Source organism: Streptomyces sp. NPDC059909 (assembly GCF_042730885.1).
Taxonomy (GTDB): domain Bacteria; phylum Actinomycetota; class Actinomycetes; order Streptomycetales; family Streptomycetaceae; genus Streptomyces.
The window spans coordinates 1-57,671 of sequence record NZ_JBHWKX010000028.1; the positions used below are offsets into that span (position 1 = coordinate 1).

Sequence of the window (57,671 nt, forward strand, 5' to 3'; positions counted from 1 at the left end):
TGCCGTCGCGAGGGTGTCCAGGTTGTTCGTCACAAAACGATCTTGGACGCCCTCGCTCTCGTCTCTGCAGGCACCCCTTGGAATTGATCATCTAGGGCGCGTGCCGGTCGCGCGCACCCAGGCCCTCGTCGTCCGAGTCCGTCCACAGCGAGCTGTCGTACGGAGTGTCGGGGATGGTGACCAGATTCTCGGGTCGGCCGGCCGGCTGGGCACGGGTGGCGCCCTCCCGCGATTGCGAGAGGTTCCGCTCCAGCCGCTCGACCGTACGGGCCAGGTCGTCGAGGCGTCGCTTGACGTCCGTCAACTCGTCCTGCATGGACATGTGTTGCCCTCACTTCCGCGGTCGCGGGTGGCATGCGGTTTCTGGGGTTGCTCCCCAGAGGGCTCTTTGTGCGCCTGCGAGTGTTGCGCGTCACATCCCTTGTTGTGAAGGCGTGTGCACCGATTCCCGCGCGCGCCACCCGTTAGGGGGCGTCCCCGTTGAGCCGCATGGGTGGGGTTCACGGGGCGCTGCGCCGTGTCGGCGTCACGCCCTGCCTGCCGTGGCCTTCAGTGTAGGCGCAATAGGTGTGATCATCCCTAAATACCCGAACCAGGACGAAGAGGTACAGGCCATGCCCTACGTCGTCGCCTCACGCCGGAGGACCCTGCGTTCCGTTGCCCTGCTCACCAGCGGTGTGCTCGCGCTCCCCGCGCTGGCGGGCTGCAGCACGTCGGAGCCCGGGAGCGAGGCCAAGCCGGTCCCCGCGGACATCGGGCCCGCCGCCCGCGACCTGGTCGAGGACGGCGGCACCCTGCGTTGGGCCGTCGACGCCGTGCCCGTGACGCTCAACGCCTTCCAGGCGGACGCCGACGCCGCCACGTCCCGCATCACGGGTGCCGCTCTCCCTTCTCTCTTCACCCTCGACGAGCGCGGGCGCCCGCAGCGCAACCCCGACTTCCTGGAGTCGGCGGAGATCGTCGAGCGCGAGCCCAAGCAGGTCGTCCTCTACAAGCTCAACCAGGAGGCGGTCTGGAGCGACGGCCGCGAGATCGGGGCGCCCGACTTCCTCGCCCAGTGGCGGGCCCTCAGCGGCAAGGACTCGGCGTACTGGACCGCGCGCAACGCGGGCTACGACCGCATCGAGAAGATCGAGCGCGGCGCGAGCGACCTGGAGGTCCGGGTCACCTTCGCCAAGCGGTACGCCGACTGGCAGTCGCTCTTCACCCCGCTCTACCCGAAGGAGGTGATGGACACCCCGTCCGCCTTCAACGAGGGAGCCAGGTCCCGGCTCGCGTCCACCGCCGGGCCCTTCAAGCTCCAGGACCTCGACCGCAAGGCCGGCACCGCGACCCTCGTCCGCAACCCGCGCTGGTGGGGGGAGGCCGCCAAGCTCGACTCGCTCGTCCTGCGCGCCGTGCCCCGCGACCAGCGCGCCGAAGCACTCGCCATGGGCACGGTCGATCTGGCCGAAATCGATCGCAGCGTCGCCGACCGGATCGCCGTGGCCACACGGGACGAGAAGAAGCAGGCCGGGCAGCACGGCTCCGGCGCCAAGAACGCCCAGGCCGCGGCGTTCAAGCCGCGGGCGCACGCCTTCGGCTCCGACGAGGACGAGGCGGAGACCGTCCTGCTGGCCCGGAAGCAGAACCAGGCCGCGCTCGCCGAGTACGCGAACCAGCAGATCGCGCTGCGTGCCTTCGTCGTCCGCAAGACGCTGGAGCCCGCGTACACCCAGCTCGCGCTCAACGGTGAGTCCGGGCCGCTCGCGGACGAGCGGGTACGCCGCGCCGTGGCCCGCGCGCTCGACCGCAAGGAGCTCGCCGAGGCCGTACTGAAGCCGCTGGGGCTGCCCGCGCACCCGGTCGGCAGCCATCTCGCGCTCGCCGGGCAGTCGGCGTACGCCGACAGCAGCGGGGCGCTCGGCGACCAGGACACCCAGGAGGCGCAGGCGCTGCTCGCCGACGCGGGGTGGACGCCGGAGGGAGCGCGCAAGAAGGCGCCCGGCGATGGGACCAAGGCGGGTGCGGAGGCGAGCGCCGGGGCGAGCGCGGGCGCGAGCCCGGCCGCCGAGAGCCCCGCGAACGGCCCCGCGGCCAGGCCCCCGGCCCCTGGGAACGCCGGGAACGCCGAGAGCCCCGCGCACGGCCCCGCCGCCACGGCGGGCAGCCCTGTGGCCAAGCCCCCGGCTCCCGGGAGCGCCGGGAGCAACGCGGCCGCGGACCTCGCCTCCGACGAGGGCCTCTACATCGTCGGCGACGACAAGCCAGGCGACGCCGTCCCCGGTCGCGAGGCCGGCTGGAACATCCTCGCCCCGGCCAGGACCGCCGCCCTCCAGAGAGCGGCCCTGCGCCGCCAGGCCGACTCCCTCGCCCCAGGCCGCGTCGACTTCCGGAACCACGACGTCCCCGCGAGCCGCGCCGGCAGCCTCGCCGCGGGTTCCCGCGACGACTCCGCCGACGGGGACGGGAAGCAGGGCGGCGTCGCCGGCGCCTACGCCCCGATCGGCACCCGCGCCCCCGCCGCCCCCGCCGACAGGCCGAAGAGCGCGCGCGGTCCGCTCGGCAAGGACGGCAAGGCGCTCACTCTGCGCTTCGTCCTCCCGTCGGGGCCCGGCTCCGAGCCCCTGCGCACGGTCGGCAACCGGATCGTCCGCATGCTGGACAGGATCGGCATCCGTACCGAGATCACCAAGGTCGACGACGAGAGCTTCTTCAAGGACCACATCGCCTCCGGGAAGTACGACCTCGCCCTCTACTCCTGGCCCGCCTCCGCCTACCCGGCGACCGACGCCCGCCCGATCTTCGCCAAGCCCGAGCCCGCGACCGACGGCTCGCTGCTGGTGGAGCAGAACTACACCCGGGTCGGCACGGACCACATCGACCAGCTCTTCGACCAGGCGGTCGCCGAGCTGGACGAGAAGGAGGCCCAGGAGCTGATGAAGCAGGCCGACGCCCGGATCTGGGCCGCGGCCGGGTCCATCCCCCTCTACCAGCGCCCGCAGCTGGTGGCCGTCAAGCGGGATCTGGTGAACGCGGGTGCCTTCGGCTTCGCCTCACCCCGCTATCAGGACATCGGCTTCAAGAAGTCGAAAACCACGACGAACAACAAGAAGTAGCCGCTCAGCCCCGGGCGGCCGGCTCGGGGGAGCGTCGCCGCCGGTGCCCGAAGCCCGGAGAACCTCAGAAGCAGCTCAAGTCCCTTGCCCGCCGGAGCCGCCGGCGGGCAAGGTCATCCATGCGTATCCGCCCATGACCCGGGCCTCTGCCAGCACCTGCTCCGCCCCCACCGCTTGACCCCACAAGCCCCCAAGATCGCCCTGAGCCCGCTCTCGGATCGGGCCCGGAAGCCGCTTGCGCGGCAGCCCCGTACCATGGACACAGCCGTGGCGCGTCCGCCCGGCGGGCGTACGAGCAAACAGACGCCGCATCCCACGATCCGAGAGAAGCAGCTAGCCAGCATGCCCACGCGCCATGACATCCGTAACGTCGCCATCGTCGCCCACGTCGACCACGGCAAGACCACCCTGGTCGACGCCATGCTGAAGCAGGCCGGTGCCTTCGCCGCCCACCAGCAGCTCGACGACCGCATGATGGACTCGAACGACCTGGAGCGTGAGAAGGGCATCACGATCCTCGCCAAGAACACCGCGGTGAAGTACCACCCGAAGCACGGCGGGGACCCGATCACGATCAACATCATCGACACCCCCGGCCACGCCGACTTCGGCGGCGAGGTCGAGCGCGGTCTGTCGATGGTCGACGCGGTCGTGCTGCTCGTCGACGCCTCCGAGGGCCCGCTCCCGCAGACCCGCTTCGTGCTGCGCAAGGCCCTCCAGGCCCGGATGCCCGTCATCCTGTGCATCAACAAGACGGACCGCCCGGACTCCCGTATCGACGAGGTCGTCAACGAGACGTACGACCTCTTCCTGGACCTGGACGCGGACGAGGACCAGATCGAGTTCCCGATCGTCTACGCCTGCGCCCGCGACGGTGTCGCCTCGCTGACCAAGCCGGAGGACGGCACCGTCCCCGCCGACAGCGACAGTCTGGAGCCCTTCTTCTCGACCCTCCTGGAGACCGTCCCGGCTCCGGAGTACGACGAGAAGGCCCCCCTCCAGGCCCACGTCACCAACCTGGACGCCGACAACTTCCTCGGCCGTATCGCGCTGCTCCGCGTCGAGCAGGGCGAGCTGCGCAAGGGCCAGACCGTGGCCTGGATCAAGCGCGACGGCACGATCGCCAACGTCCGCATCAGCGAGCTGATGATGACCGAGGCCCTGACCCGCAAGCCCGCCGAGATGGCCGGCCCCGGTGACATCTGCGCCGTCGCCGGTATCCCCGACATCATGATCGGCGAGACGCTGGCCGACCCGGAGAACCCGGTCGCGCTGCCGCTGATCACGGTCGACGAGCCCGCCATCTCGATGACCATCGGTACGAACACGTCGCCGCTCGTCGGCCGTGGCGGCACCGGCAAGGGCGCGGACGCCAAGTCCGCGGTCAAGGACCGCAAGGTCACCGCGCGCCAGGTCAAGGACCGCCTCGACCGCGAGCTGATCGGTAACGTCTCGCTGCGCGTCCTGGACACCGAGCGCCCGGACGCCTGGGAGGTACAGGGCCGTGGTGAGCTGGCGCTGGCCATCCTGGTCGAGCAGATGCGCCGTGAGGGCTTCGAGCTGACCATCGGCAAGCCGCAGGTCGTCACCAAGGAGGTCGACGGCAAGATCCACGAGCCGGTCGAGCGCATGACGATCGACGTGCCCGAGGAGCACATGGGCGCGGTCACGCAGCTCATGGGCGTCCGCAAGGGCCGGATGGACAACATGTCGAACCACGGCTCCGGCTGGGTCCGCATGGAGTTCGTCGTCCCGTCCCGCGGCCTCATCGGCTTCCGTACGGAGTTCCTGACCAACACCCGCGGCACGGGCATCGCCCACTCCATCCACGAGGGTCACGAGCCGTGGTTCGGCACGCTGACGACCCGGAACAACGGCTCGCTGGTCGCCGACCGCTCCGGCGCGGTCACGGGCTTCGCGATGACGAACCTCCAGGAGCGCGGCGTCCTGTTCGTCGAGCCGGGCACCGAGGTCTACGAGGGCATGATCGTCGGCGAGAACTCCCGCTCGGACGACATGGACGTGAACATCACCAAGGAGAAGAAGCTCACCAACATGCGCTCCTCCACGGCCGATGTCGCGGAGTCCATCGTTCCGCCGCGCAAGCTGTCGCTTGAGCAGTCCCTGGAGTTCTGCCGCGACGACGAGTGCGTCGAGGTGACCCCGGAGGCCGTCCGCATCCGTAAGGTCAACCTGGACGCCCGCGAGCGCGCCCGCGCCGCCTCGCGCGCCAAGCACGGCTGACCCTGACCGGAAACGTCTCATCGGCCCGTATCCGCTCCACGGAGTGGATACGGGCCGAAGCTTTTCCCGGTGATTGTCGGGTACGCCTCAAGACGGCGAGGGGCGGTCGCGGGCCGCTGTGGGTGCGCGGGGGTGCTGAAGGGGTGTCAGGGCGGAGCCGGCCGCTCTGCCCACGGGCCCGGATCGTTCGTCAACTTCATTTAGGTCTTTGGTCCTGACCTTTGCGTCCGTTTAACGAACGGTGATCACCGGAACATGTGTTAACGGTCCGTTTCGCGGGTGTCTGTCTGTGATCGGTTTGTCCGGATTTCGGTCCCGGCGTATCCGGCGATGTTGTCAAAACGAGACCCTTTAAGTGTGGTTTACAGCCCTCACCTCCTTAATAGTTGGCTCCATTGAGCTCGGGTCAATGGGTCACGCGCTGTGGGGAGCGCCGACTCACGAGCACACTCGGGGCACTTGACAAGCTCGCTGTCAGGGGTGTCAGCGCGCGTAGAACAGTGCCCATCTTGTAGTGACTAGTGGACTCATGAGGAGGAACCCATGCGCGGTGCCAAGAGCGCCAAGTGGGTAGTGGGCGCGATCGTCGTCGCCCTGGCAGCGACCGCCTGTGGCGGGGGCAGTGACAGTGGCTCCGATGCCAACAAGGGTGCGGTTGACCCCAACGGCATCTTCTCCGTCGAGCTGGGTGAGCCGGAGAAGCTCCTGCACACCGGCGACACGATGGAGTCCAACGGCTCCGCGGTCATGGACGGCCTGTTCTCGCGGCTCGTCGACTACAAGGCCGACGGCTCGCTCGAGATGATCAACGCCGAGTCGGTGGAGACCACCGACTCCAAGACGTGGACCGTCAAGCTCAAGTCGGGCTGGACCTTCCACGACGGCACGCCGGTCACCGCCAAGTCCTACGTGGACGCGTGGAACTGGAGCGCCAACATCAACAACGCCCAGGGCCTGGCGTCCTGGTTCGCGGACATCAAGGGCTTCGACGCCCTGCACCCGGAGAAGGAAGGCGCCAAGCCGACCGCCGAGGCCATGACGGGCCTCAAGGTCGTCGACGACACCACCTTCACCATCGAGCTGAAGAACCCGGTCCCGTACTTCGCTCACAAGCTCGCCTACATCGTCTTCGCGCCGCTGCCCGAGTCCTTCTACAAGGACCCCAAGGCCGCGGGTGAGAAGCCGGTCGGCAACGGTCCCTACAAGTTCGAGAGCTGGGACCACAAGAAGCAGATCAAGATCGTCCGCTACGACGGCTACAAGGGCCCGAACAAGGCCAAGAACGGCGGTGTGGTCTTCAAGAACTACACCACGCTCGAGGCGGCCTACGAGGACCTCAAGTCCGGCAACGTGGACGTCCTGCGCCAGATCGCCCCGAAGGACCTCCCGGTCTACCGCCAGGACCTCGGCGACCGCGCCGTGGACCAGGCCTACTCCGCCGTCCAGACGCTGGCCATCGCGTTCTACGCGGACCAGTGGAAGAAGCCGAAGGCGGTCGACCCGAAGGTCATCCAGGGTCTGTCCATGGCCATCGACCGCGACACCATCACCAAGACGGTGCTGCAGGGTACGCGTGAGCCGGCCACCGGCTGGGTCGCCAAGGGCGTCCTCGGCTTCCAGGAGAACGCTGCCGGCGACGTCACCAAGTTCGACGCCGCCAAGGCCAAGGAGCTCATCAAGGCGGGCGGCGGCGTTCCGGGCAACGCCATCACCATCCAGTTCAACGCGGACGGCGGCCACAAGGAGTGGGTCGACGCCGTCTGCAACAGCATCACCCAGGCGACCGGTGTCAAGTGCACCGGCGACAGCAAGCCGGACTTCCAGGCCGACCTGACCGCTCGTAAGAACCAGCAGGTCAAGTCGATCTACCGCTCCGGCTGGGTGCTGGACTACCCGGTGAACTCCAACTTCATCAGCGACCTGTTCCGTACGGGCGCTGCGGGCAACCAGGGTGGCTTCACCAACAAGGCCCTGGACGCGAAGATCGCGGCCGCCGACTCCGCCCCGTCGCTCGACGAGTCGGTGAAGCAGTTCCAGGCCATCGAGAAGGACCTGGTCAACTACATGCCGTCGATCCCGCTCTGGTACTACAAGGTCAACGCGGGCTACTCGGAGAAGGTCTCCGGCGTTCAGTACGGCCAGGACGGTGACCCGATCCTGACCGGCGTCGAGGTCAAGAAGTAATCATCCAAGCGTAGTCCGCAAGCCGAGTGCGGGGCTGACCATCGTCGGCCCCGCCCCGGCGCCTTACGCAGCGGCTGGGGGGCCCTTCCACGACATCCGCGTGCCCACTGGGGACGCGGATGCCGGGGGAGGGCCCGTCGGCTGCGGCTGTCACATTTCAACGGAGGCATGATGGGGCGCTATGTCGCACGACGACTGCTCCAGATGATCCCGGTTTTCCTCGGGACGACCTTTCTGATCTTTTTCATGGTCTACAGCCTGCCGGGCGACCCCGTGGCGGGGCTGTTCGGCGACAAGGGTGTCGACCCGGCGACCCTGGCCGCGAAGAGAAAAGAACTGGGGCTGGATCTTCCGATCTGGCAGCAGTACTGGAACTACATGACCGACATCATCCTGCACTTCGACTTCGGCAACCAGATCCGCAACGGTCGCCCGGTCACCGAAGTGCTGGGTGACGCGTTCCCCATCACCCTGCAGCTTGCTGCCCTCGCCTTCGCCTTCGAGCTGGTCTTCGGCATCGGCCTGGGTGTCATCGCGGGCCTGCGGGCCGGTCGACTCGCCGACAACGCGGTCCTGATCTTCACCCTGCTGATCATCTCGATCCCGGTCTTCGTCCTCGGCTTCATCATCAAGCTGGTCTTCGCCTTCGAGCTGGGCTGGATCGCGCCGAACGTGAGCAACGAGCAGAGATTGTCCGAGCTGATCGCGCCGGCCATTGTGCTCGGTGGCCTCTCGCTCGCGTACGTCGCCCGGCTCACCCGTACCTCCATGGCGGAGAACCTGCGCGCCGACTACATGCGCACGGCCATCGCGAAGGGCCTGCCCAAGCGCCGGGTCATCGGCGTGCACCTGATGCGCAACTCGATGATCCCCGTCATCACCTTCCTGGGCACCGACATCGGCGCCCTGATGGGCGGCGCCGTCGTCACCGAAGGCATCTTCAACGTCAAGGGCGTCGGTGGTCTGATCTACGAATCGATCACCCGACGTGAGGGCACCACCCTGGTTGGCCTCGTCACCATCCTGGTGCTCGTCTACCTCGTCACCAGCCTGCTCATCGACCTGCTGTACGCGGTCCTGGACCCGAGGATCCGTTATGCCTGACGTGACCAAGACCGCCCTCTCGACCGAGAGTGAGGTCGACACACCTGTCGTCGCGGACGTCGCGCCCGCGCCGAAGAAGGAGAAGGCCCGCAGCCTCTGGGGTGACGCCTGGGCGGACCTGCGCCGTAACCCGTACTTCCTGGTGTCGTCGGTCCTGATCTTCTTCCTGCTGGTCATCACGGCCTTCCCGGGCTGGTTCACCAGCGCCTCGCCCACGGCGGGTGACCTGGTGCACCACTACCTCGGCAAGCCGGAGCTCGGCAAGATCGGCTCGGACGGCTGGCTGGGCTGGGACGGCCAGGGCCGTTCCGTGTACGCCCGACTGATCCACGGCACCCGTGCCTCGGTCATCGTCGGAATCAGCGTCACCCTGATCGTCACGATCATCGGCGGCATCATGGGCATGATCGCCGGATACTTCGGCGGCATCATCGACGCGCTCCTGTCCCGGCTCACCGACATCTTCTTCGGCATCCCGTTCCTGCTCGGCGCCATGGTGGTCCTGCAGTCCTTCACGGACCGCACCATCTGGGTGGTCGTCTTCGCCCTGGCGTTCCTCGGCTGGACCCAGATCACCCGCGTCATGCGCGGTGCCGTGATCACCATCAAGCAGGCCGACTACGTCCACGCGGCGAAGGCGCTCGGCGCCGGTACGACCCGGATCCTGTTCTGGCACATCCTGCCGAACGCCATGGCCCCGGTGATCGTCGTCGCGACCATCGCGCTCGGCGGCTACATCTCCGCGGAGGCGACCCTGTCGTACCTGGGTCTCGGGCTCTCGTCGCCCATCGTCTCCTGGGGTGTCGACGTCTCCGCCGGTGTCCAGCAGATCCGGACGGCGCAGCACATTCTGCTGTTCCCCTCGATCATGCTGAGCCTCACCGTTCTGGCGTTCATCATGCTCGGCGAAGCAGTCCGCAACGCCCTCGACCCCAAGCTGCGCTGAGGAGGGCGTACGTGACCATCATCGACAACACCACGACGGTCCCCGCGCCGCGCGACGGCGACGACCACAACGGGCCGCTGCTCGAAGTCCGCAACCTGCACGTCGAGTTCCACACCCGGGACGGCGTCGCCAAGGCCGTCAACGGCGTCAACTACTCGGTGAACGCCGGTGAGACGCTGGCCGTGCTGGGTGAGTCCGGCTCCGGCAAGTCCGTCACCGCGCAGGCCATCATGGGCATCCTCGACATGCCGCCCGGAAAGATCCCGCAGGGCGAGATCCTCTTCCGCGGCGAGGACATGCTCAAGATGTCCTACGAGGAGCGGCGGAAGATCCGCGGTCAGAAGATCGCGATGATCTTCCAGGACGCGCTCTCCTCGCTGAACCCGGTACTGACCGTCGGCTACCAGCTCGGCGAGATGTTCCGCGTCCACCACGGCCTGTCCAAGAAGGAGGCCAAGGCCAAGTCCATCGAGCTGATGGACAAGGTCAAGATTCCGGCCGCCGCGGCCCGGATCGACGACTACCCGCACCAGTTCTCGGGCGGTATGCGCCAGCGCATCATGATCGCCATGGCGCTGGCGCTGGAGCCGGACCTGATCATCGCGGACGAGCCGACCACCGCGCTCGACGTGACGGTCCAGGCCCAGGTGATGGACCTGCTCGCAGAGCTGCAGCGCGAGTACAACATGGGTCTGATCCTGATCACCCACGACCTCGGTGTCGTCGCCGACGTCGCGGACAAGATTGCCGTGATGTACGCGGGCCGGATCGTCGAGCAGGCGCCGGTGCACGAGCTGTACAAGCGCCCGGCCCACCCGTACACCCGGGGTCTGCTCGACTCGATCCCGCGCCTGGACCAGAAGGGCCAGGAGCTGTACGCGATCAAGGGCCTGCCGCCCAACCTGCTGCGTGTGCCGTCCGGCTGCGCCTTCAACCCGCGCTGCCCGAAGGCCGACGACATCTGCCGTACGGACATTCCGGTGCTGCACCCGGTGACCGAGCAGGACGGCACCGAGCTGCCCGGCCGCGGTAGCGCGTGCCACTTCTGGAAGGAGACGATCCATGGCTGAGCTCAGCAAGAACGATGAGGCCGTGGACGCGACCCCGAACGTGACCGAGGTCGCGACGGTCGACGCCGTCACCGAGGCGGAGGCCGTGGCCGCCATCGAGGCGCCGGTCGACCGCGGTGAGCCGATCCTTCAGGTGCGCAACCTGGTCAAGCACTTCCCGCTGACCCAGGGCATCCTCTTCAAGAAGAGCGTCGGTGCGGTCAAGGCCGTGGACGGGGTCTCCTTCGACCTCTACCAGGGCGAGACCCTCGGCATCGTGGGCGAGTCGGGCTGTGGCAAGTCCACGGTCGCCAAGCTGCTGATGTCGCTGGAGACGGCGACGGCCGGCGAGGTCTTCTACAAGGGCCAGGACATCACCCGGCTGTCCGGGCGGGCGCTGAAGGCGGTCCGCCGGAACATCCAGATGGTGTTCCAGGACCCCTACACCTCGCTGAACCCGCGTATGACGGTCGGCGACATCATCGGCGAGCCCTTCGACATCCACCCCGAGGTGGCCCCGAAGGGCGACCGGCGCCGCAAGGTGCAGGAACTGCTGGACGTCGTCGGTCTGAACCCGGAGTACATCAACCGGTACCCGCACCAGTTCTCCGGCGGTCAGCGCCAGCGCATCGGCATCGCCCGCGGTCTCGCGCTCAACCCGGAGATCATCATCTGCGACGAGCCGGTCTCGGCGCTCGACGTCTCCGTGCAGGCGCAGGTCATCAACCTGATGGAGAAGCTGCAGGACGAGTTCAACCTGTCCTACGTCTTCATCGCGCACGACCTGTCGATCGTCCGGCACATCTCCGACCGGGTCGGCGTGATGTACCTCGGCAAGATGGCCGAGATCGGTACGGACACGCAGATCTACGACCACCCGACGCACCCCTACACCCAGGCGCTGCTGTCGGCGGTCCCCGTGCCCGACCCGGCGGCCCGCGAGGGTCGCGAGCGGATCATCCTCACCGGTGACGTCCCGTCGCCGGCGAACCCGCCGTCCGGCTGCCGCTTCCGCACCCGCTGCTGGAAGGCCGAGGACAGGTGCGCCACCGAGGTCCCGCTGCTGGCGGTCCCGGAGCGCTTCGTCGGCCAGGACACCCCGGCCGCGCACGAGTCGGCGTGCCACTTCGCCGAGGAGAAGGACGTCGTCCACGCGGCGTGATCGTCGCCCGTACGGCACCTGGGGCGCCCGGAACCACTGAGGTTCCGGGCGCCTTCGGCATTCCCGGGCGCCGCCGTCGATAAGCCGTTGCCCGGCGCCCGGCGATCGCGCCAGGGTGCCCTCATGAACGCGAAACCCGCTCTGCGCCGAGCAACGCCCGCCGACGCGCCCGCCGTCCACCGGCTCCTCAACGCCATCGACACGATCGAGATCGGCCACCCCGAGACCGACCTCCACACGGTCCAGGCTGATCTCGCGGGGACCGAGGCCTGGGTCGCCGAGGAGGGCGACGAGCCCGTCGCCTTCGGCATGGTCTGGCAGGAGACCAGTGAGCCCGTGGAGCCCGACGCATCCGGGACGGAGCGGATCGAGGCCGATCTGTACGCGCTGCCCGGACGGACCGCCGCGACCGCCGCGCTTCTCGCCACGATGGAGGGCAGGGCCGCCGAGCTGGCTGCTGCCAGCGGGGCGAGCCGGTCGGTCGTCCACCTGGGGCTGTCGACGGCCACCAGCGTGGACACCGGGCAGGTGCGGTCCCGCGGCTGGCGGCCCGTACGCCGGTACAACGTCCTGACGCGCGAGGTGGACGGGACCGACACCCCGCCCGAACTCCCCGCCGGGCTGACCCTCCGTACGTGTGGGACGGAGGAGGACCGTCGCCTCGCCCACGCCGTCCTCGAGGAGTCGTTCGCCGAGCACTACGACCACCGGGTACGTGCATACGACGCGTGGCTGGAGCGGATGGAGGAGAGCAGCCCCGTCGACTGGTCCCTCGTCTGGATCGCCCGCGCGGACGGCGCGGGCGATGCGGCGGTGCTCCTGGCGCGTGACGACCGCGGAACCATGGGCTGGGTACGCGCGCTCGGGGTGCTCCCCGTGGCCCGCGGGCGCGGCCTCGGCGCGCTGCTGCTGCGGCAGGCGTTCGCCGAGTTCGCCCGCCGGGGCCGGACGACCGTTGGGCTCGCGGTCGACACCGGGAACACGACCGGCGCGCTGCGGCTGTACGAGCGGAGCGGGATGTCGCTCCACTACTCCGCGGACACCTGGGAACTGACGGTGCCTCTGCGCCGGTGAGCGATGCGCCCGTGATCTCTGCTCACGGAAGTACCGGCGTTGCGTGTGTGTGTTATGTCTGGGTCTGGGGTGATATTGGGATCTACGTATCGCCCTGCACCCCAGGAGGCACGCCATGCGCCGAGCCATCCGCGCCACGCCCGCCAGGTGGGCTGCCTGCGCCGCCGCCGTCGCGTTCGCCGCCACCGGCTGCGGCGGCGGCACCGAGGGCGGTGGCGGCGCCGACGGGATCGTGAGCTCCTCCTGGGGTGACCCGCAGAACCCGCTGGAGCCGGCGAACACCAACGAGGTCCAGGGCGGCAAGGTCCTCGACATGATCTTCCGCGGTCTCAAGCGCTACGACCCGAAGACCGGCGAGGCACAGGACATGCTCGCCGAGAAGATCGACACCACCGACTCCACCAACTTCACGGTCACCGTCAAGGACGGCTGGACCTTCTCCAACGGCGAGCCCGTCACCGCCCAGTCCTTCGTCGACGCCTGGAACTACGGCGCCCACCTGAAGCACAACCAGCGCAACGCCTACTTCTTCGGCTACATCGAGGGCTACGACCAGGTCCACCCCGAGTCCGGCGAGCCCACGGCCGCCACCATGTCCGGCCTCAAGGTCACCGGCCCGCGGACCTTCACGGTCAAGCTCACCCAGAAGTTCTCCACCTGGCCCGAGACCCTCGGCTACGCCGCCTTCGCGCCGCTCCCCAAGGCCTTCTTCACCGACCACAGCGCCTGGCTGGCCAAGCCCGTCGGCAACGGCCCGTACACCGTCGACTCGTACGCACGCGGCTCCCAGATGTCCCTGCGCCGCTGGGACCAGTACCCCGGCGACGACAAGGCGCAGAACGGCGGCATCGACCTCAAGGTCTACACGGACAACAACACCGCCTACACCGACCTGACGGCCGGGAATCTCGACCTCGTCGACGACGTCCCCGCGTCCCAGCTCAAGAACGTCGAGGCCGACCTCGGCGACCGGTACATCAACACCCCCGCCGGCATCATCCAGACGCTCGCCTTCCCCTACTACGACCCGGCGTGGAACAAGCCCGGCCAGGAGAAGGTCCGCAAGGGCCTGTCCATGGCGATCAACCGCGAGCAGATCACCGACACGATCTTCCGGAAGACCCGCACCCCCGCCAAGGACTGGACGTCCCCGGTCCTCGGGGCGGACGGCGGCTTCGACGACACGCTCTGCGGTGACGCCTGTACGTACAACCCGGGCGAGGCGAAGAAGCTGATCGCGGAGGGCGGCGGGCTCCCCCGCGGCCAGGTGAGGATCACGTACAACGCGGACAGCGGCTCGCACAAGGAGTGGGTGGACGCCGTCTGCAACTCCATCAACAACGCGCTCGGCAACGACAAGGCCTGCGTCGGCAACCCCGTCGGCACCTTCGCCGACTACCGCAACCAGATCACCCAGTCCAAGATGACCGGCCCCTTCCGGGCGGGCTGGCAGATGGACTACCCGCTCATCCAGAACTTCCTCCAGCCGCTCTACTACACCAACGCCTCCTCCAACGACGGCAAGTGGTCCAACGAGGAGTTCGACCGGCTCGTCGACGAGGCCAACGCCGAGACCGACACGGCGCAGGCCATCGGCACGTTCAAGCAGGCCGAAGGGGTCGTACGGGACCAGATGGCGGCGATCCCGCTCTGGTACCAGAACGGCAGCGCCGGCTACTCGGACCGGATCAGCAACGTCTCGCTGAACCAGTTCAGCGTCCCCGTCTACAACGAGATCAAGGTCGGCTGACGTCCGTCCGAGAACGCTGTTCACCCCCAGGAGCCCCCCATGGGACGTTATGTGATCCGGCGTCTGCTCCAGATGATCCCGGTCTTCATCGGCGCGACGCTGCTGATCTTCCTGATGGTGAACGTGATGGGCGACCCCATCGCGGGGCTCTGCGGCGACCGCGAGTGCGACCCGGCGACCGCCGCCCAGCTGCGCAAGGAGTTCGGCCTCGACAAGCCCGTGTGGCAGCAATACCTGACCTACATGGGCAACGTCTTCACCGGGGACTTCGGCACCGCGTTCAACGGCCAGCCGGTCACCGAACTGATGGCCACCGCCTTCCCGGTCACCATCCGGCTCACCCTCGTCGCGATCTTCTTCGAGATCGTCATCGGCATCGGCCTCGGCGTGCTCACCGGACTGCGCCGCGGCCGTCCCGTCGACACCTCCGTGCTGCTGCTCACGCTGGTGGTCATCTCCGTCCCGACCTTCGTCACCGGTCTGCTGCTCCAGCTGCTGCTCGGGGTGGAGTGGGGCTGGATCAGACCCTCCGTCTCCTCCGAGGCGCCGCTCGGCGAACTGATCGTGCCCGGACTCGTGCTCGCCTCCGTCTCCCTCGCCTACGTCACCCGGCTGACGAGGACGTCCATCGCCGAGAACAAGCGCGCCGACTACGTCCGCACGGCGATCGCCAAAGGGCTGCCGCGCCACCGCGTCATCGGCCATCATCTGCTGCGCAACTCACTGATCCCCGTGGTCACCTTCATCGGCGCCGACATCGGCGCCCTGATGGGCGGGGCCATCGTCACCGAGCGGATCTTCAACATCCACGGCGTCGGCTACCAGCTCTACCAGGGCATCCTCCGCCAGAACACCCAGACCGTCGTCGGCTTCGTGACCGTGCTGGTGCTGGTGTTCCTGGCGGTGAACCTGCTCGTCGACCTCCTGTACGCCGTACTCGACCCGAGGATCCGCTATGCCTGAGCCGCAGTACGACGACGGGGGAGCCATCGCCCCGACCGGCGCCGGCGGCGCGATGGACCTCGCCACGAGCGAGGGGGAGACCCTGGAGCGGACCCCCGGCGGCCCGCAGGGCACGGGGCCCGCGGCGAAACCCCGCAGCCTCTGGTCGGACGCCTGGCGCGATCTGCGCCGCAACCCCGTCTTCATCGTCTCGGGACTGATCATCGTCTTCCTGGTGATCATCTCGATCTGGCCGTCGCTGATCGCCTCCGGCAATCCGCTCGCCTGCGATCTCGCCAAGGCCCAGGAAGGCTCCCAGCCGGGCCACCCCTTCGGCTTCGACGGCCAGGGCTGCGACGTGTACACCCGGGTCGTCTACGGCGCCCGCACCTCGGTGACCGTCGGCGTCTGCGCGACCCTCGGCGTTGCGCTCCTCGGCTCCGTACTCGGCGGGGTGGCCGGATACTTCGGCGGGGCCTCGGACTCCGTCCTGTCCCGCCTCACCGACGTCTTCTTCGCCATCCCGGTCGTGCTCGGCGGCCTGGTGCTGCTGTCCGTCGTCACCAGCAACACGGTCTGGCCCGTGATCGGCTTCATGGTGCTGCTCGGCTGGCCGCAGATCTCCCGCATCGCCCGCGGCGCGGTGATCACGGCCAAGCAGAACGACTACGTCCAGGCCGCGCGGGCCCTCGGCGCGTCCCACCCCCGGCTGCTGCTGCGGCACATCGCGCCCAACGCGGTGGCACCGGTCATCGTCGTGGCGACGATCGCGCTCGGTACGTACATCGCGCTGGAGGCGACCCTCTCCTACCTCGGCGTCGGGCTGCGGCCGCCCACCGTGTCATGGGGCATCCAGATCTCCGCCGCGTCCCCGTACATCCGCAACGCCCCGCACATGCTGCTCTGGCCGGCTGGTGCGCTCGCCGTCACCGTGCTCGCGTTCATCATGCTCGGCGACGCGGTGCGCGACGCCCTCGACCCCAAGCTGCGCTGAGGAGGCGGTGACCGCGATGCTGCTCGAAGTGCGCGATCTGTACGTGGAGTTCCGGACCAGGGACGGGGTCGCCAAGGCCGTCAACGGCGTCACCTACGCGGTCGACGCGGGCGAGACCCTCGCCGTGCTCGGCGAGTCCGGCTCCGGAAAGTCCGTCACGGCGCAGGCCGTCATGGGCATCCTCGACGTCCCGCCCGGCCGGATCACCGGCGGCGAGGTCCTCTTCCAGGGCCAGGACGTGCTCAAGCTCAAGGAGGACGAACGGCGGAAGATCCGCGGCGCCGGAATGGCGATGATCTTCCAGGACGCGCTCTCCTCGCTCAACCCGGTGCTGACCGTCGGCGACCAGCTCGGCGAGATGTTCACCGTGCACCGCGGGATGTCGAGGAAGGACGCCAGGGCCCGGGCGATCGAGCTGATGGACCGGGTGCGGATCCCCGCCGCCAAGGAGCGCGTCGGCCAGTATCCGCACCAGTTCAGCGGCGGTATGCGCCAGCGCATCATGATCGCCATGGCGCTGGCGCTCGAACCGGACCTGATCATCGCGGACGAACCGACCACCGCGCTCGACGTGACCGTGCAGGCGCAGGTCATGGAACTGCTCGCCGAGCTCCGGCGCGAGCTCGACATGGGGCTCATCCTCATCACGCACGACCTCGGGGTCGTCGCGGACGTCGCGGACAGGATCGCCGTGATGTACGCGGGCCGGATCGTCGAGACCGCGCCCGTCCGCGACATCTACCGGGCACCGGCCCATCCGTACACGCGAGGGCTGCTCGACTCCATCCCGCGACTGGACCAGAAGGGCCAGGAGCTGTACGCGATCAAGGGGCTGCCCCCCAACCTCATGAACATCCCGTCCGGATGCGCCTTCCACCCGCGCTGCCCCATGGCGCAGGAGGTGTGCAGGACCGACGAGCCGGAGCTGTTCCCCGTGAACCGGGACCGGGCGAGCGCCTGCTTCTTCTGGAGGCAGTGCCTCCACAGGTGATCGCCCGGTCCCGGCGGGACGGTTCTGGTACCAGTGAGGCGTGTGCGACTGCCAGAAGGACCAGGCGCTGCACGGCGTGCCGTAGCGCGACTTGATGTAGTCGAGGCCCCACTCGATCTGGGTGGCCGGATTGGTCCGCCGGTCCGCCCCCGCGACGGCCATCTTGTCGGCGGGCAGCGCCTGCGGGATGCCGTACGCGCCGGAGGAGGGATTCGTGGCGTACACCTTCCAGTTGCTCTCGTGGATCCACAGCTCGAGGCAGCCGAACTGACCGCTCACGGACCAGCCGTGCTCGGTGGTCTTCCACTGGCCGGTGATCTTCACGGTGCGGGCGACGTGCATCGCGTTCATCGTCGCGGGGCCCGCGATGTCGTCGGCGGACAGGCTGTGGGCGCTCTGCCAGGCCCGTACCGCGGACGTGGTCGCGTCGCCGTAGGCGCCCTCGGCGGTGGTGCCGGCCTTGCGCTGCACCTCCTTGACCTTGTTGTGCAGGGCGAGTTCGGTGCGGTCCCCGTAGTCGCCGTCCTCGGCCAGCCCGTTGTCGCGCTGGAAGGAGCGGACCGCTGCGGTGGTCCGGGAGCCGTAGACGCCGTCGACTCCGCTCGACGGGATGTACGCCGACGTTGCCAAGTGCCCACGGAGAAAGGCGACTTGACGGCGGACCCATGGTGCGGCGCCGATGCGGGGTCCGGGGCGTCCCGAGGGGGGTGCGGGACAGGACGGGACGCCCTGGGACGCCTGGGACGCCGTGACGAGCAGGGGGTCACAAAAGTCGGGACGGGGCGCAGGGAACCGGAATCGACTGTGACGTGGATCACCTCTGCGTGTCTGGAGAGATGTGTGGGTGTGGTGTGCTACAGGCGTGCCCTTGTGACAAAGTCCTGCCCGGCAGATAACGGAAGTTGCCGGTGAACTCCCAGCTGCAGTACGGGAGTTCGCGGCGGGGAGGGGACTTCGCATGACTGTCGTGAAGCATGGGGCGTGGGACGCGGAGCTTCGGCGGGACGCCGGACTCCTGGGCGCCCGTGAGCATCTGTTGGCCCGAATACGCCGCGTCAAGGAGGACTCCGGCCTCAGCTACGGGCGGCTCGCCGAGAAGACCCACTACAGCCGCTCGTCGTGGGAGCGCTTCCTCAACGGCAAGCAGTGGCCGACCAGGATCGCGGTCGAACAGCTCGCCCGGGCGGCGGGGGAGGACCCCGAGGCGCTGGTCCGGCTCTGGGAACACGCGGAAGAGCTGGGGCGGGAGGGCCGCCGGTCGAAGGCGCATACGGGCGGGGAGGAGTCGGCGGCCGGAGGTGAGCGGGAGGACACGGGGGCCGTGGCGGGAGTCGTGACGGTCGTGGCGTCGGAGGTGGCGGCGGCCGGAACGGAAGCCCCGCAGCGGGCCGAAGCGGCCGCGCCCGAATCGAAAGCCGGAGCCGGAGCCGTGGTGGCAGCCAGGGCCGAGGCCGCAGCCGGGACCGGTGCCATGGACTCCCGCCCGGCGTCACGTTGGGACCCCCGGCTGACCCGTGCGCGGCCGCTCGCCCACATGGTGGTCGGTGCGGCGATCGGCGCCCTGGTCATGGGGAGCGTCATGGGGATGAATCCGGCGTCGGGCACCCCGCAGCAGGGGTCCGGTCAGCGGGCGTCGGGAACGGTGGCGCAGGCCAGGAGCGAGGGCGCGGCCCCCACCGCGGCCGAGCCGTCGGAGGCCCCCGGCTGCCGGGGTGACACGTGTCTTGGTCGTGAGCCCCAGGCGAAGAACTGCCAGTGGGACGCGACGACCGTCCGGGAGACCTGGCTGCACGGCCTCAAGATCCAACTTCGGCACAGCGCCGCCTGTCAGGCGGTCTGGGGGCGCCTGGAGAACGGAACGGTGGGGGACCGCGTGATCATCACCGACGCGCTCGGCCGCTCCGAGGAGTCCAGCATCCGTGTCGGCGGCGACACCTACACCCGCATGCTCTCCGTGGCCGTGAACCCCTACACCGCGGTCACGATCTGCGGAGTGATCCCCCGTCAGCACGAGCAGGAGTGCGACCCCGAGAAGGCTCCTCAGCCCTGACGGCCGACGGTCTCCCGGGACGCGTACGCCGGGCGCCCGGGGCTGTGTCCCCGGGCGCGGGTCCGGTCCCGTCCCGGGAAGCACCCGGCCGTCCCTGGGATACTCAACTCCCTCACAGAACAAGTGCGTTGCTCATTATCGTACGGTCGCCGCTCCGCGCGTCGGCCGGGCGGGCGCCGCACCTATGGGGAGTGACATGAGCGACCTGCCAACGCCGGATCAGCAATCGCATCCGCATCCGCATCCGTTTCCGCATCCGCGGCGGCGAGCCGTGCTGTCGGGCGCCTTCGTCCTGGGCGCGGGGGCCGTGCTGGGTTCAGGCCTGTCCGGGAACGCCTGGGCGGCTGCCGCCGCCGGACCGGTGATCTCCGGGTGCGCGGCCTGGCGCGCACGGCCGCCGAGTGCTCCGGTCAAGCTGCTGCCCACCGCGCCGCACAAGATCATCGTGCATCACACGGCGACCGCCAACAGCACCGACTACACGCAGGAGCACGCTTTCGCGCTGTCGCGGTCGATCCAGGCGTACCACATGGACGACAACGGCTGGATCGACTCGGGGCAGCACTTCACCATCAGCCGCGGCGGGTGGATCACGGAGGGCCGCCACTCCAGCGTGGCCGCACTCGGCGCGGGTACCCAGCAGGTCGAGTCCGCGCACTGCACCGGTCAGAACACCGTCGCCGTCGGCATCGAGAACGAGGGCACGTACACCACGGTCGACCCGCGTTCCGCCCAGTACGCGAAGCTCGTCGACCTCTGCGCGTACATCTGCAGGCAGTACGGACTGCGCCCCTATCAGATCTTCGGGCACCGGGACTTCAACAACACCAACTGCCCCGGGGACCGGCTCTACGCGATGCTGCCGCAGCTCAGGGCGGACGTCGCCGCCAGGACCGGGGGAGACCCCGGCTGGACCGCCTGGTCCACGGCGCGCGTCGGTGACAGCGGGGAGCGGGTGCGGTCGCTGCAGTATCTGCTCAACTCCCGTGGCTCCTCGCTCACCGTCGACGGATCCTTCGGGCCGGCGACCGAAAGCGCCGTACGCGCCTTCCAGACCACCAATCGGGCGTCCGTCGACGGCGTGGCCGGGAACCAGACCTGGCACCAGCTGGTCAACCCGGTTCGGCGCGGCGCGCAGGGCGATCCGGTCAAGGCCCTGCAGAGCCAGCTCAACGCCCACGGGCAGGCGCTCGTCGTCGACGGGAGCTTCGGGTCCGGGACCGAGGCGGGCGTGAGGGCGTTCCAGACCTCTGCCACACTGCCGGTGGACGGTGTCGCGGACGCCCGTACCTGGAACCGGCTCTTGGTGCAAACGGGCTAAAAGTGCGCTCTGTGCGTCGCAGCGGGTTATTCAAGTGCTGAGCGACGCAGTGAAGGAGCGCCTCCATGGCCGAGCCGAGCACGCCCAGCAGGCCCAGCGAGCCGAGCAGGCCCAGGGAGCCGAGCAGGCCGAGCGAGCCGATCATCGAGGTGCGCGGGCTCCACAAGCATTACCCGCTCACCCGGGGCATCCTCTTCAAGAAGCAGGTGGGGGCGGTCAAGGCCGTCGACGGCGTCGATGTCGACCTCTTCCAGGGCGAGACGCTCGGCATCGTCGGCGAGTCCGGCTGCGGCAAGTCCACGCTCGCGAGGATGCTGGTCAACCTGGAGCGGCCGACGAGCGGCGAGATCCGCTACAAGGGCGAGGACATCACCAGGCTGTCCGGGCGGGCGCTCAAGGCGGTGCGCCGCAACATCCAGATGGTGTTCCAGGACCCGTACACCTCACTGAACCCCCGGATGACCGTCGGCGACATCATCGGGGAGCCGTACGAGATCCACCCCGAAGTGGCGCCGAAGGGCTCCCGCAGACAGAGGGTCCAGGAACTCCTGGACGTCGTCGGGCTCAACCCCGAGTACGTCAACCGCTATCCGCACCAGTTCTCGGGCGGCCAGCGCCAGCGCATCGGCATCGCGCGCGGGCTCGCGCTGCGGCCGGAGATCATCGTGGCGGACGAGCCGGTGTCGGCGCTCGACGTGTCCGTACAGGCGCAGGTCGTCAATCTGCTGGAGCGGCTGCAGAGCGAGTTCAGTCTGTCGTACGTCTTCATCGCGCACGATCTGTCGATCGTCCGTCACATCTCGGACCGGGTGGGCGTGATGTACCTGGGCCGGATCGTGGAGATCGGCAGGGACGCGGAGATCTACGACCACCCGACGCATCCCTACACACAGGCGCTGCTCTCGGCCGTGCCCGTGCCCGATCCGGAGGCGCGCGAGCACCGGGAGCGGATCATCCTCACCGGCGACGTGCCGTCACCCACGAACATCCCGTCCGGCTGCCGCTTCCGCACGCGCTGCTGGAAGGCGCAGGAGCGGTGCGCACTCGAGGTGCCGGAACTGGCGGTTCCGGCGGTCTTCCGGCTCATCGAGGGGCCCGCGGCGCACGACTCCGCGTGTCACTTCGCGGAGGAGAAGCACGTGGTGCCCGGCGAGGACGAGCTGGGCGGGCCGGACGCCGGCGGCACTGCCCCGCCCGCGCCGTAGACCTCCCCGGGCCGCGCCCTGGGCCCGCCCGGCCCGCGTCCCGGCCTCGCCCGGCCTACGCGTCGCTAGTTCCGCCCCGCCTCGACCGTCTCGCGGTGGAGGAAGGCCAGCCGGGCCCGCTTCTCCGGAAGGTGGACCTCCGGCAGATCGATCTCCGGCAGGACGATCTCCGGTCCGAGCTCGAAGCCGCTGCGGGCCAGCCGCTCGACCGCCTTGGTGTTGCGGACGTCCGGCTCGGCGACGATACGCCGGACCTTCGGATCGGACAGGATGTAGCCGACGAGGACGGTCAGCATGGCCGCGGTGAAGCCGGGGCGCGGCGCGTCCTGGGCGGGCCCGATCATCAGGTGGACGCCTATGTCGCCGGGCTCGGCGTCGTAGCACTCGCTGACGCGGTCGGCCTCCGGCTCGTACGTCTGGAAGAGCGTCGCGGGCCGGCCGTCGCACTCCACCAGCCACGCGTGGTGCGTGGTGAGCGTGTCCATGTGCCGGTAGATCTCCAGCACGTCGGCACGGCTCGCCTCGCCCATGCCCCAGAAGCGGGCGCGCTCCTCGGTGACCCAGGAGTGGATCGTGTCGACGTCGCGCTCCGGGGCCAGGCGGCGGACGCGGACCGTACCGAAGCCGTCGACGGCCTGCTCGTACACGGCCTCAGTGGTCATGGTGGTGGCTCTCCTTCGTGAGCTGTGCGAAGTCGGTGACTACGGGGACGAGTTCGCCGCGCAGCCACAGCGGCAGCTGGTCGCGGTGATGGGCGTCGCCCGGGACGCCGCGGGCGCCCAGCGGGACCACCCAGAGGCTGTCGTCGCGGCGGGCAAGGTCCCAGACATAGCGGGCGGCCGGCCCGCGCGCGCCGTGGTCCGTGAGGCCGGGGACGCTGGACGTGGCGAGCACGCAGTCGTGGTCACCGGCCATCCCGGGCCACTCCTCGTCCTCCCGCAGGGGCAGTGCCTGCCAGGGCGCGAGCCGGTGCCGCTCGCCCCAAGGGGTCTCCTGCGGGTCCGTCGCGACCTCCTCGACGGCCTGACGGACGATCTCCTCCCGGTCGATGCCCGGCAGCAGCCCGGTCGCGAGGAGCCCCTCCAGTGCGAAGCCGACCTTCACGACGAGGGCGAGCCAGGGCTGGAACACCGCGGGGTACGGTAGCGGCCCGGCGAGATCCGCCAGCTCCGGGTGCGAGGCCAGCCGCCGCACGACAGCATGCCGTACCGAGGCGTAGGCGGCGGCGACGGTGCTGTCGGCGTCCATCCGGCGGTCCCAGCACAGCAGCCGGTCCCGCAGCTCGGCGGCGGCCGGAGCGAGCCCTTCCAGCCCGGCGAGCAGCTCGAGGAGCGGGCGGGCGGACGCCAGATGCGTGTCCATGTGAACAGCCGCCATGTCCGGGGCGGTCCAGGTCTTCGATTCGCGCAGCAGTGCGGCGATGCGCTCGGCGCGGTGAGGGGGCGCGAACTCGACGCCGAGGGGACCCGCGAGCACGCGATCGTTCGCCATGACGGCGACGTCCTCGACCTCGGCGCGCCGCATCGGCTCGTGCCGGCCCTGCCAGCCGTGCCCCTGCTCCCAGGCGGGTACGACCCGCAGCCGGTTGTCCGGGTGCCGCAGCGGCACCCGTCCGGCGGTCCGGTGCAGCAGCCCGCCGGAGGTGTCGGCGGCCTGGACGACGTTCACGGGCTCGACCCACTGCTCGAACGCCCGGTCCACGTCGGCGACGCTTCGGGCCCTGAGCAGGGCTGGGATCGCGGCGAAGCCGAGGTCGGCGGTGACGCGGGGGACGTAGCGCAGGCTGATGGCCTCCACGGTCCCGTCGTCGGTGCTCGCGCCGTCGGCGTCCGTGCCGGCGGGGGCTCCGCCGATGATCACCGGGCCGCGGTCGGTCTCGATCACCTCGACCGTGACGGGTTCGGCGCCCGCCACCTCGACGGTCTCCGTGTGGTGTGCGGCCGGGCGCCAGCCGTCCGGGCCGAGCGCCTCGATCCCGCCGTCGTCGGTGCGCCGCAGCCGCTCCCGGTACAGGTCCTGGTAGTCCGCCATCGCGTTCGTGATCGCCCAGGCCACCGATCCGGTGTGGGCAAAGTGCGCGATGCCGGGGACGCCGGGGACGGCCAGGCCGACGACGTCGTACTCGGGACAGGCCAGATGGACCTGCTGGTAGACGCCGGGGTCCTCGATGAAGCGGTGCGGGTCGCCCGCGATGATCGCGGCGCCGGTGCCGGTGCGGTCGCCCGGGACGAGCCAGCCGTTGGAGCCCGCCGTGCCGGGGCCGTCCATCGCGAAGAGCTCGATCGCCTCGTCGCCGAGCCGTCGGGCGACCTCCTCGCGCCACAGCTTGGTCGGGAAGCCCGCGAAGAGGATGTGCGTGGAGAGCCAGACCGCCAGCGGGGTCCAGGGGTTCCACACCCCCGGGGCCAGCCCGGCCCTGGCGAACTCGGGTGCGGCCGCGGCGCCGTGTGCGAGGCCGTCCCGGACCCCCTCGACGTACGCCCCGACCCAGTCGCGGGTCTCCGCGTCGAGCGCCTCGTAGCACCGCCGGGCCGTGTCGTCGATGCGCGCCTGCCGGGCGAACCGGTCCCAGGCGACGGCCTCCGCGCCCAGGAAGGCGGCCGTCGTGCCCTGCGCCCGGTGGCGCTCGACCTCCAGCTGCCAGGCCCGGTCGACGGCGGCGTTGTGCCCCTGGGCGTAGGCGAGTTCGCTCGCGCTGCCCGCGCGCAGATGCGGGATGCCCCATGCATCCCGGTAGACCTCGGTCCCGGTGCTCACACCGCTCCTCCCTTAGGTTAGGCTGGCCTAACCATAGCGGGGCGGATGTGAGGAGCGCAGGGTGGGGCATGGCTGGGAGGGCGTGGTCCTCAAGCTGATGCGGGGCAGGGACTTCGCATTCACGGTGACCGGAGCGGAGCAGGTCACCGAGCGGTACCGCCGGATCCGCCTCACCGACGGCGGCATGCTCGGGGCGACCGGCGTGCACCCGACGATGTGGGTGCGGCTCTGGTTCGACAACGCGGGCAAGCCGCACCAGCGCGCCTACACCCTCGTGGACCCCGACCCCGAGGCCGGCACCTTCAGCCTGGAGTTCGCCCTCCACGACGGATGCGCGAGCGACTGGGCCCGCACGGCCCGGCCCGGCGACACGATCGAGGCGACCGTTCAGGGCACCGGCTTCACCGTGCCCGACCCGCTGCCGTCCCGGCTGTTCGTCATCGGCGACCCGGCCTCGCTGCCCGCGATCAACTCGCTCCTCGGCTCCATGCCGGGGACCCCCGCCACCGTCTGGTTCGAGACGCCGCACGAGTCCGACGCCGAACTCCCGGTACGGACCGCCCCCGACCGCCACGAGCTGCGCACGGTCCCGCGTCGCGACGCGGGGGCGAAGCTGGTCGAGGAGGTGCGGGCCGCGCTGCCGGGCCTGCTCGGGGACGACCCGGAGGAGGCGTACGTCTGGATCGCCTGCGACGCGACGACCACCCGCGCCCTCACGTCGTACGTGCGCAAGGAGCTATCCGTGCCCAAGGACCGGGTGCACTCCCTGGGGTACTGGCGTGCGACGCCGCCCGCGAAGCGGTAATTGTCCGTCAAATTCGTTAACGCCCAGGCAACTCCACCGACCCGGCACCGATATACGGACGCGTCACACTGAACTCCGTACGGCCGTGCGGGTGCCGTAGACCGGCCGGGGCGCGTCATGCGCCCCGGCCGGTTTTCTGTGCGGGTGGCTTCACCCGGCTCCCCCGGACCCCCCGCCCCGGCCTCCCGGACCCCCGGCCCCCGGACCCCTGGACGCGACCGGTACCGTTCGGCCGGCCCGGGTGTCCGTCCTCAAGCGCCGGACGACTCCAAGGAGCCCCGCCGCCTATCCCTCGCCAAGGCCCAACGACCGCTTCAAGAAGTCCACCTGGAGCAGCAGCAGATTCTCCGCGACCTGTTCTTGCGGGGTCATGTGGGTGACTCCGCTGAGCGGGAGCACCTCATGGGGGCGGCCCGCCGCCAGCAAGGCAGACGACAGACGGAGGCTGTGGGCCATCACCACATTGTCGTCCGCGAGGCCGTGGATGATCATCAACGGTCTCGCCGGCTCCGCCGCACCGCTCAGCCCGTCGTCCGTGACGAGCGAGTTCGCGGCGTAGACCTCCGGCCGCTCGTCGGGGACGCCCAGATAGCGCTCGGTGTAGTGGGTGTCGTACAGCCGCCAGTCGGTGACCGGCGCCCCAGCGACCGCCGCGTGGAAGACGTCGGGGCGCCGGAGGACGGCCAGGGCGGCGAGGTAACCCCCGTACGACCAGCCGCGGATCGCCACCCGGCCGAGGTCGAGCGGGAACCGCCCGGCGAGGTCCTGCAGCGCCTCGATCTGGTCGTCCAGCGCGAGCGTGACGTCGTCCTTGATCGCCTTCTCCCAGGCGGGGGAGTGGCCTGGGGTGCCACGCCCGTCCGCGACGACCACCGCGAAGCCCTGTTCGGCGAACCACTGCGAGGTGAGATGCGCATTGTGTGCGGCGACCACACGCTGGCCGTGCGGACCGCCGTAGGGATCCAGGAGCACGGGGAGCGCACCGTCCGACTCCCGGTAGCCGGAAGGCAGCAGCACGGCGCACGGAATGCGCCGTGCGCCCCCTTCGGTGAGGATCACGCGGGCGGACAGGACGGGCTCCTCCGCGTGCGAGGGGATCACGGCGAGCAGCTTCCCCTCCCGCAGCACCTGGACCGTCGAGCCGCTCGAATCCGGACGCGCCGAAGCGAGTACGGTGACCGCTCCGGAACGCACCGCGGAGTGCAGCCCCACACCGTCGGAGACCCGCTCCACGCCCAGCTCGTTGACCCGGTACACATGGATCTCGCCGGTCTCCGGCTCCGCCGCTTCCGCACCCGCCGACGCCGAGACCAGGACATCCGAGTCCCCGATGTCCAGTACGGCCCGCACATGCAACTGCGCCCCGGTCAGCGGCCGGTCGCCCACCGCCAGCACCCGCGCACCGCCCTCGTCGGCGATCCGCACCAGCCGCCCGTCCGGAGTCCACGCGGGCGCCCCTGACGGCAGCTCGATCCACACCGGGTCCTCGTCCACGTGCACCGTGCGCGTCTCACCCGTACCGGTGTCCACGCCGAGGTACAGCGCCGTGCGCTGGTCCCGCGTCTGCACGAGCAGCAGCGGAGCCCGGGAGGACGACCAGTGGACCCGGGCCAGGTACGGGTACCGCTCCCGGTCCCAGAGGACCTCCGTCCGCTCCCCGTCGAGCCCGACCAGATACAGCCGTACGTCGGCGTTGGCCGTCCCCGCCGCCGGATACGCGACCGGCGCCGGCTCCCGGTCCGGATGCGCCGGATCCGCCATCCACCACCGCTGTACGGGAGAGCCGTCGACGCGCGCCACCAGCAGCCGGTCGCTGTCCGGCCCCCACCAGAACCCGCGCGTACGGCCCATCTCCTCGGCCGCCAGGAACTCCGCGACGCCGTATGTCGTCCGCGCGTCCTCCGGCTCGGCGAGCGCCCGGTCCCCGTCCCCCTCCGCCCCGATCACCCGCAGGGCACCCTGCGCCGCGTACGCGACATACCGGCCGTCCGGCGAGGGCCGCGGATCGATCACCGGCCCGGTGGCGGGCAGTTCACGTGAGGTGCCGGCCCGCAGCTCCGCCGTGAACAGCCGCCCGGACAGCGCGAAAGCCGCCAACTCCACGTCCCGGTCCACGGCATAGCCGACGATGCCCCCGGACCCCTCCCGGCTGCGTTCCCGGCGCGCCTGCTCCTCGGCGGGCAACTCCTCGGCGGCTCCGCCCAGCAGTGCGTCCGGGTCGGCGGCGACGCGCTCACGGACCTCCCCGTCGAGGTCGAGCACCCAGAGCCGGTGGGCCCGTTCCGTCCCCGAGGGGGAGCGGAGGAACACCACCCGGGAGCCGTCGGGCGCCACCGTGAAGGCACGCGGTGCGCCCAGACCGAAGCGCTGCGTCCTGGCGTACTGGCGGGGGAAGGAGAGCGGGAAGGCGGGCGGTTGGGGGAGCTGTTGCCTCGAGGTCATGTGGCCGAATCTAGTGCCGTGCGCCCCCGTGTGCTGCTGTGCACCGATCGATGCGTGGGTGTGGATAGTTATGATCCGTGTCGCCAGGTGGGTAGGACTCCTCCGGCACATGGGCACATGCATGCTGACCGTTGCGGACCGAATTTCTGTGGAGGTGAACCGCCGTGGCACTCTCGATTTCGGCGGTGGTGCTGCTGGCGATCATCGTCTTCCTGCTGGTCAAGAAATCCGGGCTCAAGGCCGGGCATGCGGCGGTCTGCATGCTGCTCGGGTTCTATCTGGCCAGTTCCTCCATCGCGCCCACCATCAGCGAGCTGACCACGAATGTCGCGGGCATGATCGGCGGCATCAAGTTCTAGGGCCCGATCGGCGGCCTGATCCGGGAAGCCGGACACGGAGGGTGATCCGGAAGCCGGACACTGAGGGTGACCCGGAAGTCCGGACACTGAGGGTGACCCGGAAGTCCGGACACGGCAGGCGATCCGGAAGCCCGAACCGGAGGGCCGAACCGGAGGGCCGGCCCCGCCCCCCGGCCTCGTAGGCTGGGGTCATGACGGACCTCCCAGGCCGTCGTCTGCTCCTGGTGCACGCGCACCCCGACGACGAGTCGATCAACAACGGCGCCACCATGGCGCGGTACGCCGCCGAGGGCGCCCGCGTCACGCTGGTGACGTGCACCCTCGGCGAGGAGGGCGAGGTCATCCCGCCCGAGCTCGCCCATCTGACCGCCGACCAGGAGGACAGCCTCGGCGCGCACCGGATCGGCGAACTGGCCGCCGCCATGGCCGCGCTGGGCGTCACCGACTACCGCTTCCTCGGCGGTCCCGGCCGCTTCCGCGACTCCGGGATGATGGGCCTGCCCCAGAACAACCGCCCCGGCGCCTTCTGGAGCACGCCGGTGGACGAGGCGGCGCCGCACCTCGTCGAGGTGATCCGTGCGGTACGGCCCCAGGTCCTCGTCACCTACGACCCCGACGGCGGCTACGGCCACCCCGACCACATCCAGGCGCACCGCGTCGCGATGCGGGCCGCCGACCTCGCCGCCGAACCGGCCTTCCGGCGCGACCTCGGCGAGCCGCACACCATCGCCAAGATCTACTGGAACCGGGTGCCGCGCTCGGTCGCGGGGGAGGCCTTCGCGGCCCTGCGGTCCGGGGACGGAGCCCGCACCTTCCCGGGAGTCGCGGACATCGGCGATGTCCCGGGCGTCGTGGACGACGCGGAGATCACCACCGAGATCGACGGTACCGCGTACGCCGACCGGAAGTCGGACGCGATGCGGGCCCACGCCACCCAGATCGCTGTGGACGGCCCCTTCTTCGCGCTCTCGAACGACCTCGGCCAGCCGCTGTTCACCACCGAGTACTACCAGTTGGTACGCGGCGAGTCCGGCGCACCGGCCGGTGCGCGCGAGTACGACCTGTTCGAGGGGATCACCTCATGACCGAGCCCGGAGCCTGGATGACCAAGCCCCTGAAACCTGGACGCATCGCCGCATATCTCGGCCTCGTCGTTCTCGGTTTCCTCGTCGGAACCGCCGGCTCGCTGGTCCAAGCCGCCTGGTTCCCGGTCGGGTTGCTGCTGGCGCTGCTCGGCGTCGGGGGGCTCTTCTACGGCGGGCTGCGTGCCACCGGCACCCAGCTGGGCGTGGTCGCACCCGCCGCAGGCTGGATCGTTGCGGTGCTGCTGCTGAGCGCCGGACGGCCGGAGGGCGACGGCCTCTTCGCGGGCGGCGTCGGCGAGATCGTCTTCCTGCTGGGCGGGATGGTCATCGCTGTGATCTGTGCCACCATGGCGCGGCTGCCGCAACCGGGCAGTCACACAGGCCGACTTGGCACGTGACGTGTCCCGTCTCAGGCCGAAATGACCGTGCCGTGACCATGCCCCGTGGAGCGTGTGCGGGGCGCCGCTTCCCGGAGTCGCCGGGTGCGGGTCGGCGGCGGCCAGTATGGTGGTGCGCGCCGCCGAGCCGCCCGCAGCAGTGGAAACAGTAAGAACGGGCGGCGGAGCCGATCGGGAGAACCTGCTTTGAGTCGTGAAACTGACAGTTCGTCCTCCGGCCCCCAGGGGCGTGGCGGAGCCGCGTACCCCTCGGGGACGCCGCCGTACGGATCCCGCCAGTATCCGTCGCTGCATCCCACGCAGGACGCTCCGGACGAGAGAGCCGAGCCTGCGTCCGCTCCGCAGCCGGACGAGCCCAGGACCGAGACCACGCTGACCACGCGCATCCGGATCAACATCCCGGGCTCGCGGCCGATTCCGCCGGTCGTCATGCGTACGCCGATGAGCGACGTGAACGCGCGCGAGGGCGCGAACGGCGGCAATGGCGCGAGCGGTGCGAACGGCGCCAAGGGTGCGAGTGGTGAGCGGCCTGCCGAGCGTACGGGCAGTACGCCCCGGCCCGCGGCGACCACCCAGGCGCCGACCGCGCCCGCCCCGCGCGAGGAGGCCCCGGCCGCGCCGGAGAAGCCGGCCGAGGAGAAGACGAGCGACTGGTTCGCACCGCGCAAGGCACCGACGCCGCCCCCGGCTCCCGCCCCGGCTGCTCCTGAGGCGCCGCATGGATCGGGCGCGCCGGGAGCACCGGGCGCGCCGGGTGTGCCGAGCAGGCCCGGCGGTACGAGCGCTCCGCAGGGGCCGGGCACCGGCGCCCCGCGTTCCGGCGGTTCGCTCGGCGACCTCGCGGCGAACGCGGACGCCCCGGGATCCGTCCGGTCCACGCCTCAGCTCGGTGTACGGCCTCCGGGCACGCAGGGCCCCACCGGCCCCACGACGGGTCCGGTCACCGGCACCTCGCCGTTCGCCCCGGGCGGCGGTGGCCCCGGCGGCGGTGGCGGCGCGCCGCGGATGAGCGACGACACGGCCGTACTGACTCCGCAGAAGCCCGCGCCCGAGCCGGGTCCCGGCCCGGTCGTGCCCGGTCCGGCGGCCCCCGGTGGCAACGTCTCCGGCGACACGCTCACGAGCGGCATCCCGGTGGTCCCGCCGGAGCACCGCTCACCGTTCGCGCCTCCGATGCCGGGCGGCCCCTCGGCCGGCCCGGACGGCGGCCCCTGGCCGTCCTCCGGCCCTGCCGCGGACTTCTCGGCGCCCGACTTCCCCGGCCCGGCGGGCCCGGCGCACGGCGCGGCCGGCCCCTCGCCGTCCCGGGCGGCGGCGCCCTCGTCGTCCCGTGCCGCCGCCAAGAAGGGCCGGTCCAAGCTGGTCCTCGCAGGCGTGGGCGTGTTCGGCGTGCTCGGTGTCGCCTACTGCGCGGGCTTGCTGCTCAACCACTCCGAGGTCCCCAAGGGCACCACGGTCCTCGGCGTCGACATCGGCGGCGGCACCAAGGAGGACGCGGTCGCCAAGCTCGAGGCCGCCCTCGGCGAGCGCGCCACCGCGCCGCTCCAGCTGACGGTGGGCAACAAGAAGGAGCAGCTCGCCCCCGACAAGGCGGGCCTCAGCCTCGACAGCCAGGCGACCGTCCGGGACGCGGCGGGCAGCGACTACAACCCGGTCTCCGTCATCGGCTCCCTTTTCGGCGGCGAGCGGGTGGCCCAGCCGGTCATCCCGGTCGACGAGGAGAAGCTCCAGGTCGCGCTGACCGACCTGGCGGGCACTTCCGGCTCGGCCACCGAGGGCACGATCCGGTTCGAGCCGGGCAAGGCCGTCCCCGTACCGGGCAAGGCGGGACAGTCGCTGGACGTCCAGCAGTCGATGATCTCGGTCAAGGACGCGTACCGCGCCCAGGTCGAGACCGGCAGGACGAACGAGGTCGAACTGCCCGTCGGCATCCGCCGGCCCACCATCACCAAGGCCGAACTGGACCGGGCGATGAAGGAGTTCGCCGAGCCCGCGATGTCCGGCCTGATCACGATCAAGGCGGGGGGCAAGCAGATCCAGTTCGGCCCCGCCCGGTCGCTCCCGAAGATCCTCTCTATGAAGCCGATCGACGGCCGGCTCGTCGAGGTCTACAACAAGCAGGCGATCGACGAGCTCCTGGACGGCGTCTTCGACGGCATCCTGATCACCAAGGGCGATGGGAAGCGGCACCAGCTGTCGTCCGACGACGTCGCCCAGGCGATGCAGAAGGCGCTGCTCGGCAAGACCCCGGCAGAACGGACCCAGACGATCGAGCTCAACCCGCAGGGCTGACGCGCGGTCCGGCACCGGCCGGCAAATCCGCTGCTCAGAGAGCCCCCGCCCGGCCACGGGCGGGGGCTCTCGTGCGTCCGGCCACTCCCCCACGGGGGTGGATTCGGGCGCCGGTGGGCGCAACTACGGATGCGCCGCCGCGGGTGAGGGCCACAAGCGGCCTGAAGCTGTGGCTGTCCACGGCGGCGAGAGGCGGAGAGGTCTGCATGTCCACGTTCATTTCTGGTCTGCGAACGAGAGCGAGGCGAACGGGGGCAGTGGCCGTCGCGGCCCTGGCCCTCGCCCTGGCCCTGCCCGGTACGGCACTGGCCGACCCGGGCGACCTGGATCCCGCCTTCGGCGGCGACGGCAAGGTCGTGACCGATGTCGCCAATGTCGAGGACAGCCAGGACGTCGCCCTGCAGCTCGACGGCAAGATCGTCACCATCGGCAGCGGCTTCGACTTCGACGGCCCCAACGACTTCGTGCTGGTCCGCTACAACACCGACGGCAGCCTGGACACGGGGTTCGGTGGCGGCGACGGCATTGTGTTCGCCGACCTGGACGGCGGCAGCAACGACGAGGGCCAGGCTGTGGCGGTGCAGCCCGACGGCAAGATCGTCGCGGTCGGCCGCAGCGACACGGTCGACGGCACGCGGGCACGGCTTGCGGTGGCCCGCTTCGACAGCGAGGGCAACCCGGACGGCTCCTTCGGCGACGGTGGCAAGGTGATCACCGACTTCGGAACCGGCACGTCCGGATACGCCCGGGCCGTGGCCCTGCAGTCCGACGGCAGGATCGTCGCCGCCGGCCTCGCCGACGGCGATTTCCTGGTGGCTCGCTACACGGCCAACGGCAGCCCGGACACCGGATTCGGTAACGGCGGCACCGCACGCACGGCTTTCGCGGAGGGCGGCGCTTCGGTCCACGACGTGGCCCTGCAGTCCGACGGCAGGATCGTCGCCGCAGGCCAGGTCGGGTACACCTCCCCCGACTTCGTCTCCGATTTCGCCTTGGCGCGGTACAACTCCGACGGCAGCCCGGACACCGGCTTCGGCGGCGACGGCACGGTGACCACCGCCTTCGACGGCGAAGACGCGGCTCGCGGAGTGGCGGTGCAGTCCGACGGCAGGATCGTCGCCGCCGGCTACGCCGCCTACGATTTCGCCTTGGCGCGGTACAACTCCGACGGCAGCCCGGACATCAGCTTCGGCGGCGACGGCACGGTGACCACCGACTCGGGCCAGTTCGAGCGGGCCTACGACATGGCACTGCAGCCCGACGGCAGGATCGTCGCCATCGGCGGCATCCAGCAGGATTTCGCGCTGGCGCGCTACAACACCGATGGCAGTCTCGATGCCGGCTTCGGCGCCGGCGGCAGGGTGACCACCGACTTCGAGACCTTCTACGACGAGGCCCACGCCGTGGCGGTGCAGCCCGACGGAAAGATCGTCGTGAGCGGGAACGGCAGCGACAACCACGCTGTCGCCCGTTACGAGGTCAGCAGTACCCCGCCCCCGGCCGTCGTCGACCTCGCGGTCACCAAGACCGGCCCCGCCACCGTCAGCATCGGCGACCAGGCCTCGTACACCGTGACGGTGCACAACACCAGCGCCACCGCGGCCACCGGCGTCACCCTGGCCGACACCCTCACCGGAGCCGGAGGCACTCTGCTGTCGGCCACGCCGAGCCAGGGCACCTGCGCGACCACGGCCACCAGCGCGAACTGCACCCTGGGCACCCTCCTCCCCGACGCCTCCGCGACCGTGACCGTCGTGGCGGAGCCCCGGGCCACCGGCACCCTCTCCGACACCGCCACGGTCAGCGCCGCGGAATCCGACCCCGTGCCCGCCAACAACACCGCTACGGCGACCACCACCGTGAACAACGCCCGCGGCTGCACGATCGTCGGCACCAGCGGCGCCGACACCCTGAACGGCGGTTTCAACAACGACGTCATCTGCGGCCTCGGCGGCAACGACACCATCCGGCCGGGCTTCGGCAACGACACCGCCCACGGCGGCACGGGCAACGACAACATCGACGGCAGCTACGGGAACGACACCCTGAACGGCGGCCCCGGCAGCGACGTCCTGACGGGCTCGTACGGCAACGACACCCTCAACAGCGTCGACAGCGTCTCCGCCAACGACACGGCCAACGGCGGCCCCGGCATCGACACCTGCACCACCGACCCGGGCGACACGCGCATCAGCTGCCCGTGACCGTGCGGCCCCTGCCACCGGCCGTCACCAGGGCCCGCACGGCCGGGCTCCGGTGCCGGCGAGGGTGCCGGCGAGAGCGCCCCCGACCCCAGGGGGCGCTCTCGCACGTGCGGAGCCTCCTCGCACGTGCGGGCCCTCATGCACCCGAGTAGATTCGGGCCGGGGAGACCGGGGAACAGGGGAAGTCCGTACGCACCGGGAGTGACCCCTCATGACTGCCACGATGCATGCCGTACGAGCCCACGAGCGGGGCGGCCCCGAACGATTCGCGTACGAGTCGGCACCGCGCCCCGAACCGGCGGCCGGTGAGGTCCTCGTCGCCGTGTGCGCCGCGTCCATCACGGCAGGTGAACTCGACTGGGACGCCACCTGGACCGACAGCCTCGACGGAACGGGGCGGGACCGAACCCCGACCGTCCCGTCGCACGAGGTCTCAGGCGTCGTGGCCCGCCTCGGCAGCGGAGTGACCGACCTCGGGACCGGCGATCAGGTCTACGGGCTGATCCCGTTCACGCGCGACGGTGCGGCCGCCGAGTACGTCACCGTTCCCGCGGACATGCTCGCCCCCAAGCCGGCCACGCTGGACCACGATCGGGCGGCGGCCGTTCCGCTCGCCGCGCTCACCGTGTGGCAGGCGCTCGTCGGCCATGCGGCACTGCGATCGGGACAGCACGTCCTGGTCCACGGCGGCGCCGGAGGCGTCGGCACCTTCGCCGTCCAGATCGCCGCGGCGCTCGGTGCACGGGTGACCGCCACCGCATCGGCGCGTGACAAGGACTTCGTCACCGGCCTCGGCGCACAGCGGGTCATCGACTACCATTCCGAACGCTTCGAGGACCTGGTGCACGACGCCGACGTCGTACTCGACCTGGTCGGCGGCGAGACGCTGGACCGCTCCTGGACGGCCGTACGCCCCGGCGGAATCGTGGTCAGCATCGTGCAGCCGCCGGATCCGAAGAAGGCGGCCGCCCATGGAGCGCGCGGCCTGTTCTTCATCGTCGAACCCGACCGGGCCGGGCTCATGGCGATCGGCGAGCTGATCGACGCCGGCAAGCTCAGGCCGGTGGTGGACCGCGTGGTGCCGTTCACCGAGACGCGAGCGGCCTACGAGGCGCTCGCGACGGAGCATCCGCGCGGCAAGGTCGTCCTGCACGTCGAGCACGGTCGACGGGACGCCGCGTAGGCGACCCATCCGCCTGCCGGGCGGCGACGAGGGCTACCAGGCGGCGACCAGGGCTACCACGTGGTCACGAACCCGCCGGCGATCGTGAGGGCGGGCATCCCCGGCGTCCTGGTCCACGGCCGCCTCGACATGTCCGGCCCACTCGACACCGCATGGGAACTCGCCCGCGCTTGGCCCGGCGCGGAACTGCTCGTCGTCGAGGACGCGGGCCATCTGGGCAGCGACACGACACGCGGCCATGTGCTCGCGGCGCTGGACCGCTTCGCCGGCGCGTGAGGGCTCGCGCCCTCGGCCGACGGCCGGATCCCGGCTCCACACCGCGCACCCGGACGCCTCAGGGCGACTGCAGCGCCAGCCGTGCCGCGAAGCCGATCAGCAGGACGCCCGTGACCTGTTCGATACGGGCCCGCACCCGGGGACGGCGGAGCACTCTGCCGAGGCGGTCGACCGTGATCACGTAGGTGCTGAACCACAGCAGATAGATGACGGCGAAGACCAGCGAGAGCAGCAGCGCTCTGGGCAGCACGCTCCCCCCAGGTGGCAGGAACTGGGGCAGGAAGGTCACGAAGAACAGCGCGACCTTGGGGTTGAGCGCGTTGGACAGGAAGCCGTGCCGCAGGTACCTCGTGCCCTTCTGCGCGCCGTCGCCGTTGCCGCCGTCGTCGCCCTCCGTGTCGTCCGCCATGGTGTGCCGGGCGCTGCGGAGGGTCGCGATGCCCATCCAGGCCAGATAGACGGCGCCCACGACCTTCAGGACGGTGAATGCCGTCGCCGAGGCGATGAGCAGCGCGGAGATGCCCAGGACGGCCGCCCCGACGTGGACGCTCAGGCCCAGCACTCCGCCGACCATCGTCAGGAGCCCGGCCCTCCGGCCGCCCGCAAGTGCGTTGCGGGTGATCAGGGCCTGGTCCGGGCCGGGGATCATGATGAGGACCAGGGACGCGGCGGCGAAGGTCAGCACGGTGTGCTCCGCTCCGGGGCGCCGGCACCCGCACCGGCACCGGCGTGAGCACGGGAGTCGACCGTGCCGACCGCTCCCGCGAGCGCCCGCAGTACGACGGCGGACCGTTCACGCAGATAGAAGTGGCCTCCGGGGAACTGCCGCACGGTCACCTCGGCCGTCGTGTGGTCCTGCCACGCCTCCAGCTGCTCGCGCGAGACGCGGTCGTCCCGGCCGCCGAAGACCGTGACCGGAACGGGGAGGGGATCCTCGGCCCGCCAGGAGTACGTCTCCAGAATCTGGTAGTCGGCCCGCAGCGGAGTGGCCGTGAGCATCCGCAACTCCGGTGAGGCCAGGACCTCTTCCGGGATGCCCCCGTGGATGCGCGAGACCGCCTCGATGAGGTCGGTGTCGGGCAGCCGGTGCAGCGGCTCGGCGGTCCGTTTCCGAGGGAGATGGGGTGCGGGAAAGCCGGACACGATCAGCCGGGCGGGCAGGCGGCGCCCGGCCGCGCGCAGGGCGCGGGTGACCTCGTACGAGACGAGCGCCCCGAGGCTGTGCCCGAAGAAGGCGTAGGGCACAGGGCCGTCGAGCGGCACGTCGGCGAGGAACGCCTCGACCAGCGCGTCCATCGACGTGAGGACCGGCTCGGCGGTACGCGAACCACGGCCCGGCAGCTGTACGGCGTGCAGCTCGGCGCTCCGCAGATCGCGGGCCCAGCGAATGTATTCCGCGGCCGAACCGCCCCCGTGCGCGAAGCAGTAGAGCTTGGGGGCGGCCGGCCGCGTTGCCCCGCTGATCAGCCAGCGGGGCGACGCGGCGATGGTCATGGGTGCCTCACACTCCCGCCGGGAGCGGCCCGGTCCCCGTGAGCGGCCCGGTCAGACGGCGTGCCAGGGCGTCGGCCGTGAAGTGGTCGAAGACGTCCCTGGGACGCACCTGGATCCCCAGCTCCTCGCGGAACCCGGCGCAGATCACCAGTGTGGTCGCCGAGTCGACGCCGAGGTGGTCCAGCGGCGTCGAAGGGTCGATCTCGTTCGGGGTGATGTCGAGGATCTCCGCCAGGAATGCGGTGATCCAGTCCACGACCGCCTCATGGCTCAACTCGACCGCGGGCGCGGAAAGGGCTGTGCGGTTGTTCATCACTTCTCCTCCGGCATGAGCTCGGACGGGCCGAGGAGCTGCTCGAGATGGCCGTCGAGCGCTTCCACCGTCGTGTACTGCAGGACCGTCCCGACCGGTACGACGACGTCGAACGCGGACTGCAGCCGGGCCACCAGCCGCGCCGCGAGCAGCGAGTCGCCGCCCGCCTCCAGGAAGTCGTCGGCCAGATCCACCCGGCTCAGGCCCAGCACGTCCTGCCACATCTCGACCAGCTTGCGCTGCCGGTCGGTGCGTGGCGGCCTGGCCGGCCTGCCGCGCAGGGTGCTGCGCGCCCCCGCCTTCGCCAGCGCCCCGCGGTCCACCTTCCCCGTCCCGCTGAGCGGGAGCTCGTCCAGGGCGAAGAGCTGGGCCGGCACCATGTGCCTGGGCAGCTGCTCGGCGGCGAACGCGCGCAGTTCCTCGGGCGCGAACCGGCGGCGTGCGTCCGGGCCCTGGGCGACGATCACGTCGAAGCCCACGGAGGCCGGTCCGCCGGACGTGGTGAGCACGGCCGCGTCGGTGAACCCGGCCGCCGCCAGCTCCTGGCGCCACTGCTCGCGGTCCAGCAGACAGTGGCCGGTGCGCAGGTCGGTGTCCTCGAAGTTGTCGAAGCCCTGCTGGATCCCCATGACCAGGTCGAACCACGGGTGGAACGTGGTCTGCTCGACCAGCAGGAGGACGCCGCCCGGCGCCAGCACGGACCGCAGGCTGTGCAGCGTCCGCCGGATCCGGCGCATGTCGTGCAGCACGCTCGCCGCGACGACCAGGTCCGCCGACTGGTTCTCGAACCCCTGGGTCGCGGGCGGCTGGTCCAGGTCGAACAACTCGTAGCGTACGAACGGGAAGTCGGCGAAGGCGGGCTGCGCCCGGTCGGTGAAGTAGCGCGAGATGTCCGTGAAGACGTACTCCGTGCGGTCCTCCGGCAGCAGCGGCAGCAGGTGCTGGGTCAGCGAGCCGTACCCGGCGCCGACCTCCATGACGTTCAGGGGCCGGTCGGCGGGCCACCGGCCGACCATCTCGCGCACGGCGTCGGTCGCGGCCGCGTATGTCGGGCCGAACAGCCGCTCGTAGACGCCCGGTGTGCGGTCGGAGGCGTACAGCTCGGCGGAGTGGATGCTCTGCGTGAGCACTCCTGCCAGGTCGCCGGCGAGGGACAGCATCCAGTCGCTGACGTCCTCGGGGATCTCCAGCACGTCCCCCAGCACTGTGCGGGTGCGCTCCGCGAGCTCCGGGGACAGCCCGGGGGGAAGTTCTCGCGCGACCTTCAGCCCGGCCGCGTCCCGGCGCAGATGTCCGCTCCGCTCCAGGGCCCGAACGCCCCTGGCGAGCCAGCGCTCGTAGCGGGGCGCGACGCCGGCGCCGCGCAGGGCCGCGGGGTCGAACGGCTCACCGGGAGCGTGCGGCAGCCCGAAGGCGCGGAACGCGGCGGCGGTGGCGGTGGTGTGTACCTCGTTCAGCGTGTCCCAGGCCGTACGCAACGCGTCCGGGTCCGGGCCGGTTGCGGGCCGGCCGGCGGTGCCGCACAGCGCCTGCCACTGGCTCCGGCGTACCTGGGGGTCCGCGCGCTCCGTCACGAACAGCGCACGCCGTCCGTCCGCCTCCTGCCCCCCGGCGTCCCGCGCTTCCGCGTCGCGCTCCTTCGAGGGCACGACGTATCCGAGCAGACGGGCGGCGCCCCGGTCGTCGGACGACTTCACGACCACGGCGCTGTCGACGCCGGGATGGCGGGTGAGCGCGGCCTCGATCTCGCCCAGCTCGACCCGATGGCCGTTGATCTTGACCTGGCCGTCCCGCCGGCCCAGGAACTCGATCGTCCCGTCCGGTGTGTAGCGCCCGAAGTCACCCGTGCGGTACAGCCGTTCACCCGTGCGCGGATGCCGGACGAAGCTCGCGCCCGTACGCTCCTCGTCGGCCCAGTAGCCCCGCGCCAGACCCACACCGCCGATGTAGAGCTCGCCCGCGGTCCACACGGGGCACGGCTCGAGGCGTGCGTCCAGGACGTGGAAGGTCTGGTTGCGCAGCGGGACGCCGTACGGCACGCTCTTCGCGCCCGTGGGGACCTTGTCGACAGGGTGGTATATCGACCAGATCGACGCCTCGGTGGCGCCGCCCAGGCTGATGACCTCGGCATCGGGCCACAGCGCGCGGATACGGTCGGGCAGGTCGACCGGGATCCAGTCACCGCTGAGCATCACCAGCCGCAGCCCCTCGGGGATCTCGCCGCCGGCCTCCAGATGCTCCACGAGCATCAGCATCTGCGCGGGAACGGAGTTCCACACGGTCACCCCGTGCCGGCCCATGACCTCGGCCCAGTGCGCGGGCTCCGAGCGCATCTCGGGGGCGGGCAGCACCAGCGCGGCGCCCGCGGCGAAGGTGCCGAAGAGGTCGTAGACCGACAGGTCGAAGCCGAGGTCGGCAAGGCCGAGGACGCGGTCCCGGGGCCCGATGCCGAAACGCTCGTTGATGTCGACGACGGTGTTGAGGGCCGCGTGGTGCTCGATCATCACGCCCTTGGGCGTGCCGGTCGATCCGGAGGTGTAGATGACGTACGCCAGGTCCTCGGGTCCCGCCGGGCCCGACGGGTGGCGGGCGTCGCCGCCGGCCGGGGCCCCGTCCCGGTCGACCAGGACGCGCGGCAGGTCCTCGGGCCACTCCAGCTCGCTGTCCAGCGCCTTGTCGGTCAGGACCGCCACGGCCCTGCCGTCGTCGAGGATGCGGGCCATGCGCTGCGCCGGGAGTCCGGCGTTCACGGGCAGGTAGGTGCCGCCGGCCATCATCACACCGTAGGCGGCGGCGACCTGGTCGGCGCCCTTCGGCAGCGTGATGCCCACCAGCCGGTCCTTCAGGCTTTTCCGGCCTCCGGCCGCGGCGACGCGCCCGGCGACGGCCCGGGCGTGGCCGGCCAGTTCGCCGTAGGTCACGGTGCCTGTGGTGGACAGCACGGCGGGCCGGTCGGGGTGCCGGGCGGCCATGTCCAGCAGCGGCTCGTGGAGCAGTCCGGCGGGCCGGTGGCCGGCGGTCTCGTTGGCCTGCGTGCGGCCGGTCAGCTGGTGCGCGGGCAGCGTGACGACCGGCTCCTCGCCCCACATCGTGTCGTCGGAGGCCAGCCTCTCGACCATGCCGCAGTACGTGGCGAACATGTCGTCGAGCAGGCCCTCGGGGAAGAGCTCCTCCACACAGTCCCAGGTCAGATCGAGCGCCCCGGTGAGGTCGACGACCTGGTGGTCGAGCCACACCTGCGGGGTCTGGCTGATCCGGTACGTGATGTCGCCGAAGTACGCCATCGCGCCGGAGACGTCGGCCGCCGTGCCCAGGCCGCTGGTGAACACCACCGGCATCGTCTCGAACCCGCTCTGCAGTCCGCGCCGGCGGCGCTCGCGCAGCGTCTGCAGCGCGCTGACCTGGCGGTGGCGCAGATCCTGCTGGAGCTGTGCCTGGGTGGTCTCCACGCGCTCCGCCAGCGGGCGGCCCGCGGCGGCGTCCATCTCCAGCAGGCAGATCGAGGTGAAGTCGCCGACCATGTGGCGCAGATGGGGATGGACGATCCGCTTGCCCGCCTCGTTCTCGGCGAGCAGCAGCGGCAGCCGGTTGAACAGGGTGAGGTTGAGCGTGAAGCGCCGCGTGCCGCTCCAGACGGCCAGCACCTCGGAGAAGAGCGTGGCCAGTACGGCGGTGGGCGTCAGCCCGCGCTCCTCGCAGCGCTCCTGCAGCCGCTTCCACCGGTCCTCGGGGAGGTGGAACTCGCGGTGCGTGAAGCGGGGCTTGTGCACGCTCACCGGGGACTTGGCGAGCGGAAGGTCGGGGGGCGGTGCGAGCGTCTCGGCCCGGGAGGTCCAGTAGTCGAGTGCCTTCCGGTGGCGGGGGGCCTCGGAGCCCCGCTCCAGCGCCAGCGCATAGTCGCGGAAGGTCACGTCGACGGGCGGGAGCGTGCGGTCGGGGTCCTGGCACAGGGCGCTCCATTCGCTGAACAGGAGCGTGAGGCTGGCCAGGTCGACCATGAGCAGATCGAGACTGATGTGGAGCCGGTCGTGCTCGGGGAGCCGGGACATCCGTATGTCGAACAGCGGCCAGTCGGCGGCCGTGTAGACGTGGTGCGACATCTCCTCACGGACGGCCGTGAGGGTACGCTCCGCTTCGTCCTCGGGTGCGGAGCGTAAGTCGGTACATCGGATACGGAACTCGGGGACGGTTTCCAGGATCTGCTGGCGCCCGTCCTGCCCCACGACGGCACGGAGCATGCCGTGGCGTTCGATCAGCCTGCGCCAGGCCTGCGAGAGCACATCGGGGTCGAGCCGGTGCCCTTCCAGCTCGAAGTAGGCGTGGGGGGCCACGTTTCCCAGGACGAAGTTGGAGCCCCGCCCGACCCAGTAGGCGTACTGGATCTCCGTCAGCGGGAACTTCTGGAACTCCTCCGCGGGGGAATCTGCCGGGTGTTCGGTGTTGAGCACGGAATTGCCTCTCAGCTCTCTGTTCTCTGATCAGTTCTCTGACTGCTCGGTGGCGGCCGTGACGGGCACAGGGCGTACGGCCGGGAGGGTCTTGGGCGGCCGGGGAGCCGGCGGGTGGGTGAGGCGGAGCAGGGGGCCTGCCATCACCGTCGTGATGAGCGCCATGAAGACCATGGCGGTGAAGAGCCGGGTGTCCAGGACGCCGAGGCCGAGCCCGACGTTGAGGATCACCAGCTCGGTGAGTCCCCGGGTGTTGAGGAGCACTCCCAGGGCGGTGGCCTCGCGTGCGTCGGACCCGGTCAGCCGGGCCGCGCCCGCGGCTCCGGCGAACTTGCCGACGCAGGCCACGGCGGTGACCGCGAGCAGCATCAGGAAACCCCGCATGCCGAGCCCGGCCAGGTCCACCGAAAGGCCGGTGACGGTGAAGAAGACCGGCAGGAGCAGCAGGCTGGTCTGCTCGATGCGCTCGGGCACCTCGGGCGCCGTGGCGTCGATCTGCCGGCGCGGCACCACCGCTCCGAAGGCGAAGGCGCCGAAGACGGCGTGCAGGCCGATGGACTGGGTGGCCCATGCGGACAGCAGCAGACCGGTGACGAGTACGGCGTGCACGAGGGCGGCGCTGCCGGCCCAGCGGCGGCCGGGCGACAGCAGCCAGGCCAGCGCGGGGCGGACCCCCCGGACGAGCAGGAGGCCGAAGGCCGCGGTGGCGAGCACCATGCGGAGCGGCGCGCCGCCGCCCTCGGTGTGCACGACGGCCACGACGGCGGCGAGGATGCCCCAGGCCAGCACGTCCTGGATCGCCGCGCAGGCCAGGGCGACGTTGCCGATGCGCTCCTTCTGCAGTCCGCGTTCCGTGATGATGCGCGCCAGTACGGGAAAGGCCGTGATGGACATCGCGGCGCCCAGGAAGAGCACCGGCCCGAGCAGCCCGTCCGTCGACATCTGCGAGGTGTCGAACCACGGGTGGAGGGCGACCGCCAGGCCCGCGCCCAGCACGAACGGCAGCGCCACCGAGGTGAGCGAGACCGCCGTGACCTGTCGCCCCGAGCCGCGCAGGCCCCGCAGGTCGAAGTGGTAGCCGACGCCGAACATGAAGAGCACCAGGCCCAGTTGGGCGAGGACCTGGAGGTAGGGGCGGGCCTGGACGGGCAGGAGGAGATCCGTCGCGCCCGGGATCAGGCCGAGCAGGGCGGGGCCGAGCGCGAGGCCCGCGACGATCTCGCCGATCACGGCGGGCTGCCGCAGCCGCTCGGCGAGCTTCCCGAGGGCGGCCGCCGCGGCGAGGATGAGGGCAAGATCGGCCAGTACGATCCCGGCGACCGCTTCGGCGGATCCCGCCGCGGCGAGGCTGTGCATCATGGCGCGCCGCCCTGGCGGAAGCGGCGCAGCTGCCAGGGGTAGGACGGCAGCGGTACGAAACGGGCGTCGCCCCAGTCCGTACCGCCGGCGTCCGTGGGGTCCTGGGCGTCCCGCACGTCCTGGGAACCCTGCCGGTCCTGGGACTCATGCGGGTCCTGGGCGGGGTGGCCGTCCGCGACGCCCGCGAGGAACGACCCGAGCGCCGCGACGAGTTCCTCGTGCGTCTCCGCCGTGGTCGCGAAGCGGTGCCCGAAGCCCTGGCGGCGCACGGAGGCGCTGTAGCAGATGTCCCGCAGGGGGTGGCCGTGTCCTTCGCCGCCGGGTGCCAGGTAGGCCACGTACCGGCGGACCAGCTCCTCCAGGGCTCGGGGGTCCTTCGCCGAGACGGAGAACGGCCGGCGCACTCGGCCGGCCGGGGTGCGCGGGTGCTCGCGGGCGTCCGCCTCGCGGAGCACGACGTGCGCGTTCGTACAGGAGAGGCCCTGACTGCTGACGCCCGCGACGACCGGTGTGCCGGGCCTGCCGAGCGGCGTCGCGGTGGTCGGCACGGTCAGCGGAAGCCGCTCCCAGGGGATCTTCGGGTTGGGCGTCTCGAAGTGCAGGCTGGGCGGTGCGGTGCGGTGCTCCAGGCAGAGCACCGTCTTGATCAGCCCGGCCATTCCGGCGGCCGCCTGGGCGTGGCCGACGTTGGTCTTCACGGAGCCCACCACGAGCGGCCTGTCCGCGGGCCGGCCCTTGGCGAAGACCTCCCCGAAGGCGGTCAGCTCCAGCGGGTCGATCAGCGGGGTACCGGTGCCGTGTGCCTCGACGTAGTCGACCTCGGCAGGGTCGACGCCTGCGTCCTCGTACGCCCATTCCATCGTCTGCCGCTGGCCCTCCGACGTCGGCCGCAGCACGACGCCGCTTCCGGAACCGTCGTTGGTGACCGCGCTGCCGAGGATGACCGCGCGGACGCGGTCACCGTCGGCGACGGCCGTCTCCAGCCGCTTGAGGACGACCGCTCCGATGCCCTCGCCGGGCGAGAAACCGTCCGCGCGTACGTCGCCGAACTTGCTCCGCCCGTCCGGCGCGACCATGCGGACCTGGGAGAAGAGCACGTCCTCGTCGGGCAGGAACTTGAGGTTCACCCCGGCGGCCACGGCGAGCCCGGTCTCTCCCGCGCGCAGGCTCTGGCAGGCCAGATGGACCGCGGTGAGGGAGGAGGAGCAGGCGGTGTTGAGGGAGACGCTGGGGCCGCGGAGATCGAAGACGAAGGAGAGGCGGCCGGAGAGCAGACTCGGGTAGTTCTTGACCGTCGAGGGGCGGAGCGAGGCCAGCCCGGCGCGGTACTGCCGCTCGCCGTAGTCGGCGTTGGAGTAGCCGACGAAGACGCCGCTGCGGCTGCCGGCGATCCGCTCCGGCACGACGCCCGCGTCCTCGAAGGCCTCCCAGACGGTCATCATGAGCAGCCGCTGCTGCGGGTCGAGTTCGGTGGCCTGCTCGTCCGTGAGGCCGAAGAAGTCCGCGTCGAAGCCGTACGGGTCGGCGAGGTAACCTGCGCGCCGGCTGAGCAGCTTGCCGGGCGCCGGGGTGTCGGACAGCAGCGGTTCCACGTCGAAGCGGTCGGCCGGGACCTCGCTGGTGGTGTCCTCCCCGTCGCAGAGCAGCTGCCAGAGCCCGGCGGGTGAGTCCGCGCCCGGGAAGCGGCAGCCGAGGCCGACGACGGCGATGGGGACGGGTCCGGGCTGCGAAGTGCCGGACGGGGAAGGGCCGTTCGGGGCGTGGGGGCCGGGCATGCGGAAGAAACCTCCGGTTCAGGTACGCGGGACGACTGCGCCGCTCCGTTCCGTGACGGGCGCCGGGTCGCCGGTGCCGGGCCGCCCGCTCCGGGGCTGCCGGCGCCGGCGGGCGCAGGGTTGCGGGGCTACTCCGTCAGGCCCTTCCAGCAGGCGTACTGACGCAGCCCGTAGAGCAGCGGTGTGGGCTGGTGCCGCTCGGTGACCCGGCGGACCTCGCCGAAGACGACCATGTGGTCGCCGACCGGGGCGGTGTGCACCACCTCGCAGTCCGCGGTCGTGTGGGCGTCCTCGGTGAGATGCGGGCCCGCCGCCTCCTCGTCCAGCTGCCACCGCACCCGCTCGAAGCGGTCCCCGTCCCCGGAGGCGAAGAGCTCGGAGGTGCCGCGGGCGTCCGAGTGCAGCAGATTGAGGCCGAAGGTGCGCAGATCGAGTACGGCCCGCAGCGTGGGGCTGCCGAGCCGGAGGCAGACCAGCAGGGTCGGCGGGCGCAGTGAGACGCTGCAGACCGAGGTGCACGTCATGCCCCAGGGCGCTCCCAGAGCGTCCAGTGCCGTGATGACGGCCACGCCCGTGGGGAAACGGGACATGAACGGCCGGAGGTCCACGTGGCGACCCCCGTCACCCGGTGCTTGCTCGGTATTCGTTTGCGAAATCGTCCGGGTAATGGAATTGCTCACCACAGGCACCTTCATTCGGGCTGTCGCGCGAATATGATAGAGGGGGAGCGGACTCGGAAATTCCGGAATTGGCGCCGAACGTCTTGGTTGTGCCCGACGCTACCCACGGCATTCGGCGAATGTCAACAGCGTACTTGAGCGCCCTGGGGCCGACCGGGTCGGGCGGAGTCCACCAAAAGAAAGTTAACAACTCGAAGTGCGTCATCTTCGGCGCGATCGGGGCTCCGAAAATCGCGCTCCGTGCCTGGTCAGCGCATTGTTGACAATTCATTCATTGGCGTGATCGCGTTGCCCAATTTTGACGGATATTGACTCCCGGATTCGGCGTGAACTAGCGTCGGCCGCATCGGAGGGCGGGGGATTCGCCCCTTCCGAACTCAATTGGGAAAATCTCGCGAGGGGGCACGGGAACGATGAGCAACCGGATTCAGAAGGTCGTCATACTCGGTGGCGGAACCGCCGGCTGGATGACGGCCTCCTACCTGGCGAAGGCATTCGGGGAGACGGTGGAATTCACCGTGCTCGAGGCGCCTTCCATCCCCAAGATCGGCGTCGGGGAAGCGACCATCCCCAATCTGCAGCGCGTACTCTTCGACTTCCTCGGGCTCGACGAGGACGAGTGGATGCGCGAGTGCAACGCCAGCTACAAGATGGGCATCAAGTTCATCAACTGGCGGACCGGGGGAGAGGGAGAGGCCGCGCCGCGGCCCTACGGCTCCTCGACCGACCACTTCTACCACTGCTTCGGCATCCTCCCGAACCATGACCGCCTTCCGCTGTCGCACTACTGGACGCACCAGAAGCTGACCGGGCAGACGGACGAGGCCTTCGACTACGCCTGTTACCGCGAACCCCCGGTCCTGGACGCCAAGCTGGCGCCCAAGACCCCCGACGGGCAGCGGTGGACCAACTACGCCTGGCACTTCGACGCGCAGCAAGTCGCCGACATGCTGCGCCGCTTCGCCACCGAGCGCCAGAAGGTCCGGCACATCCAGGACGAGATGACCGAGGCGCTCCTCGACCAGCGCGGCTTCATCACCGCGCTGCGCACCAAGGGCGGACTGCAGCTGGACGCCGACCTCTTCGTCGACTGCTCGGGCTTCCGCGGCCTGCTGATCAACCAGGCCATGCGGGAACCGTTCCTCGACATGAGCGACTTCCTGCTCAACGACCGGGCCGTGGCCACCGCGGTCCCGCACGACGACGCGCAGCACGGCGTCGAGCCCTACACCTCGGCCATCGCCATGAAGTCGGGCTGGACCTGGAAGATCCCCATGCTCGGCCGGTTCGGCTCGGGCTACGTCTACTCGAGCCGCTTCGCCGACCAGGACGAGGCGACCGACGAGTTCTGCCGGCTGTGGAACCTGGACCCCAAGGGGACCGACTTCAACCACGTCCGCTTCCGGGTCGGACGCAACCGCCGTACCTGGGTCAAGAACTGCGTCAGCATCGGGCTCTCCTCCTGCTTCCTGGAGCCGCTGGAGTCGACCGGGATCTACTTCATCACCGCCGCGATCTACCAGCTCGCCAAGCACTTCCCGGACAAGCGCTTCGACCCGGTGCTGATCGACAGCTTCAACCGCGAGATCGAGATCATGTTCGACGACTCACGGGACTTCATCCAGGCCCACTTCTCCTTCGCCCCGCGCATGGACACGCCCTTCTGGAGGGCCAACAAGGAGCTCCGGCTGGCGGACGGCTTCCAGGAGAAGATCGCCATGTACCGCTCCGGCCTGGCCGTGAACATGGCGGTCACCGACGAGACCACGTACTACGACAACTTCGAGGCCGAGTTCCGCAACTTCTGGCAGAACAGCAACTACTACTGCATCTTCGCCGGTCTCGGCATGACGCCCGACCGCACTCTCCCCGAACTCACCCACCGGCCCGCGTCGATCGACAGCGCGGACGCCGTCTTCGCGGAGATCAAGAAGAAGCAGAGTGAGCTCCTGTCCACCCTGCCGACGACCTATGACCACCTCCGCCGGCTCCACGGCAAGTAAGTCACGGCGAGTCAGTAGAGAACGGACGGACAACGACCATGCCGATCACCCGGCTACCGCACCGTACCGACCCCTGCGACATACGGACCGTCAGCGCGCTGGACCCGCTGCGGGCCGACAGCTTCTATCCCCGGCTGCCCGCGATCAACGCGACCGCCGACGTGCCCGCCCTCGTCGACGCACTCCGCAGGCTCCTCCCCGACCTCGACACCGTCGGCTCCTACTCCCTCCCTGAGCGGCTCGCCGTCATGCGTGACCTGGGGCTCCTCCTCGGCTCGCTCAAGCGGCACGGCACCCAGCCCGTCGAGGCCGTACCGGAAGCCGAACCGATCCTCGTCGAACTCGGCCGCAGCACCGGCATGGTGCCGCGCGACACCGTGCACCACTACACGGAGTGGAACCCCACCAACTTCCGCCGGCGCATGTACACCGGCGACAAGATGGAGGGCTATCTGATGGACGGGGCGCGATTGTCGCTGCCCCATGTGGCCGACGCCGTCGACCTGTGCTCCCTGCTGTACGACGCCGACCCGGCGGACCAGGAGACGGCACAGCTGCTCGACCAGGTCGACCGGTCCGTCAGCATCTTCGACGAGCTGATCACCATGGTGACCGAGAAGGTCACCCCCGAGTTCTTCGCCCAGCAGGTGCGCCCGTACTACGAGGACATCACCGTCGACGGCCGGAGCTACTTCGGGCCGGCCGCCGCCCATGTGCCGCTCTTCCTGGTGGACATGGTGATCTGGGCCTCCGACCGCGGCGACCCGGTGTACGACGCGTTCATCGACGAGGTCGCACCGCACACCCTTCCGCAGTGGCGGGCCCTGCTCGCCGGCTGGTCCGCAGGACCGTCACTGGTGACCAAGGTGGAGGCGGCCCTCACCGAGGCCGGTGCCGGGGACGCGGCAGCCGGGAACCCGCCGCCGCAGTTGCTGGACACGGCACGGTCGCTGGCCTCCGTGCTCCGCACCCTCACCGTCTTCCGCGGCAAGCACCTGGCCATCGCCCGCAAGGCCTACCGCGACGAGGTCCGGCTGTACGAACTCGGCAGCGGCAACGGCAGCATCACCCTGCTTCACCAGATCCTCGCGCTCACCAAGGAGAACGTCACCCTCGTCCGCGGACGGGCGGCCTCCGCTCCGGCGAGGGAGGCGGTCCGTGGCTGAGGGACCGGCGGCGGGCCGCCGCAGCGACATCGTCGTCGCCGGGGCGGGGATCGGCGGCCTGGTGACCGCACTCGGCCTGCACGCCGCGGGATTCTCGCGCGTACGGGTCCTGGAGGCGGCCCCCGAGATCCACCCGCTCGGCGTCGGGCTGAACATCCTCCCGCACGCCATCGGCGAACTCACGGACCTCGGTCTTTACGAGCGGCTCGCCGAAAAGGCCGTGGAGACCGCGGACTTCTCCCTCTACCACCGGACCGGCGGCCGTATCTGGCGCGAGCCCCGCGGGCTCGCCGCCGGATACAGCTGGCCCCAGCTCTCCATCCACCGCGGCCATCTGCTGCAGACGCTGCTGGATGCGGTACGGGAGCGGCTCGGGCCCCGGGCCGTCGTCACCGACGCCCGCGTGACCGGCTGCGACCAGCAGCCGGGCGGGCGGGTCCGTATCACCGTCGAGCACCGCGCCGCAGGGACGCACAGCGAGACCACGGCCGATCTGCTCGTGGGCGCCGACGGACTCCACTCCGCGGTACGGGCCGCCCTCCACCCCGACGAGGGGCCACCCTGCACCAACGGGATGATCATGTGGCGCGGCACCACCTGGGCAGCGCCCTACCTGGGCGGGCGCTCCATGGTGGTGCTCGGTGACGACCAGCACAAGCTGGTCATCTACCCCATCGTCCCGGCCACCGCCACGGAGAGCCGCACGCTGGTCAACTGGGTCACCGGGCTGCCCCGCACCGCCCTGGCCGGCGGCGCGACCGACCCGGCCACCCGCACCGCGGAGGTGCTGCGGCACTACGGCGACTGGAACGTCCCCTGGGCCGACATCCCGTATCTGATCGAGAACGCCACACGGATCCTCGAATACCCGATGCAGGACCGCGATCCGCTGGAGAGCTGGGTGCACGGGCGGGTCGTCCTGCTCGGCGACGCCGCGCACCCGATGTACCCGGTCGGATCCAACGGGGCGACCCAGGCCGTCCTCGACGGGCGCGCCCTCGCCTGGCACCTGGACGCGCACGCCGACGACATCGACCGCGGACTCGCGGAGTTCCAGGCCGAGCGCCGCCCGGCCGTCACCGCGATCCAGGCTGCCAACCGCGCCATGGGCCCGGAGCGCGCCATCGACATCGTCCACCGGCGGGCTCCCGGCGGCTTCACCGACGTCCACGAGGTCATGGCGCCGGAGGAACTCGCGGAGATCTCCCGGACGTACAACGTCACCGCACTCCTGGAGAACGCCGTACGACCGGACGGCACCGCCCGATACGCGCTCGGAAGACCCGAGCGCGAACCCGTGACGAAGTGACGAAGTAGGGAGATTCCATCCATGACCGTGACACTGGCCGTGATGTCGGGGGTGCTCGCAGCCGTCTTCCTGGGCTCGGGCGGAGCGAAGCTCGCCGGTGCCGCGAGCATGCGCAAGAGCGCCGACCACCTCGGGTTGTCCTTCCAGAACTTCCGGCTTGTCGGTGTCGCCGAGGTGGCCGGCGCGGTCGGCCTGCTCATCGGCCTCGCGGTGAAGCCGCTGGGCGTGGCGGCCGCGATCGGACTCTTCCTGACGATGGCCGGCGCGGTCGTGTACCACCGCAGGGCCTCCGACTCTGTGGGCGAGACCCTCCCGGCCGCGGTGATCGCCCTCGTCGCGGCCGCGCTGGCCGTGCTGTTCGCGCAGTCGATGTGAAGTCCCCGGCGCGCGTGCGTCGATGTGAACCCCCTGGCCCGAACGAAGGAGCCCCCGTGCAGAACCCGAAGCAGCTGACCGTCGACGTCTATGCGGACATCGCCTGCCCCTGGTGCCGGATAGGACGCAACCGGCTGCGCCAGGCCGCCGCCGCCCTGCGCGACGAGATCCAGCTCGAACTCCGCCATCTGCCGCACCAGCTGGACCCGGCCGAGCCCGAGGAGCCCATGCCGCTGCGGGAGTCGCTCGGCCGCAAGTTCGGCGCGGAGAACACCGAGAAGATGTTCGTCGAGATGACCGTGCTGGGCGGCCGTGAGGGGCTCGACTTCCATCTGGAACACGCCCTCGCCGTGAACACCTTCACCGCGCACCGCCTGCTGCGCTTCGCCGCGGAGCGCCACGGCACCAGCGTCCAGGCAGCGCTCTCCGAGCGGCTCTACGAGGCCTACTTCCGCGACGGCCTGAACATCGCCGACCACGGGACCCTGGCCGGGCTCGCCCAGCAGGCGGGTATCGACCCGGAGCAGGTGAAGGCCTTCCTCGCCTCGGACGAGGGCGTTGCGGAGACCCGCGACAGGATCGCGGAAAGCCGCGCGAGCGGAGTGACCACGGTGCCCACGACCGTCCTCCCCGACGGCACCCGGATCGAGGGCGTGCAGGAGACGGAGGCGCTCGTCCAGGCCCTGCGCAAGGCCGCGGCGGCAGTCTGACCGCGGAGACCGACCGGAAGAGGGACCGTTGCCGCCCCGGCGGTCAGCTGCGCCGGGCCGCCGGGGCCGGCACCGCCGGCTGGGCCAGGACCATCCGTACGGAATCGCGCCACGTGATCACCGGGGCGTCTCCCAGCAGGGAGACCCCCTCCTGCGGCCAGTCGATGACGAGCACGGTGGGACCGTCGAGGCTCTCCAGCACCCGGTCGTAGAAATCCCGCCGGAAATCCGTCGTGGGCGCTCCCTCGTACACCAGGAAATGCTGAGGGCGGTACGCCTCGATGGCATACGCCACCGTCGTCGTCACCGACGCCTCGCTCGTGGATCCGGAGCAGTCGGCGGAACTCCACCGGGTCGACGTCTCGCCCACGACCAGCGCCGTCCCCCCGTGGGGGCGCGCCAGGGCGTGGGCCTGGACGGACGCCTCGGCCAGCCAGTGCTCGCCGACGGCCGTCAGCAGCCGGTTGGACGGCACCCCGAGGCGGCGGACGATGCGGCTCAGGCTGCTGGTGGACAGATGGACGCCGAAGTCCCGCTCCACGAGCTTCTTGACGCTGCCGCAGCACCAGACGCGCTCGTCGCCGACGTCGAAGTAGTCCGGCCCGCCGGTGCCCAGCATGGTGTAGAGCCTGCAGAGCTGTACGTCGTCGAGCTTGCGGGGCCGGCCGCGCGCCGGGCGGGTCCGGAGCGCCTCGACACCGCCCTGCTCGTAGCGCTTCATCCAGTTGTAGACGACCGTGCGGGAGACCCCCAGCGCCTGGGAGACCTCCGAGACGGGGACGCCGTTGGCGACCCGCTCCACAGCGCGCTTGCGTAAATGGAACATCGTCTGACGCTTGACCTGACGGCCATCATGGCGACGCACGAAATACCCCCGTATGCGGATGTACGAGTCCGAGGGGTGGCGTGCAGAAACCGGTTGTGCCCTTCAGGCCACCCGGCAAGTCCCCGTCTTTCGGGCGACCGCCAACTCGGCGGCAGCGTAGGTCGGCCCGAGCAGGCGTGTCAACGGACGGCAGATCCGGTCCGGTTGAGCCATGTTCAGTTCAGCATCGAGCGCGCCGCGTGCGCCCGGCGCCTGATCCTCGCCGCCGTCGTCGGCTCGACGGCCGCGACGATGTCCGCGTACGCGTCCATCTCCGCCGCGCCCGCGAGGAAGTCGCCGCGCTGGACGAGGAGCTGGGCGCGCTCGAAGCGGAGGCGGGCCGGATGGGAGGGCAGGAGGAGGGAGAGGTCGACGGCCCACAGCGCGACATCCGTGCGTTCCGGGCGAGCGGCGGCCCACGCGCGGATGTTGTTGAGGATCCGCAGGACGATCTCCAGCGGGTCCGCCGGGACCAGCATCGACGGATCGAGCGCCTCGCCCGTCGCGCCCACGACGAGCAGCTCCGCGTCCGCCCCGGTCAGCAGGCGGCCACCCGCGAAGGGGTCCGCCAGGACGGGCTTCGCCGGGTCGCCGAAGCCGACGACGAAGTGACCGGGCAGGGAGACGCCGTACACGGGAGCACCCGCACGGCGGGCGACCTCGAGCCAGACGACCGAGAGCAGGATCGGCAGCCCGCGGCGGCGCTGCAGGACGTGGTGGAGCAGGGACGACTCCAGGCGCTGGTAGCAGCCGGGAGTGCCGTGGAAGCCGCAGCGCTCCCCGAGCAGGCCGGCCAGCGCCGTCACCCAGGACTCGGGCCCGGCTATGCCGTACGGCACCAGGCCCGCCAGCCGGTCCAGCTCGATCTGGGCGGCGTCCAGTCCCGCCTCGCCCAGCGCCGGGTCGGCCTCCGTACCCACGAGCAGGCACAGCATCGCGAGGTCGGGCCGCGCGGAGCGGGCCTCCTCGGCGAACCGGCGGCGCCAGTGGCGTGTGGCCTCGGGCTGCGGCGGGTGCATATGCGTCTCGTACCCGCTCAGGAAGATCGGGAGTAGCGGAAATGGTGATAGAGGTGATGGATCGCGAAACCCATCCCCTCGTACAGCGCCCGCGCGCCGTCGTTGTCCGTCTCGACCTGCAGCCAGGCCGCCGATGCGCCCTCCTCCAGGGCCTGCCGCGCGAGCGCCGCCATCACGGCCGTCGCCAGGCCCTGCCGGCGGTACTCCGGAGCCACCTCCACCGCCATGAACCCCGCCCAGCGGCCGTCGACCACACAGCGACCGATCGCGGCGGGCGCGTCACCCTCACCCGGTACGGTTGCGAACCATACCGAGGGGCCGCTGGACAGGACCTTCAGCACGTGTGGGCCGGGCACACCGGTCCGCTGGTAGCGACGGAGCCAGGCCTCGTCGACCGACCGCCCCAGCCGCACGCGCGACACCTCCGCGTCCAGGTCCCCGACCGCCGCGAGCCCGCCCGTCCGCAGCTCCGCCGTCACCTCGCGCTCCCAGCCGTGCGCCTCCAGCTCGGCGCAGAGCCGTTCCTGTGTGCCCTCCGCCCCTGTCGCGGTCTGGACGTATGGCGGAAGACCACGGTCCGCGTACCAGGCCCGCACCCGCGCCAACGCGTCGTCGAGCGGTATCCCCGGATCGCCGAGGGGCAGCACCGAGTTCGCCCGCCGGGTGAAGCCGGACGCCGCCCGCAGCACCCACTCCCCGAGCGGCTCGCTCTCCACCGGCTGCCATGCCCGCGCCGTCACCCGCGCGAGCTCGTCGAAGGACGCCGCGGGACCCCTGCGACGCGCCGGTGCGGACGGCACGACCTTGCCCGCGACCAGCGAGGATTCCGGGATCCGGACGGTCTCCCCGGTCCTCCGTGTGATCAGCAGCACACCTTCGTCCCATGATGTGAGAACACCGATCGTGTCGGTGAACTTCTGCGACCCGGCACCCGGCTCGGCGCGCCGCCGCACCGACACGCGTTTTCCCACGTCAGAAGGGGTGATGCGGACCTCCAGTCGTCCGCCTGCAGTGAATTCCACAGCTCAGTCCTCCCCTCCTGTTCGGATCATCCCCAGGAACGGAGATACTAGGTGCGGGCATCGACGACGCCGCGCTCCCGCGCAGCCCCGCGGCGAGCCGCAGATCGGACGCCGCGCCCTACCGAGGAGGAACGACAGCGTGACCTACGTCATCGCGCAGCCTTGTGTCGACGTCAAGGACAAGGCGTGCATCGAGGAGTGCCCCGTCGACTGCATCTACGAGGGCCAGCGGTCCTTGTACATCCACCCGGACGAATGCGTCGACTGCGGAGCATGTGAGCCGGTCTGCCCGGTCGAGGCGATCTTCTACGAGGACGACACTCCCGAGGAGTGGAAGGACTACTACAAGGCGAACGTCGAGTTCTTCGACGAGCTCGGTTCGCCCGGTGGCGCGTCCAAGCTGGGCCTGATCGAGCGCGACCACCCCTTCATCGCCGCTCTGCCGCCGCAGAACGGCTGATCGCGCGACCCCGGTCCCGTACGGTTCGTCCGCCGTGCGGGGCCGTGGCGTTTTCATGGCCCCGCGCCGTACGTACGAGAAAGTGAGCACCGTGTCCGCAGTCTCTTCGCGCCTCCCTGTCTTTCCCTGGGACAAGCTCGAGCCCTACAAGGCGACGGCGGCTGCCCACCCGGACGGCATCGTCGACCTCTCCGTGGGCACCCCCGTGGACCCCGTCCCGGCACTGGTCCAGGAGGCCCTGGTCGCTGCCGCGGACTCGCCGGGCTATCCGACGGTGTGGGGGACGGCCGCGCTGCGGGACGCGCTCGTCGGCTGGTGCGAGCGGCGGCTCGGAGCCGTGTCCTTCGGGCACACCAACGTGCTGCCGGTGGTGGGGTCCAAGGAGCTGGTGGCCTGGCTGCCGACGCAGCTGGGGCTCGGCGCGGGCGACACAGTGGCGTACCCGCGGCTCGCCTATCCGACGTACGAGGTCGGCGCGCGGCTGTGCGGGGCGACTCCCGTCGTGTACGACACCGAGACATTTGCGGCTGACGCCGCGGGGACCGAGCTCGACCCGACCGGGTTGAAGCTGCTCTGGCTGAACTCGCCGTCGAACCCGACCGGCCGGGTCCTGTCCAAGGACGAGCTGACCCGGATCGTGGCGTGGGCGCGCGAGCACGGCGTCCTCGTCTTCAGCGACGAGTGCTACCTGGAGCTGGGCTGGGAGGCCGAGCCCGTCTCCGTCCTGCACCCGGACGTCTGCGGCGGATCGTACGAGGGCATCGTCTCCGTCCACTCCCTGTCCAAGCGCTCCAACCTGGCGGGCTACCGGGCCGCTTTCGTGGCGGGCGACCCGGCCGTGCTGGGCGAACTGCTGCAGATCCGCAAGCACGGCGGGATGATGACGCCCGCACCGGTGCAGGCGGCGACGGTGGCGGCGCTCGGCGACGACACGCACGTCGCGGAGCAGCGGGCCCGGTACGCGGCCCGGCGCGGAGCACTGCGCGAGGCGCTGCTCAAGCACGGCTTCCGGATCGAGCACAGCGAGGCGAGCCTCTATCTGTGGGCGACCCGCGACGAGCCCTGCTGGGACACGGTGGCGCACCTGGCGGAGCTGGGCATCCTCGTCGCGCCCGGGGACTTCTACGGGGCGGCGGGCGAGCGGTTCGTGCGCGTGGCCTTCACGGCGACCGACGAGCGGGTGGAGGCGGCGGTGAAGCGCCTCGGCTGACGGCACAGGGAAGGGCCCTCGGGAGCACATGCTCCCGAGGGCCCTTCCCTGTGTGCGGTGGCTACTGGCCGAGCAGCCCGCCGACCGGGAGCTGGTCGGCCGGCAGCCCGCCGGTCGGGAGCTGGTCGGTCGGCAGCGCGTTGCCCGCGTCCGGAGCCGGCACACTGCCCGTCAGCTCCCCGGCCGCGGGCACGGCCTGCTCCGCGGCGGTGCCCGCAGTCCGGCCCGCGAGGTCCGTGGCGCTGCCGACCGCCTGGCCGGCCGCGTCCTGCGCGACGGGGGCGCCGGTCTTGACCGCCTGCCCGGCGGTCCTGCTCGCGGTCGGCAGGCCCGTGCCGACCAGCTTGCCGCCGGCCTCGCTCGCCAGACCGGTCGCCTGCTGCGCGGCACCGCTCGCGGTGTCGGCGGCCGCGGCGCTGTCGAGCTGGGTCAGGCCGCCCAGGTTCTGGGTCTCGGTCAGGTCCACGGCGCTTGCGGAGCCGGCCGCACCGACCACGGGAGCTGCACCAGCTGCGACGAGCAGCGCGGCACGGGCGATCCGGCGGGTCAGGGGGAGGGACATGATGCTCCTTCGACGAGAGAACGTTGGGTCGTTGCCTGTCCGGCGATCGGACGCAGTGACAACCGCCTTTGGGCCCGGGATGGTTGCGGTGCGCCGAGGTAAAGAGTTGGCAATGCATCGCATAATCGGCTGCGGACAAAAACGGGCGAACATTGCGCGTCCAGACAGCGTGGTGAACCGTCACTTCCCTTTTCCCGCAAGGGAATTACGGACTTCCGTCGAACGTGCCCGAACGCCCCGCAGAAACCTCGCCCACTCGCGACGCGGGCCCCACGGGAGAGTGAGGCGCTGGACGCCTGCGCGATACGAATTCGGGGGACCCGGGCCCGCTCGGCGGTACCGGCCACACACCGGGCCCGTCCGGCGTTCGAGGACGGACACGCGGGCCGACCCGGCGGTACCGGTCACGTTCCCGAGGGGCTGGGGCATGCCCCCACGCGGCGGAGCCGCACACAGCCGGGAAGGGGCGGCGAAGGGCAGAGGCCCGCCGCAGGCAGCCGCCTAGCGCGACGCCACGCGGATCCTGACCTCGCCCGCGTCGGCGCTCGCGTCCGTCGACGTCCAGCCCTCGTCCGCCTCGGCCGCGCTCCAGACCCGCCCCGCGTACGAGACCTGCTCGATGCGCAGCACGGACGCCTGGGCCACCACCCAGTGGGCCAGCTCCCAGCCGCGCCGGGACGCGGCACCGGCGGCCGCGCCGGTGCCCTTGCCCGCGCCCGCCCCGGCCGTCGCGTTCACCGGCACGGTCAGCTCGCGCCCGCCCGTGGCCCGGGCCGTGGGCAGCACGCCGGTGCCGAAGGAGCGGGTCAGTTCGGAGCGCAGCCTGGCCGGGTCGCCAGGACCGGGCTCCCGGCCGGCCGTGCAGGTCAGGGCGGCGGACGCACGCCCGGTGAGCGCGGCCGCCAGCAGCGAGGCGTCCGGCTCGTGCTTCGCGTACGCCTGCGGGAAACCGCTGCGCTGCACGCGCTGCGCCGCCTCGGTCAGCG

The 57,671-nt window shown here is 70.8% G+C and carries 46 protein-coding genes and 3 pseudogenes (1 of these 49 running past the window's edge); 31 read left to right on the forward strand and 18 right to left on the reverse strand.

Annotation, left to right across the window (positions count from 1 at the left end):
• Positions 1–91 precede the first annotated feature (91 nt).
• The gene (locus tag ACFV9O_RS19975; protein WP_385419658.1) at positions 92–322 is read right to left on the reverse strand and encodes a hypothetical protein; all 231 of its coding nucleotides are present in this window, start codon (positions 320–322) and stop codon (positions 92–94) included.
• Positions 323–614: 292 nt separating this feature from the next.
• Between ACFV9O_RS19975 and ACFV9O_RS19980 the strand changes: the two genes are divergently transcribed.
• The 12 genes from ACFV9O_RS19980 (at position 615) to ACFV9O_RS20035 (ending at position 17,538) form a co-directional block, all read left to right on the forward strand.
• Entirely contained in the window at positions 615–3,098 is a 2,484-nt protein-coding gene (locus tag ACFV9O_RS19980) for an ABC transporter substrate-binding protein (protein ID WP_385419852.1), read from the forward strand.
• A gap of 342 nt (positions 3,099–3,440) precedes the next feature.
• Positions 3,441–5,342, forward strand: coding sequence for a translational GTPase TypA (gene typA, locus ACFV9O_RS19985; protein ID WP_385419661.1), 1,902 nt, complete (start codon positions 3,441–3,443; stop codon positions 5,340–5,342).
• A gap of 543 nt (positions 5,343–5,885) precedes the next feature.
• Positions 5,886–7,526, forward strand: coding sequence for an ABC transporter substrate-binding protein (locus ACFV9O_RS19990; RefSeq protein ID WP_385419664.1), 1,641 nt, complete (start codon positions 5,886–5,888; stop codon positions 7,524–7,526).
• Between the two features lie 171 nt (positions 7,527–7,697).
• On the forward strand, positions 7,698–8,630 hold the full coding sequence (locus tag ACFV9O_RS19995; RefSeq protein ID WP_385419667.1) for an ABC transporter permease: 933 nt from the start codon (positions 7,698–7,700) through the stop codon (positions 8,628–8,630).
• Positions 8,623–9,576 carry an ABC transporter permease gene (locus tag ACFV9O_RS20000; protein WP_385419668.1) on the forward strand — a complete coding sequence of 318 codons (954 nt, stop codon included), beginning with the start codon at positions 8,623–8,625 and terminating at the stop codon, positions 9,574–9,576. The genes ACFV9O_RS19995 and ACFV9O_RS20000 overlap by 8 nt, the downstream gene beginning before the upstream one ends.
• An 11-nt stretch (positions 9,577–9,587) precedes the next feature.
• A complete protein-coding gene (locus ACFV9O_RS20005) occupies positions 9,588–10,646 on the forward strand; it encodes an ABC transporter ATP-binding protein (RefSeq protein WP_385419671.1) in 1,059 nt (352 codons plus the stop codon).
• Positions 10,639–11,787 (forward strand): ABC transporter ATP-binding protein, encoded by a 1,149-nt coding sequence (locus tag ACFV9O_RS20010; RefSeq protein WP_385419673.1) that lies wholly within the window; start codon positions 10,639–10,641, stop codon positions 11,785–11,787. Before ACFV9O_RS20005 ends, ACFV9O_RS20010 begins: the two co-directional genes overlap by 8 nt.
• 123 nt (positions 11,788–11,910) lie before the next feature.
• On the forward strand, positions 11,911–12,861 hold the full coding sequence (locus ACFV9O_RS20015) for a GNAT family N-acetyltransferase (RefSeq protein WP_385419676.1): 951 nt from the start codon (positions 11,911–11,913) through the stop codon (positions 12,859–12,861).
• A gap of 115 nt (positions 12,862–12,976) precedes the next feature.
• On the forward strand, positions 12,977–14,611 hold the full coding sequence (locus tag ACFV9O_RS20020) for an ABC transporter substrate-binding protein (RefSeq protein ID WP_385419679.1): 1,635 nt from the start codon (positions 12,977–12,979) through the stop codon (positions 14,609–14,611).
• A gap of 39 nt (positions 14,612–14,650) precedes the next feature.
• Complete coding sequence (locus ACFV9O_RS20025) at positions 14,651–15,574, forward strand: ABC transporter permease (protein WP_385419682.1); 924 nt, start codon at positions 14,651–14,653, stop codon at positions 15,572–15,574.
• Positions 15,567–16,547 (forward strand): ABC transporter permease, encoded by a 981-nt coding sequence (locus ACFV9O_RS20030; RefSeq protein WP_385419685.1) that lies wholly within the window; start codon positions 15,567–15,569, stop codon positions 16,545–16,547. The genes ACFV9O_RS20025 and ACFV9O_RS20030 overlap by 8 nt, the downstream gene beginning before the upstream one ends.
• A gap of 16 nt (positions 16,548–16,563) precedes the next feature.
• Positions 16,564–17,538 carry an ABC transporter ATP-binding protein gene (locus ACFV9O_RS20035; protein ID WP_385419853.1) on the forward strand — a complete coding sequence of 325 codons (975 nt, stop codon included), beginning with the start codon at positions 16,564–16,566 and terminating at the stop codon, positions 17,536–17,538.
• 27 nt (positions 17,539–17,565) lie between these two features.
• On the opposite strand, the pseudogene ACFV9O_RS20040 reads toward ACFV9O_RS20035, so the two are convergent.
• A pseudogene (locus tag ACFV9O_RS20040) lies at positions 17,566–17,781 on the reverse strand (transglycosylase SLT domain-containing protein); the annotation flags it as partial.
• Between the two features lie 52 nt (positions 17,782–17,833).
• Between ACFV9O_RS20040 and ACFV9O_RS20045 the strand changes: the two are divergent.
• Positions 17,834–17,974, forward strand: coding sequence for a hypothetical protein (locus ACFV9O_RS20045; protein ID WP_385419687.1), 141 nt, complete (start codon positions 17,834–17,836; stop codon positions 17,972–17,974).
• Here the strand turns inward: ACFV9O_RS20045 and ACFV9O_RS20050 are convergent.
• Positions 17,929–18,498, reverse strand: a pseudogene (locus tag ACFV9O_RS20050) (peptidoglycan-binding protein); the annotation flags it as partial. The gene ACFV9O_RS20045 and the pseudogene ACFV9O_RS20050 sit on opposite strands and share 46 nt — an antisense overlap.
• Between ACFV9O_RS20050 and ACFV9O_RS20055 the strand changes: the two are divergent.
• The 3 genes from ACFV9O_RS20055 (at position 18,497) to ACFV9O_RS20065 (ending at position 22,114) form a co-directional block, all read left to right on the forward strand.
• The gene (locus ACFV9O_RS20055) at positions 18,497–19,588 is read left to right on the forward strand and encodes a helix-turn-helix domain-containing protein (RefSeq protein ID WP_385419690.1); all 1,092 of its coding nucleotides are present in this window, start codon (positions 18,497–18,499) and stop codon (positions 19,586–19,588) included. The pseudogene ACFV9O_RS20050 and the gene ACFV9O_RS20055 overlap by 2 nt on opposite strands.
• A 196-nt stretch (positions 19,589–19,784) precedes the next feature.
• Complete coding sequence (locus ACFV9O_RS20060) at positions 19,785–20,909, forward strand: N-acetylmuramoyl-L-alanine amidase (protein WP_385419692.1); 1,125 nt, start codon at positions 19,785–19,787, stop codon at positions 20,907–20,909.
• Between the two features lie 65 nt (positions 20,910–20,974).
• Positions 20,975–22,114, forward strand: coding sequence for an ABC transporter ATP-binding protein (locus ACFV9O_RS20065; RefSeq protein ID WP_385419695.1), 1,140 nt, complete (start codon positions 20,975–20,977; stop codon positions 22,112–22,114).
• 65 nt (positions 22,115–22,179) lie between these two features.
• Here ACFV9O_RS20065 and ACFV9O_RS20070 read toward each other — a convergent pair whose 3' ends face one another.
• Together ACFV9O_RS20070 and ACFV9O_RS20075 are read right to left on the reverse strand one after the other, a co-directional pair.
• Positions 22,180–22,776 (reverse strand): GNAT family N-acetyltransferase, encoded by a 597-nt coding sequence (locus ACFV9O_RS20070; protein ID WP_385419697.1) that lies wholly within the window; start codon positions 22,774–22,776, stop codon positions 22,180–22,182.
• Positions 22,766–24,871 (reverse strand): penicillin acylase family protein, encoded by a 2,106-nt coding sequence (locus tag ACFV9O_RS20075; protein ID WP_385419700.1) that lies wholly within the window; start codon positions 24,869–24,871, stop codon positions 22,766–22,768. Before ACFV9O_RS20075 ends, ACFV9O_RS20070 begins: the two co-directional genes overlap by 11 nt.
• A gap of 61 nt (positions 24,872–24,932) precedes the next feature.
• Between ACFV9O_RS20075 and ACFV9O_RS20080 the strand changes: the two genes are divergently transcribed.
• Positions 24,933–25,676, forward strand: a complete 744-nt coding sequence (locus ACFV9O_RS20080) for a siderophore-interacting protein (RefSeq protein ID WP_385419702.1) — start codon at positions 24,933–24,935, stop codon at positions 25,674–25,676.
• Positions 25,677–25,961: 285 nt separating this feature from the next.
• On the opposite strand, the gene ACFV9O_RS20085 is transcribed toward ACFV9O_RS20080, so the two are convergent.
• Positions 25,962–28,118: a prolyl oligopeptidase family serine peptidase gene (locus tag ACFV9O_RS20085; protein WP_385419704.1), complete on the reverse strand. Its 2,157-nt coding sequence runs from the start codon at positions 28,116–28,118 to the stop codon at positions 25,962–25,964.
• A 164-nt stretch (positions 28,119–28,282) separates the two neighbouring features.
• On the opposite strand from ACFV9O_RS20085, the gene ACFV9O_RS20090 reads away from it, so the two are divergent.
• From ACFV9O_RS20090 to ACFV9O_RS20120, 7 genes and pseudogenes are all read left to right on the forward strand, one after another.
• A complete protein-coding gene (locus ACFV9O_RS20090) occupies positions 28,283–28,477 on the forward strand; it encodes a hypothetical protein (RefSeq protein ID WP_242329672.1) in 195 nt (64 codons plus the stop codon).
• 191 nt (positions 28,478–28,668) lie between these two features.
• On the forward strand, positions 28,669–29,562 hold the full coding sequence (mshB, locus tag ACFV9O_RS20095; protein WP_385419708.1) for an N-acetyl-1-D-myo-inositol-2-amino-2-deoxy-alpha-D-glucopyranoside deacetylase: 894 nt from the start codon (positions 28,669–28,671) through the stop codon (positions 29,560–29,562).
• Positions 29,559–29,960, forward strand: coding sequence for a DUF6113 family protein (locus ACFV9O_RS20100; RefSeq protein ID WP_385419710.1), 402 nt, complete (start codon positions 29,559–29,561; stop codon positions 29,958–29,960). The genes mshB and ACFV9O_RS20100 overlap by 4 nt, the downstream gene beginning before the upstream one ends.
• 186 nt (positions 29,961–30,146) lie before the next feature.
• A complete protein-coding gene (locus tag ACFV9O_RS20105) occupies positions 30,147–32,252 on the forward strand; it encodes a hypothetical protein (RefSeq protein WP_385419712.1) in 2,106 nt (701 codons plus the stop codon).
• 257 nt (positions 32,253–32,509) lie between these two features.
• Positions 32,510–34,456, forward strand: a complete 1,947-nt coding sequence (locus ACFV9O_RS20110) for a calcium-binding protein (protein ID WP_385419714.1) — start codon at positions 32,510–32,512, stop codon at positions 34,454–34,456.
• Positions 34,457–34,667: 211 nt separating this feature from the next.
• Positions 34,668–35,639, forward strand: coding sequence for an NADP-dependent oxidoreductase (locus ACFV9O_RS20115; protein WP_385419717.1), 972 nt, complete (start codon positions 34,668–34,670; stop codon positions 35,637–35,639).
• A gap of 90 nt (positions 35,640–35,729) precedes the next feature.
• Positions 35,730–35,915: pseudogene (locus tag ACFV9O_RS20120) on the forward strand (prolyl aminopeptidase); the annotation flags it as partial.
• Between the two features lie 58 nt (positions 35,916–35,973).
• Here the strand turns inward: ACFV9O_RS20120 and ACFV9O_RS20125 are convergent.
• The 7 genes from ACFV9O_RS20125 to ACFV9O_RS20155 form a co-directional block, all read right to left on the reverse strand.
• The gene (locus ACFV9O_RS20125; protein WP_385419720.1) at positions 35,974–36,600 is read right to left on the reverse strand and encodes a LysE family translocator; all 627 of its coding nucleotides are present in this window, start codon (positions 36,598–36,600) and stop codon (positions 35,974–35,976) included.
• Entirely contained in the window at positions 36,594–37,409 is an 816-nt protein-coding gene (locus ACFV9O_RS20130) for a thioesterase II family protein (RefSeq protein WP_385419722.1), read from the reverse strand. The genes ACFV9O_RS20125 and ACFV9O_RS20130 overlap by 7 nt, the downstream gene beginning before the upstream one ends.
• Positions 37,410–37,416: 7 nt before the next feature.
• Positions 37,417–37,722 carry an acyl carrier protein gene (locus ACFV9O_RS20135; RefSeq protein WP_385419724.1) on the reverse strand — a complete coding sequence of 102 codons (306 nt, stop codon included), beginning with the start codon at positions 37,720–37,722 and terminating at the stop codon, positions 37,417–37,419.
• A complete protein-coding gene (locus tag ACFV9O_RS20140; protein ID WP_385419726.1) occupies positions 37,722–42,170 on the reverse strand; it encodes an amino acid adenylation domain-containing protein in 4,449 nt (1,482 codons plus the stop codon). The genes ACFV9O_RS20135 and ACFV9O_RS20140 overlap by 1 nt, the downstream gene beginning before the upstream one ends.
• Before the next feature lie 30 nt (positions 42,171–42,200).
• A complete protein-coding gene (locus tag ACFV9O_RS20145; protein WP_385419729.1) occupies positions 42,201–43,529 on the reverse strand; it encodes a cation:proton antiporter in 1,329 nt (442 codons plus the stop codon).
• Complete coding sequence (locus ACFV9O_RS20150) at positions 43,526–45,304, reverse strand: type I polyketide synthase (protein WP_385419731.1); 1,779 nt, start codon at positions 45,302–45,304, stop codon at positions 43,526–43,528. Before ACFV9O_RS20150 ends, ACFV9O_RS20145 begins: the two co-directional genes overlap by 4 nt.
• A gap of 128 nt (positions 45,305–45,432) precedes the next feature.
• Positions 45,433–45,894: a flavin reductase family protein gene (locus ACFV9O_RS20155; RefSeq protein WP_385419734.1), complete on the reverse strand. Its 462-nt coding sequence runs from the start codon at positions 45,892–45,894 to the stop codon at positions 45,433–45,435.
• A 503-nt stretch (positions 45,895–46,397) separates the two neighbouring features.
• On the opposite strand from ACFV9O_RS20155, the gene ACFV9O_RS20160 reads away from it, so the two are divergent.
• The 5 genes from ACFV9O_RS20160 to ACFV9O_RS20180 are packed head-to-tail and all read left to right on the forward strand — an operon-like array spanning position 46,398 to position 51,547.
• Positions 46,398–47,987 (forward strand): tryptophan halogenase family protein, encoded by a 1,590-nt coding sequence (locus tag ACFV9O_RS20160; protein WP_385419737.1) that lies wholly within the window; start codon positions 46,398–46,400, stop codon positions 47,985–47,987.
• Between the two features lie 38 nt (positions 47,988–48,025).
• Positions 48,026–49,153 carry a monodechloroaminopyrrolnitrin synthase PrnB family protein gene (locus ACFV9O_RS20165; protein WP_385419740.1) on the forward strand — a complete coding sequence of 376 codons (1,128 nt, stop codon included), beginning with the start codon at positions 48,026–48,028 and terminating at the stop codon, positions 49,151–49,153.
• Complete coding sequence (locus ACFV9O_RS20170; protein WP_385419743.1) at positions 49,146–50,462, forward strand: flavin-dependent oxidoreductase; 1,317 nt, start codon at positions 49,146–49,148, stop codon at positions 50,460–50,462. The genes ACFV9O_RS20165 and ACFV9O_RS20170 overlap by 8 nt, the downstream gene beginning before the upstream one ends.
• A gap of 21 nt (positions 50,463–50,483) precedes the next feature.
• Positions 50,484–50,837 carry a DoxX family protein gene (locus tag ACFV9O_RS20175; RefSeq protein ID WP_385419746.1) on the forward strand — a complete coding sequence of 118 codons (354 nt, stop codon included), beginning with the start codon at positions 50,484–50,486 and terminating at the stop codon, positions 50,835–50,837.
• Positions 50,838–50,893: 56 nt separating this feature from the next.
• Entirely contained in the window at positions 50,894–51,547 is a 654-nt protein-coding gene (locus ACFV9O_RS20180; RefSeq protein ID WP_385419750.1) for a DsbA family protein, read from the forward strand.
• Between the two features lie 43 nt (positions 51,548–51,590).
• Here the strand turns inward: ACFV9O_RS20180 and ACFV9O_RS20185 are convergent, their stop codons facing one another.
• The 3 genes from ACFV9O_RS20185 to ACFV9O_RS20195 all read right to left on the reverse strand — a co-directional run bounded on the left by ACFV9O_RS20185 (position 51,591) and on the right by ACFV9O_RS20195 (position 54,453).
• On the reverse strand, positions 51,591–52,373 hold the full coding sequence (locus ACFV9O_RS20185; RefSeq protein ID WP_385419752.1) for a helix-turn-helix domain-containing protein: 783 nt from the start codon (positions 52,371–52,373) through the stop codon (positions 51,591–51,593).
• A gap of 215 nt (positions 52,374–52,588) precedes the next feature.
• Positions 52,589–53,431 (reverse strand): tetratricopeptide repeat protein, encoded by an 843-nt coding sequence (locus ACFV9O_RS20190; protein ID WP_385419754.1) that lies wholly within the window; start codon positions 53,429–53,431, stop codon positions 52,589–52,591.
• Between the two features lie 17 nt (positions 53,432–53,448).
• Positions 53,449–54,453, reverse strand: coding sequence for a GNAT family N-acetyltransferase (locus ACFV9O_RS20195; protein ID WP_385419756.1), 1,005 nt, complete (start codon positions 54,451–54,453; stop codon positions 53,449–53,451).
• A gap of 139 nt (positions 54,454–54,592) precedes the next feature.
• Between ACFV9O_RS20195 and fdxA the strand changes: the two genes are divergently transcribed.
• Both fdxA and dapC read left to right on the forward strand, forming a co-directional pair.
• Positions 54,593–54,913 (forward strand): ferredoxin, encoded by a 321-nt coding sequence (fdxA, locus tag ACFV9O_RS20200; RefSeq protein ID WP_010474859.1) that lies wholly within the window; start codon positions 54,593–54,595, stop codon positions 54,911–54,913.
• Positions 54,914–55,004: 91 nt separating this feature from the next.
• On the forward strand, positions 55,005–56,123 hold the full coding sequence (gene dapC, locus ACFV9O_RS20205) for a succinyldiaminopimelate transaminase (protein ID WP_385419760.1): 1,119 nt from the start codon (positions 55,005–55,007) through the stop codon (positions 56,121–56,123).
• 61 nt (positions 56,124–56,184) lie between these two features.
• Here dapC and ACFV9O_RS20210 read toward each other — a convergent pair whose 3' ends face one another.
• Both ACFV9O_RS20210 and ACFV9O_RS20215 read right to left on the reverse strand, forming a co-directional pair.
• On the reverse strand, positions 56,185–56,685 hold the full coding sequence (locus ACFV9O_RS20210) for an ATP-binding protein (RefSeq protein ID WP_385419762.1): 501 nt from the start codon (positions 56,683–56,685) through the stop codon (positions 56,185–56,187).
• 501 nt (positions 56,686–57,186) lie between these two features.
• Positions 57,187–57,671: the 3' portion of a hypothetical protein gene (locus ACFV9O_RS20215; protein WP_385419764.1), read on the reverse strand. 460 nt of this gene lie beyond the right edge of the window; only the last 485 of its 945 coding nucleotides appear in the window; the start codon falls outside the window, past its right edge — the gene reads right to left on this strand; its stop codon occupies positions 57,187–57,189.

What these genes read in the sequence shown, in the direction of transcription:
- ACFV9O_RS20160 (WP_385419737.1), top strand. Translation starts at nt 46,398, where the DNA reads ATGAGCAACCGGATTCAGAAGGTCGTCATACTCGGTGGCGGAACCGCC.
- ACFV9O_RS20145 (WP_385419729.1), bottom strand. Translation starts at nt 43,529, where the DNA reads ATGATGCACAGCCTCGCCGCGGCGGGATCCGCCGAAGCGGTCGCCGGG.
- ACFV9O_RS20035 (WP_385419853.1), top strand. Translation starts at nt 16,564, where the DNA reads ATGCTGCTCGAAGTGCGCGATCTGTACGTGGAGTTCCGGACCAGGGAC.
- ACFV9O_RS20060 (WP_385419692.1), top strand. Translation starts at nt 19,785, where the DNA reads ATGAGCGACCTGCCAACGCCGGATCAGCAATCGCATCCGCATCCGCAT.
- typA (WP_385419661.1), top strand. Translation starts at nt 3,441, where the DNA reads ATGCCCACGCGCCATGACATCCGTAACGTCGCCATCGTCGCCCACGTC.
- ACFV9O_RS19995 (WP_385419667.1), top strand. Translation starts at nt 7,698, where the DNA reads ATGGGGCGCTATGTCGCACGACGACTGCTCCAGATGATCCCGGTTTTC.
- ACFV9O_RS20165 (WP_385419740.1), top strand. Translation starts at nt 48,026, where the DNA reads ATGCCGATCACCCGGCTACCGCACCGTACCGACCCCTGCGACATACGG.
- ACFV9O_RS20185 (WP_385419752.1), bottom strand. Translation starts at nt 52,373, where the DNA reads ATGTTCCATTTACGCAAGCGCGCTGTGGAGCGGGTCGCCAACGGCGTC.
- ACFV9O_RS20210 (WP_385419762.1), bottom strand. Translation starts at nt 56,685, where the DNA reads ATGTCCCTCCCCCTGACCCGCCGGATCGCCCGTGCCGCGCTGCTCGTC.
- ACFV9O_RS20065 (WP_385419695.1), top strand. Translation starts at nt 20,975, where the DNA reads ATGGCCGAGCCGAGCACGCCCAGCAGGCCCAGCGAGCCGAGCAGGCCC.
- ACFV9O_RS20010 (WP_385419673.1), top strand. Translation starts at nt 10,639, where the DNA reads ATGGCTGAGCTCAGCAAGAACGATGAGGCCGTGGACGCGACCCCGAAC.
- ACFV9O_RS20150 (WP_385419731.1), bottom strand. Translation starts at nt 45,304, where the DNA reads ATGCCCGGCCCCCACGCCCCGAACGGCCCTTCCCCGTCCGGCACTTCG.
- ACFV9O_RS20055 (WP_385419690.1), top strand. Translation starts at nt 18,497, where the DNA reads ATGACTGTCGTGAAGCATGGGGCGTGGGACGCGGAGCTTCGGCGGGAC.
- ACFV9O_RS19980 (WP_385419852.1), top strand. Translation starts at nt 615, where the DNA reads ATGCCCTACGTCGTCGCCTCACGCCGGAGGACCCTGCGTTCCGTTGCC.
- ACFV9O_RS20175 (WP_385419746.1), top strand. Translation starts at nt 50,484, where the DNA reads ATGACCGTGACACTGGCCGTGATGTCGGGGGTGCTCGCAGCCGTCTTC.
- ACFV9O_RS20020 (WP_385419679.1), top strand. Translation starts at nt 12,977, where the DNA reads ATGCGCCGAGCCATCCGCGCCACGCCCGCCAGGTGGGCTGCCTGCGCC.
- ACFV9O_RS20070 (WP_385419697.1), bottom strand. Translation starts at nt 22,776, where the DNA reads ATGACCACTGAGGCCGTGTACGAGCAGGCCGTCGACGGCTTCGGTACG.
- ACFV9O_RS20000 (WP_385419668.1), top strand. Translation starts at nt 8,623, where the DNA reads ATGCCTGACGTGACCAAGACCGCCCTCTCGACCGAGAGTGAGGTCGAC.
- ACFV9O_RS20115 (WP_385419717.1), top strand. Translation starts at nt 34,668, where the DNA reads ATGACTGCCACGATGCATGCCGTACGAGCCCACGAGCGGGGCGGCCCC.
- ACFV9O_RS20135 (WP_385419724.1), bottom strand. Translation starts at nt 37,722, where the DNA reads ATGAACAACCGCACAGCCCTTTCCGCGCCCGCGGTCGAGTTGAGCCAT.
- ACFV9O_RS20100 (WP_385419710.1), top strand. Translation starts at nt 29,559, where the DNA reads ATGACCGAGCCCGGAGCCTGGATGACCAAGCCCCTGAAACCTGGACGC.
- ACFV9O_RS20015 (WP_385419676.1), top strand. Translation starts at nt 11,911, where the DNA reads ATGAACGCGAAACCCGCTCTGCGCCGAGCAACGCCCGCCGACGCGCCC.
- ACFV9O_RS20025 (WP_385419682.1), top strand. Translation starts at nt 14,651, where the DNA reads ATGGGACGTTATGTGATCCGGCGTCTGCTCCAGATGATCCCGGTCTTC.
- mshB (WP_385419708.1), top strand. Translation starts at nt 28,669, where the DNA reads ATGACGGACCTCCCAGGCCGTCGTCTGCTCCTGGTGCACGCGCACCCC.
- ACFV9O_RS20130 (WP_385419722.1), bottom strand. Translation starts at nt 37,409, where the DNA reads ATGACCATCGCCGCGTCGCCCCGCTGGCTGATCAGCGGGGCAACGCGG.
- ACFV9O_RS19990 (WP_385419664.1), top strand. Translation starts at nt 5,886, where the DNA reads ATGCGCGGTGCCAAGAGCGCCAAGTGGGTAGTGGGCGCGATCGTCGTC.
- ACFV9O_RS20155 (WP_385419734.1), bottom strand. Translation starts at nt 45,894, where the DNA reads ATGTCCCGTTTCCCCACGGGCGTGGCCGTCATCACGGCACTGGACGCT.
- ACFV9O_RS20030 (WP_385419685.1), top strand. Translation starts at nt 15,567, where the DNA reads ATGCCTGAGCCGCAGTACGACGACGGGGGAGCCATCGCCCCGACCGGC.
- ACFV9O_RS20085 (WP_385419704.1), bottom strand. Translation starts at nt 28,118, where the DNA reads ATGACCTCGAGGCAACAGCTCCCCCAACCGCCCGCCTTCCCGCTCTCC.
- ACFV9O_RS19975 (WP_385419658.1), bottom strand. Translation starts at nt 322, where the DNA reads ATGTCCATGCAGGACGAGTTGACGGACGTCAAGCGACGCCTCGACGAC.
- ACFV9O_RS20190 (WP_385419754.1), bottom strand. Translation starts at nt 53,431, where the DNA reads ATGCACCCGCCGCAGCCCGAGGCCACACGCCACTGGCGCCGCCGGTTC.